This is a genomic window from Herbaspirillum sp. C7C2, assembly GCF_022627865.1.
GTDB classification, from domain to species: domain Bacteria; phylum Pseudomonadota; class Gammaproteobacteria; order Burkholderiales; family Burkholderiaceae_D; genus Herbaspirillum; species Herbaspirillum frisingense.
This window is the reverse complement of record NZ_JABXGI010000004.1, coordinates 57358-113919: the sequence shown is the minus strand read 5'-3', so window position 1 is coordinate 113919 and position 56562 is coordinate 57358. Positions and strand designations below refer to the sequence as shown.

Annotated in this window: 49 protein-coding genes and 1 other RNA gene (2 of these 50 cut by a window edge); 33 read left to right on the top strand and 17 right to left on the bottom strand. The window is 63.3% G+C overall.

The genetic code is table 11. The features are described from left to right. Nucleotides 1–352, bottom strand: partial view of a KPN_02809 family neutral zinc metallopeptidase gene (gene ypfJ, locus HWE04_RS08570; protein WP_241812126.1) — the 5' end (the start) only. Its footprint begins 530 nt before the window's first position; the window shows 352 of its 882 coding nt (coding positions 1–352); it begins with the start codon at nucleotides 350–352; the stop codon falls past the left edge of the window. 356 nt (nucleotides 353–708) lie between these two features. On the opposite strand from ypfJ, the gene HWE04_RS08565 reads away from it, so the two are divergent. Together HWE04_RS08565 and HWE04_RS08560 are read left to right on the top strand one after the other, a co-directional pair. Then, on the top strand, nucleotides 709–3171 hold the full coding sequence (locus tag HWE04_RS08565; RefSeq protein ID WP_241812125.1) for an acyl-CoA dehydrogenase: 2463 nt from the start codon (nucleotides 709–711) through the stop codon (nucleotides 3169–3171). Between the two features lie 43 nt (nucleotides 3172–3214). Continuing rightward, nucleotides 3215–3715 (top strand): nucleoside 2-deoxyribosyltransferase, encoded by a 501-nt coding sequence (locus tag HWE04_RS08560; protein ID WP_241812124.1) that lies wholly within the window; start codon nucleotides 3215–3217, stop codon nucleotides 3713–3715. A 16-nt stretch (nucleotides 3716–3731) separates the two neighbouring features. Here HWE04_RS08560 and HWE04_RS08555 read toward each other — a convergent pair whose 3' ends face one another. Further along, nucleotides 3732–4316, bottom strand: a complete 585-nt coding sequence (locus HWE04_RS08555; protein WP_241812123.1) for a peroxidase-related enzyme — start codon at nucleotides 4314–4316, stop codon at nucleotides 3732–3734. A gap of 248 nt (nucleotides 4317–4564) precedes the next feature. Here HWE04_RS08555 and HWE04_RS08550 point away from each other — a divergent pair, with 248 nt between their 5' ends. Then, nucleotides 4565–5191: a PadR family transcriptional regulator gene (locus HWE04_RS08550; RefSeq protein ID WP_241812122.1), complete on the top strand. Its 627-nt coding sequence runs from the start codon at nucleotides 4565–4567 to the stop codon at nucleotides 5189–5191. Nucleotides 5192–5220: 29 nt separating this feature from the next. Beyond that, nucleotides 5221–5523 (top strand): DUF3861 domain-containing protein, encoded by a 303-nt coding sequence (locus tag HWE04_RS08545; RefSeq protein ID WP_006464302.1) that lies wholly within the window; start codon nucleotides 5221–5223, stop codon nucleotides 5521–5523. A gap of 21 nt (nucleotides 5524–5544) precedes the next feature. Here HWE04_RS08545 and sbcB read toward each other — a convergent pair whose 3' ends face one another. The 4 genes from sbcB to HWE04_RS08525 form a co-directional block, all read right to left on the bottom strand. After that, complete coding sequence (sbcB, locus tag HWE04_RS08540; protein ID WP_241812121.1) at nucleotides 5545–6981, bottom strand: exodeoxyribonuclease I; 1437 nt, start codon at nucleotides 6979–6981, stop codon at nucleotides 5545–5547. Nucleotides 6982–7106: 125 nt separating this feature from the next. Continuing rightward, nucleotides 7107–7685, bottom strand: coding sequence for a hypothetical protein (locus tag HWE04_RS08535; RefSeq protein ID WP_241812120.1), 579 nt, complete (start codon nucleotides 7683–7685; stop codon nucleotides 7107–7109). Nucleotides 7686–7971: 286 nt separating this feature from the next. Beyond that, nucleotides 7972–8598, bottom strand: coding sequence for a DUF3828 domain-containing protein (locus HWE04_RS08530; RefSeq protein ID WP_241812119.1), 627 nt, complete (start codon nucleotides 8596–8598; stop codon nucleotides 7972–7974). A 223-nt stretch (nucleotides 8599–8821) separates the two neighbouring features. After that, nucleotides 8822–9124 carry an antibiotic biosynthesis monooxygenase family protein gene (locus HWE04_RS08525; protein WP_006464306.1) on the bottom strand — a complete coding sequence of 101 codons (303 nt, stop codon included), beginning with the start codon at nucleotides 9122–9124 and terminating at the stop codon, nucleotides 8822–8824. Between HWE04_RS08525 and HWE04_RS08520 the strand changes: the two genes are divergently transcribed. From HWE04_RS08520 to HWE04_RS08505, 4 genes are all read left to right on the top strand, one after another. Next, nucleotides 9123–9521, top strand: a complete 399-nt coding sequence (locus tag HWE04_RS08520) for a hypothetical protein (protein WP_241812118.1) — start codon at nucleotides 9123–9125, stop codon at nucleotides 9519–9521. The genes HWE04_RS08525 and HWE04_RS08520 overlap by 2 nt on opposite strands. Next, on the top strand, nucleotides 9472–10767 hold the full coding sequence (locus HWE04_RS08515) for a solute carrier family 23 protein (protein WP_241812117.1): 1296 nt from the start codon (nucleotides 9472–9474) through the stop codon (nucleotides 10765–10767). The genes HWE04_RS08520 and HWE04_RS08515 overlap by 50 nt, the downstream gene beginning before the upstream one ends. 284 nt (nucleotides 10768–11051) lie before the next feature. Continuing rightward, nucleotides 11052–11285, top strand: coding sequence for a hypothetical protein (locus HWE04_RS08510; protein WP_006464308.1), 234 nt, complete (start codon nucleotides 11052–11054; stop codon nucleotides 11283–11285). A gap of 126 nt (nucleotides 11286–11411) precedes the next feature. After that, nucleotides 11412–12425 carry a transporter gene (locus tag HWE04_RS08505; RefSeq protein ID WP_241812116.1) on the top strand — a complete coding sequence of 338 codons (1014 nt, stop codon included), beginning with the start codon at nucleotides 11412–11414 and terminating at the stop codon, nucleotides 12423–12425. A gap of 94 nt (nucleotides 12426–12519) precedes the next feature. Here the strand turns inward: HWE04_RS08505 and HWE04_RS08500 are convergent, their stop codons facing one another. Both HWE04_RS08500 and HWE04_RS08495 read right to left on the bottom strand, forming a co-directional pair. Then, a complete protein-coding gene (locus tag HWE04_RS08500; RefSeq protein ID WP_077235571.1) occupies nucleotides 12520–12882 on the bottom strand; it encodes a hypothetical protein in 363 nt (120 codons plus the stop codon). Nucleotides 12883–13003: 121 nt separating this feature from the next. Further along, nucleotides 13004–14755 carry a glutamine--tRNA ligase/YqeY domain fusion protein gene (locus tag HWE04_RS08495; protein WP_241812115.1) on the bottom strand — a complete coding sequence of 584 codons (1752 nt, stop codon included), beginning with the start codon at nucleotides 14753–14755 and terminating at the stop codon, nucleotides 13004–13006. A gap of 302 nt (nucleotides 14756–15057) precedes the next feature. Between HWE04_RS08495 and HWE04_RS08490 the strand changes: the two genes are divergently transcribed. Beyond that, nucleotides 15058–15198, top strand: a complete 141-nt coding sequence (locus HWE04_RS08490) for a hypothetical protein (protein ID WP_166758282.1) — start codon at nucleotides 15058–15060, stop codon at nucleotides 15196–15198. A gap of 43 nt (nucleotides 15199–15241) precedes the next feature. On the opposite strand, the gene HWE04_RS08485 is transcribed toward HWE04_RS08490, so the two are convergent. Genes HWE04_RS08485 through HWE04_RS08475 form a run of 3 tightly spaced genes read right to left on the bottom strand, consistent with a single transcriptional unit; the run spans nucleotide 15242 to nucleotide 17563 of the window. Then, the gene (locus tag HWE04_RS08485; RefSeq protein WP_241812114.1) at nucleotides 15242–16048 is read right to left on the bottom strand and encodes a LytR/AlgR family response regulator transcription factor; all 807 of its coding nucleotides are present in this window, start codon (nucleotides 16046–16048) and stop codon (nucleotides 15242–15244) included. Between the two features lie 39 nt (nucleotides 16049–16087). Further along, a complete protein-coding gene (locus HWE04_RS08480) occupies nucleotides 16088–17230 on the bottom strand; it encodes a sensor histidine kinase (RefSeq protein WP_241812113.1) in 1143 nt (380 codons plus the stop codon). Between the two features lie 48 nt (nucleotides 17231–17278). Continuing rightward, on the bottom strand, nucleotides 17279–17563 hold the full coding sequence (locus HWE04_RS08475) for a 2TM domain-containing protein (protein WP_006464314.1): 285 nt from the start codon (nucleotides 17561–17563) through the stop codon (nucleotides 17279–17281). Between the two features lie 165 nt (nucleotides 17564–17728). Between HWE04_RS08475 and ugpQ the strand changes: the two genes are divergently transcribed. From ugpQ to HWE04_RS08450, 5 genes are all read left to right on the top strand, one after another. Then, nucleotides 17729–18478 (top strand): glycerophosphodiester phosphodiesterase, encoded by a 750-nt coding sequence (gene ugpQ, locus HWE04_RS08470; protein ID WP_077235575.1) that lies wholly within the window; start codon nucleotides 17729–17731, stop codon nucleotides 18476–18478. Between the two features lie 245 nt (nucleotides 18479–18723). Next, a complete protein-coding gene (locus HWE04_RS08465; protein WP_006464316.1) occupies nucleotides 18724–18939 on the top strand; it encodes a hypothetical protein in 216 nt (71 codons plus the stop codon). 359 nt (nucleotides 18940–19298) lie between these two features. Further along, a complete protein-coding gene (gene alaS / locus HWE04_RS08460) occupies nucleotides 19299–21923 on the top strand; it encodes an alanine--tRNA ligase (RefSeq protein WP_241812112.1) in 2625 nt (874 codons plus the stop codon). A gap of 23 nt (nucleotides 21924–21946) precedes the next feature. After that, complete coding sequence (locus HWE04_RS08455) at nucleotides 21947–22501, top strand: NUDIX domain-containing protein (protein ID WP_241812111.1); 555 nt, start codon at nucleotides 21947–21949, stop codon at nucleotides 22499–22501. Between the two features lie 158 nt (nucleotides 22502–22659). Beyond that, nucleotides 22660–22896: a sulfurtransferase TusA family protein gene (locus HWE04_RS08450; RefSeq protein ID WP_006464319.1), complete on the top strand. Its 237-nt coding sequence runs from the start codon at nucleotides 22660–22662 to the stop codon at nucleotides 22894–22896. Between the two features lie 107 nt (nucleotides 22897–23003). On the opposite strand, the gene HWE04_RS08445 is transcribed toward HWE04_RS08450, so the two are convergent. Continuing rightward, nucleotides 23004–24599 (bottom strand): FMN-binding glutamate synthase family protein, encoded by a 1596-nt coding sequence (locus HWE04_RS08445; RefSeq protein ID WP_241812110.1) that lies wholly within the window; start codon nucleotides 24597–24599, stop codon nucleotides 23004–23006. Nucleotides 24600–24901: 302 nt separating this feature from the next. Between HWE04_RS08445 and HWE04_RS08440 the strand changes: the two genes are divergently transcribed. From HWE04_RS08440 to HWE04_RS08375, 14 genes are all read left to right on the top strand, one after another. Continuing rightward, nucleotides 24902–27067, top strand: coding sequence for a putative bifunctional diguanylate cyclase/phosphodiesterase (locus HWE04_RS08440; RefSeq protein ID WP_241812109.1), 2166 nt, complete (start codon nucleotides 24902–24904; stop codon nucleotides 27065–27067). 398 nt (nucleotides 27068–27465) lie between these two features. Continuing rightward, the gene (gene scpB / locus HWE04_RS08435) at nucleotides 27466–28506 is read left to right on the top strand and encodes an SMC-Scp complex subunit ScpB (protein ID WP_241812108.1); all 1041 of its coding nucleotides are present in this window, start codon (nucleotides 27466–27468) and stop codon (nucleotides 28504–28506) included. Next, on the top strand, nucleotides 28493–30583 hold the full coding sequence (rluB, locus tag HWE04_RS08430) for a 23S rRNA pseudouridine(2605) synthase RluB (protein WP_241812107.1): 2091 nt from the start codon (nucleotides 28493–28495) through the stop codon (nucleotides 30581–30583). The genes scpB and rluB overlap by 14 nt, the downstream gene beginning before the upstream one ends. 385 nt (nucleotides 30584–30968) lie before the next feature. Next, nucleotides 30969–31463 (top strand): ribosome maturation factor RimP, encoded by a 495-nt coding sequence (gene rimP, locus HWE04_RS08425; protein ID WP_006464325.1) that lies wholly within the window; start codon nucleotides 30969–30971, stop codon nucleotides 31461–31463. Then, nucleotides 31460–33019 (top strand): transcription termination factor NusA, encoded by a 1560-nt coding sequence (nusA, locus tag HWE04_RS08420; protein WP_006464327.1) that lies wholly within the window; start codon nucleotides 31460–31462, stop codon nucleotides 33017–33019. The genes rimP and nusA overlap by 4 nt, the downstream gene beginning before the upstream one ends. Before the next feature lie 52 nt (nucleotides 33020–33071). Beyond that, nucleotides 33072–35945, top strand: a complete 2874-nt coding sequence (gene infB, locus HWE04_RS08415) for a translation initiation factor IF-2 (protein WP_241812106.1) — start codon at nucleotides 33072–33074, stop codon at nucleotides 35943–35945. A 112-nt stretch (nucleotides 35946–36057) separates the two neighbouring features. After that, nucleotides 36058–36450 carry a 30S ribosome-binding factor RbfA gene (gene rbfA, locus HWE04_RS08410; protein ID WP_006464329.1) on the top strand — a complete coding sequence of 131 codons (393 nt, stop codon included), beginning with the start codon at nucleotides 36058–36060 and terminating at the stop codon, nucleotides 36448–36450. A gap of 98 nt (nucleotides 36451–36548) precedes the next feature. Beyond that, entirely contained in the window at nucleotides 36549–37565 is a 1017-nt protein-coding gene (gene truB / locus HWE04_RS08405) for a tRNA pseudouridine(55) synthase TruB (protein WP_241812105.1), read from the top strand. Between the two features lie 183 nt (nucleotides 37566–37748). Then, the gene (gene typA, locus HWE04_RS08400) at nucleotides 37749–39590 is read left to right on the top strand and encodes a translational GTPase TypA (protein WP_006465521.1); all 1842 of its coding nucleotides are present in this window, start codon (nucleotides 37749–37751) and stop codon (nucleotides 39588–39590) included. 614 nt (nucleotides 39591–40204) lie between these two features. Beyond that, on the top strand, nucleotides 40205–41218 hold the full coding sequence (gene dusA, locus HWE04_RS08395) for a tRNA dihydrouridine(20/20a) synthase DusA (RefSeq protein ID WP_274620082.1): 1014 nt from the start codon (nucleotides 40205–40207) through the stop codon (nucleotides 41216–41218). Between the two features lie 66 nt (nucleotides 41219–41284). Then, nucleotides 41285–42406: a bifunctional 3,4-dihydroxy-2-butanone-4-phosphate synthase/GTP cyclohydrolase II gene (ribBA, locus tag HWE04_RS08390; protein WP_241812104.1), complete on the top strand. Its 1122-nt coding sequence runs from the start codon at nucleotides 41285–41287 to the stop codon at nucleotides 42404–42406. Nucleotides 42407–42463: 57 nt separating this feature from the next. Next, nucleotides 42464–42949 (top strand): 6,7-dimethyl-8-ribityllumazine synthase, encoded by a 486-nt coding sequence (gene ribH, locus HWE04_RS08385; RefSeq protein WP_006465461.1) that lies wholly within the window; start codon nucleotides 42464–42466, stop codon nucleotides 42947–42949. 114 nt (nucleotides 42950–43063) lie between these two features. Next, the gene (gene nusB / locus HWE04_RS08380) at nucleotides 43064–43534 is read left to right on the top strand and encodes a transcription antitermination factor NusB (RefSeq protein WP_039877107.1); all 471 of its coding nucleotides are present in this window, start codon (nucleotides 43064–43066) and stop codon (nucleotides 43532–43534) included. Nucleotides 43535–43650: 116 nt separating this feature from the next. After that, a complete protein-coding gene (locus HWE04_RS08375) occupies nucleotides 43651–44838 on the top strand; it encodes a pyridoxal phosphate-dependent aminotransferase (protein ID WP_241812103.1) in 1188 nt (395 codons plus the stop codon). A 97-nt stretch (nucleotides 44839–44935) separates the two neighbouring features. Here HWE04_RS08375 and HWE04_RS08370 read toward each other — a convergent pair whose 3' ends face one another. Continuing rightward, nucleotides 44936–45937, bottom strand: coding sequence for a transglycosylase SLT domain-containing protein (locus HWE04_RS08370; RefSeq protein ID WP_241812102.1), 1002 nt, complete (start codon nucleotides 45935–45937; stop codon nucleotides 44936–44938). A gap of 463 nt (nucleotides 45938–46400) precedes the next feature. Here HWE04_RS08370 and ubiD point away from each other — a divergent pair, with 463 nt between their 5' ends. Together ubiD and ffs are read left to right on the top strand one after the other, a co-directional pair. Beyond that, nucleotides 46401–47885, top strand: coding sequence for a 4-hydroxy-3-polyprenylbenzoate decarboxylase (ubiD, locus tag HWE04_RS08365; RefSeq protein WP_182992768.1), 1485 nt, complete (start codon nucleotides 46401–46403; stop codon nucleotides 47883–47885). A 140-nt stretch (nucleotides 47886–48025) separates the two neighbouring features. After that, nucleotides 48026–48124: signal recognition particle sRNA small type (gene ffs / locus HWE04_RS08360), an RNA gene on the top strand. A gap of 109 nt (nucleotides 48125–48233) precedes the next feature. On the opposite strand, the gene HWE04_RS08355 is transcribed toward ffs, so the two are convergent. After that, the gene (locus HWE04_RS08355; RefSeq protein WP_241812101.1) at nucleotides 48234–49241 is read right to left on the bottom strand and encodes a glucokinase; all 1008 of its coding nucleotides are present in this window, start codon (nucleotides 49239–49241) and stop codon (nucleotides 48234–48236) included. 162 nt (nucleotides 49242–49403) lie between these two features. Next, nucleotides 49404–51221, bottom strand: a complete 1818-nt coding sequence (locus tag HWE04_RS08350) for a tetratricopeptide repeat-containing glycosyltransferase family protein (protein WP_241812100.1) — start codon at nucleotides 51219–51221, stop codon at nucleotides 49404–49406. Between the two features lie 285 nt (nucleotides 51222–51506). Here HWE04_RS08350 and HWE04_RS08345 point away from each other — a divergent pair, with 285 nt between their 5' ends. Further along, a complete protein-coding gene (locus HWE04_RS08345; protein ID WP_006464652.1) occupies nucleotides 51507–52190 on the top strand; it encodes a fumarylacetoacetate hydrolase family protein in 684 nt (227 codons plus the stop codon). A gap of 324 nt (nucleotides 52191–52514) precedes the next feature. Beyond that, entirely contained in the window at nucleotides 52515–53978 is a 1464-nt protein-coding gene (locus tag HWE04_RS08340; protein ID WP_241812099.1) for a DEAD/DEAH box helicase, read from the top strand. Between the two features lie 9 nt (nucleotides 53979–53987). On the opposite strand, the gene gluQRS is transcribed toward HWE04_RS08340, so the two are convergent. Further along, nucleotides 53988–54878, bottom strand: a complete 891-nt coding sequence (gene gluQRS / locus HWE04_RS08335) for a tRNA glutamyl-Q(34) synthetase GluQRS (protein WP_241812098.1) — start codon at nucleotides 54876–54878, stop codon at nucleotides 53988–53990. Then, nucleotides 54875–55813: a LysR family transcriptional regulator gene (locus tag HWE04_RS08330; RefSeq protein WP_241812097.1), complete on the bottom strand. Its 939-nt coding sequence runs from the start codon at nucleotides 55811–55813 to the stop codon at nucleotides 54875–54877. The genes gluQRS and HWE04_RS08330 overlap by 4 nt, the downstream gene beginning before the upstream one ends. A gap of 149 nt (nucleotides 55814–55962) precedes the next feature. On the opposite strand from HWE04_RS08330, the gene HWE04_RS08325 reads away from it, so the two are divergent. After that, nucleotides 55963–56562, top strand: partial view of a pirin family protein gene (locus HWE04_RS08325; RefSeq protein WP_077237597.1) — the 5' portion only. It continues 102 nt past the right edge of the window; the window shows 600 of its 702 coding nt (coding positions 1–600); the start codon lies at nucleotides 55963–55965; its stop codon lies off the right edge, out of view.

Here is a 56562-nt window from a genome sequence, read left to right as displayed (position 1 = left end):
AAAACAGCACCAGCTTGGGCCGCGCATACTGCTTGCCGTTGGCGGCGAAGATCTGGCCCCAGGTGTCTTCGGTGTCGGCCAGGACGGTGGAAACGAAGTGCGCCATCTGGTCGTTGGGCGAGGGTTTGTGGGCCGGCGCCTGTTGCTGCACCGGTACCGGGCCGCCTCCGCCGGAGAGCAGGTTGAGCATGGTCAGCGGGTTGATGCCCAGGAAGTACGACGCCACCAGTGCCACGGCCACGGTGCCCAGGCCGATGGAGCGGCCGCCGAAGCCAAAGCCGCCCCCTCCGCCGCCACCTTCACCACGACGGTCTTCCACGTTGTCGCTTTCGCGATTGCCTTCCCATTTCATGATTCGTTCCTCTGCGGGCCTGTCTGCAATGCCCGGATTGTAATGGATGACATGGGGCGCCGGCTTGTCAGGCGTTGTCTGACGGGCCTGGGAGGGTTCCGTCCGATTCCGCCCGATGAGCTGGCAAGGTATCGTGCAAAAAGGCGCAGGCTGGATGTCGGATGACTGGATGCAGGGACGCCCGCTTGGCGCGCTCGGCATTCGGTGCCACACTGGCTGCCTTGCTCGCTGCATCGTCAGCGGCATTCCTGGCTGCACCCATCGCTCCACGCAACGCTGCATTGCCCGCTGTACTGCTGGCTGCACTGCTGGCAGCACCCCGTGCGCAACAAGCACAACAACACTGGAGGCGACACATGATCATCTGGCTCATTGTTTTCATAGCAAGCGCACTGGCGCTGATGATGGCGCGTGCCAGCGCCTGGGTCTGGCTGGCGGCCGAGGCGGTCCTGATCTTCCTGGGCGGCGCGGTGGTCGATATCGACTGGCCGATACGGGTGCTGCTGGCGATCCTGTTGTTTACGCCGACCCTGGTGGTGGCGATCCGCTCGGTGCGGCAGTCCCTGATCACGCGTCCTGCGCTTGACACGTTCGCCATGATGGCGCCGCGCATGTCCGACACCGAACGCGATGCCATCGAGGCCGGCACCACCTGGTGGGATGCCGAGCTGTTCTCCGGCAAGCCGGACTGGGATCGCCTGTTCGCGCTGCCGGCGCCGCGCCTGACACCGGAGGAGCAGGCTTTCCTCGATCAGGAGGTCGAGCAGCTTTGCGCCATGGTCAGCGACTGGGACACCAGCGTGAAGACCCAGGACCTGCCGCAGCAGGCCTGGAAGTTCATCAAGGAGCGCGGCTTCCTGGGCATGATCATTCCGCGTCAGTACGGCGGCAAGGAGTTCTCGGCCTACATGCATTCGCAGGTGGTGATGAAGCTGGCCTCGCGCAGTTCGGCTGCGGCCATCGCGGTGATGGTGCCCAATTCGCTGGGGCCGGCCGAATTGCTGCTGCATTACGGCACCGAGGCGCAGAAGGATCACTACCTGCCGCGCCTGGCACGGGGACAGGAGATTCCCTGCTTCGCACTCACCAGCCCCTATGCGGGTTCGGATGCGGCGGCCATTCCGGATATCGGCATCGTCTGCAAGGGCCGGTATGAGGGACGCGAGACGCTGGGCTTCCGGGTCACCTGGAGCAAGCGCTACATCACCCTGGCACCGGTGGCCACCGTGCTGGGCCTGGCCTTCCGGGCGCGCGATCCGCATGGCCTGCTGGGCTATGCGATGGAGCCCGGCATCACCTGCGCACTGATTCCCACCGACCATCCTGGGGTGGTCACCGGTCGTCGACACTGGCCGCTCAATGCGGTGTTCCAGAATGGTCCGACCGAGGGCACCGATGTCTTCATCCCGATGGATTGGGTGATCGGCGGCGTGGCCCAGGTCGGACGCGGCTGGCGCATGCTGATGGAATGCCTGGCCGCGGGGCGGGCGATTTCGCTGCCCTCGTCCAGCGTCGGTTTTTCCAAGATGGCGGTGCGCGGTACCAGCGCCTATGCCGCCATGCGGCGCCAGTTCAAGATCGAGATCGGCAAGTTCGAGGGCGTGCAGGAAGCGCTGGCGCGCATGGGCGGGCATCTCTACATGATGGATGCCACGCGCCGCCTGTCGGCACTGGCGGTGGATGCAGGCGAGAAGCCATCGGTGATCTCGGCCATCTCCAAGTACCACGTCACCGAGCGCGGGCGCATGGTGGTCAATGACGGCATGGACGTGATCGGTGGCAAGGGCATCTGCATGGGGCCGGGCAATTTCCTGGCGCGGGTGTACCAGCAGATTCCGATCGCCATCACGGTAGAGGGCGCCAATATCCTGACGCGCTGCCTGATCATCTTCGGCCAGGGGGCGATCCGTTGCCATCCCTATGTGCTGCAGGAGCTGGCTGCGGCATCGGAGGAGGACCGCGAACGCGCGGTGCAGGCCTTCGACCGCGTGCTGTTCGCGCACCTGTCCTTCGCGGCCGCCAATGCGGCGCGCAGCCTGGTGGGTGGCATCAGCGGCGGCTGGCTGTTGCCGGCACCGTCCCAGGCGGCGCATGCCACGCGCCGCTACTACCGCGCCGTGGTCCACCTGTCCTCGGCCTTCGCCTTGCTCACCGATGTCAGCATGGCGGTGCTGGGCGGTACGCTCAAGTTCCGTGAACGTATCTCGGCGCGGCTGGGGGATGTGCTCTCGCAGTTGTACCTGGTGTCGGCGGTGTTGAAACGCTTCGAGGACGAAGGTCGTCAGGAAGCTGACCAGGCCTACGTGGACTGGTCGGTGCAGGACGCCCTGAACCGGGCGCAGGAAGCCATCGTCGAGACCTTGCACAACTTCCCCAACCGGCCGGTGGCGCTGCTGCTGCGGGTGCTGATCTTCCCGCTGGGACTGCCTTATCGCAAGCCATCGGACCTGCTCGGCACACTGGTGGCCAAGGCCATGCAGACCCCGGGTGCAAGCCGTGACCGGCTGGTGGCCGATACCTATGTGCCCGGCGAAGGTGATCCGCTGGCCTGCGGCGAACTGGCCTTTGCACTGGCGCCGGTGGTGCAGCAACTGGAGCAGCGGCTCAAGCCGGAGATCAAGGAAGAGCGGCTGCCGCCGATGCCGCAGAGCCTGCGTGAACTGCCGGCCTGGAGTGCACTGGTCCTGCAGCGCGGACTGATCTCGCAGCAGGAGAAGGAAGTGCTGGATGCCTTCGCCCACTATGGGGACCTCAGCGTGCAGGTGGACGATTTTGCGGCCGACTTCGACCGGGCCGAGAACATGGCAGAGGTTTCCTAGTTCGCGTAAGCTGCCGGCTCCGGATACAGCCACAGGATGAACCATGACCCGACAGCCCCGCATCTACCTCGCCGGTCCCGATGTCTTCGCGCGCGACTATGCCGCGCACAAGACGCGCATCAAGCAATGGTGCGGCGAGCTGGGCTTGCTGGCCCTGTGCCCGGGCGATGACGAGGTGCAGGGCGAGAGCAAGTCCGAGATCGCCCGGCGCATCTACGAAATCAACGTAGCCCTGATCGAGTCGGCCGATGCCGTGGTGGCCAACGTGCGCGACTTTCGCGGCCATGAGCCGGATTCGGGCACGGTCTTCGAGATCGGCTACGCGGTCGGGCGTGGCAAGAAGGTGTGGTGCTACAACACGCCGGCGCAGGATCTGCTGGCGCAGGTGCCGCAGGGCGAGCCCGGTTACTGTCGCGAGGGCATGCAGATCGAGGACTTCGGCCTGCCGCGCAACCTCATGCTGGCGCATGCCGCCGAACTGGTGCAGGGTGACCTGCGCGCCTGCCTGGAGCAGGTGGCGCGCTGGAATGCGGGACGGCGCTGAGCCCGTCTGCGCGACATCATTGCAGGGGTACTCGCCCCATCAGATAGAACTCTTCATTGGGACGCATGCTGGTCACGTTGGCCAGCCGGTTGGACATGCCGAAGAAGGCCGCGATGGCCGCGATGTCCCAGACTTCCTCCTCTCCCCAGCCCTGTTCCCCGAGCAGGGCGAAATCCTCTTCGTTGACGGCCCAGGCGCTGGCCGAGACCTTCATGGCGAAATCCAGCATGGCCTTTTGCCGCGGGCTGATGTCGGCCTTGCGGTAATTGATCGCGACCTGGTCGGCCAGCAAGGGGTCCTTGGCGCGGATACGCAGGATCGCACCATGCGCCACCACGCAGTACTGGCATTGGTTGGCATTGCTGGTGGCGACCACGATCATCTCGCGCTCGGCCTTGGTGAGCTTGCCGGGCTTGTCCATCAAGGCATCGTGATAGGCGAAGAAGGCGCGGAATTCGTCCGGGCGGTGCGCCAGGACGAGGAAGACGTTGGGGATGAATCCTGACTTCTCCTGCACTGTCAGGATGCGCTGGCGGATGTCCTCGGGAAGCTCGTCGAGTTCTGGGATGGGAAAGCGGCCGATGGGGGCGGTCGGGGTCATGGGGTCTCCTGTTGTCGTGGTAGGCAGGGCAGTGGCTGCCCCGCAGAGAACATAGCACTTCTTCCGGTCGTTCAATGTCGCCAGCCTGACGGTGAAGCCTTTTGCTTCATGTGTTGATCAAATGCAATGAAAAATATGATTAAGATATATCTTGAAATATTCAAAATAAAGATATATCTTGGCTATATCGATCGACACGCAGCGTGCGTCAGTCGCTGCCTTTAGCAAACCGACAAGAAGGAAATACCATGTTCAAGCATCTATTCGGCCACCACGGCCAGCCGGGCCACGGCCCCATGCATCAGCGCCACGACCGTCCGCACCATGGCGGCGGCCTGTTTGATGAAGAGGGCCATCGCGGCCACCACGGGCCGCGTGGCCGCGAGGGTGGCGGTGGGGGCGGTCGCGGTGCACGCATGTTCGAGCAGGGCGCATTGCGCATCGTGATGCTGCACCTGTTGCAGGAAAAGCCGCGCCACGGCTACGACATGATCAAGGCCATCGAGCAGCTGGTGGGCGGTGGCTACAGCCCCAGCCCGGGCGTGATCTACCCGACCCTGACCCTGCTGGAAGAAATGGGCCATGCCTCGGTGCAGGGCGAGGAGGGCGGCAAGAAGCTCTACACCATCAGCACCGAGGGCCGTGCGCATCTGGAAGAGAAGGAAAACGCCGAGATACTGCAGCAGGTGCTTCGCAAGTTCGAACTGCGCCGCCAGGAACGGCCGGATGCCGATTCGCCGGAACTGCGCCGGGCGGTCCAGAACTTCCGCATGGCGCTGCATACGCGCCTGGCCAAGGGCAAGCTGGAGCAGGAAGAACTGCATGCCATCATCGACATCATCGATCGCGCCGCCGTGGCGGTGGAGCGGGCCTGAGCCCCAAAGAAGCAAGCAAGGAGAGCAACATGAAGGAACATCGCTACCGCATCACCCTGGAACACCTGGCCACGGCGTCGGAGGGGCAGACGCTGCATGAGCCCATCAGTTTCGAGGCCGGCAACCATGACGATATCTTCAGTATCGTTGGTCGCCTGCGCGGCAATGGCCAGTTCGACAGCGACACCAGCGCGCAGCTGGCGCTGGGGCTGAAACTGTTTTCGGAGGTGATGCTGAAGAACCGCAAGCATCCCCTGTTCGAAGAAATACAACCGGCCCTGCGCGACTTCATCATGAAGCTCAAGGCGCAGGGCAAGGCCGCCGCAGAATAAAGCGGCCAGCCGGCGGCGCCCTTACTGGTTGGCCGGCGCGATCATTTCAGCGTAGTCGTAGAGCGCACCCAGGATATCCTGGGTGCGCTCGTCGTCTGCCTGCTCCTGCAACTGGTCGATCTGTTCGAACAACTGGGCGATGGTGCGCGCGCCACCGGCGCCTTCGAACAGGCGGGCAGCGCGATGCTCTTCCCAGTGCTGGGCTTCATCAGGACGCAGGGTCTCGGGGAAGTTGCGGGCGCGATAGCGGAACAGGATTTCGTTGAGGCGCATATCATCGAAGGACATGCTGGCCCCGGCCAGGGCGGCTGGAGCCAGGGCGCGCAGTTGCGTCAGCTGGCGCCGGTCACCGTTGCCGATGAAGCCGCCGTAGAGGTCTTCGTCCACATCAGGCCGCTCTTCGCCCTCGCGCTGGTACACCTGGCGCCACAGCGAAGACAGGTCGGGCAGGGCGGCCGCGTGTTCTGCATGGCGCAGGGCGGTGTCGACGTCGATGCCCAGGGCGGCGGCACGTTCGGCGCTGAGGGTCTTGAGGCTGCCCACCACCATGGGCGACTTGTTCAGGTGGATGCTCTTGACCGGCAGGCGCTCTACGCCCTCCGGCAGGTCATCGCGCCGGGTGAACATGCGTGTGCGCACGGTGGCGGCGTCCAGGCCGGCCAGTTCGGCGGGGTCGTAGCCCAGGTCCCAGGCGATCACTTCGTTCTTGTTGGTGGGGTGCATGCCCAGCGGCCACATCAGCGCCAGGCAGCCCTGCGCCACCGGGAACATGCCGGAGACATGCAGGAAGGGCTTGGCCGCCGGCAGGCCGATTTCGGCGGCGGCCTTTTCCTTCTTGTGCAGGGCCAGGGCGAAGTCGAACAGGCGCGGGTTGTGCTGGCGGATCAGGCGCGCCAGCGCGATGGTGGCGCGCACGTCGGAGAGGGCGTCGTGGGCGGCTTCGTGCAGCAGGCCATTGGCCTTGGAGAGATGTTCCAGCTTGAAGCTGACGCTGCCGTCTTCCTTGGTCGGCCACTGGATGCCATCGGGGCGCAGGGCATAGGTCAGGCGCACCACATCCAGCAGGTCCCAGCGGCCGCAGCCGTTGGCCCATTCGCGGGCATACGGATCGATCAGGTTGCGCCAGAACATGAAGCGGGTGACTTCGTCGTCGAAGCGGATGGTGTTGTAGCCCACGCCGATGGTGCCGGGCTCGCCCAGGGCCTCTTCGATCTGCGCGGCGAATGCATGTTCGGGGATGCCGTGCTCCAGGCAGTGCTGCGGCGTGATGCCGGTGATCAGGCAGGACACCGGGTCGGGCAGGTAGTCCGGCGCCGGCTTGCAATAGATCATGATGGGTTCGCCGATCTCGTTGAGTTCGGCATCGGTGCGCACGGCGGCGAACTGCGCAGGACGGTCACGGCGCGGCACGGCGCCAAAGGTTTCGTAGTCGTGCCAGAGTAAGGTGTGATTGGACATCGCGGCGGGCTTCTATGGGAATCGCGCGATTATAGAGCCTTGTGGCCTGCGCGCCGTGATCAGCGCGCAGGCCGGCGGGATTGCCGAGGCTTTCTCGATCGATGCCGAGGGCCTGGATGGCGGCGTTACTGCAAGGCCGGCGTATCGCGCTTGAGCACCTTGCGCAGCAGATCCTGCAGGGTGCCGCTGCGCAGGGGCGGGTTGCCGCCGGCGTACTGGATGTTGTCGATCACCCAGCCGCGGGCGTCGCGGGTCAGGGTCAGGCGGTCGCTCCATTTGGCCGGGGATTGCAGCTTGGCATCGCTGAAGATCAGTTCCACCGTGCAGGTCGCTTCACGTTCCTGGGCTTCGCACTGAACCACTCGGAAGGTCGAGGCGCCATTCGGGTTGCCGGTGAACAGGTCGCCCTGTACCAGGGGCGGCAGCGGCTCGGCATCGGGATCGGCGGCCAGGTCGGCGGCCGCCTGGGCGGTGCGGGCTTCCTGGGCGACCGAGACATCCTTGAGCAGGTCGAACAGCGACACCGACAGGAAGCTGCGGAAGGTGATCAGTTCCTTCAGCGTCAGCGCGCCGGAGGGGCGGGCCGAGGCGTGGGCCTGGTAGAACTCCGTGACCAATTCCTTGGCTTTGCCGTCTTCATTGGCCGTGCACGCTGCCAGCAAGAGGCTGGCGGCGGCGAAGAGTGTCGTACCGATCCGCTTCAATCTGATTCTCCCTGTGCCGTGGTCGCGTGCATGGTAGAGGGGCATGCGGCCGACGGCCTGTTGATCTGTTATTTCGTTATTACCTTGTCATCAGTGGAATGTGAACGATTGCGTGAGCAGATCGACAAGCATTCCCGGTGGCAAGCTTACGCCTCCCGGCTCGGCAGGAAGGCCCGAAATACATCGCCAAAAGGCCGCCAATTCGCTGCAAATGCTGTGTCAAAGCGGGCTGGCGAGGCGTGCCGGCTCGCTCTGGAGCGGGTACCACGTTTGTTGCGGCGACGCCTTACTCGCTCTGCTGGATGGCGTCGCTGAGGTTGTCGGTGAGGTATTCGCGCTGGGAAGACTGGTCGTTGCCGATGAATTCGATGTCATCGATGCGCCACTGGCGGTTTTCGCGGACCAGCAGGATCTTGTCGTTCCAGGATTCGTCGCTGCCCGATTGCTGGTAGCGGAAGGCCACCTGGCAGGCGGCGCGATCCGCTTCGCTGTCGCAGGACTGGACGGCGAAGGAAGTGGCGCCCTCGAAGAGCGAGGTGAACAGATCACCCTCGACGATGGGGGCCGCCTGCGGGCCGGCGGCGGCCTGGTAGCGGGCGTCGGCGGCTTCGGCCCGGGTCAGCAGGTTGTAGAGGGAGCGGCTGACCAGCGGTTCGAACTGCTTGAGTTCGTCGGCCGAGGGCAGGCCGGGGGCGTTGTGCTTGAGGTGGATGCGGTAGAAGTCGCCGACCACTTCGGCCTGCTGCTGCTCCTCGCCGCTGAAATTGTTGCAACCCGACAGGGTCAGCAGCATGCCCAGGGCGACGGCGCCGGCACCGGTACGCAATGCGTGGGCGGAAGAGGGGGCGGCCGCGGGTGAGGCTGAAGGTGAGGCTGGGCGGGGAGGAGGGGCGGGACGGTGCAAAGTGGTCATCCTGGTGTTCCTGGCGCCGGGTCTTGCCCGGTGCTCGTGTCATGGCGGCATATGCCGCGAAGAGGGCGCTGTGCCCGGTTACGGCCTGATGCAGGGTTGATGCTCTTGGGTCTGCCCGGTTAGTCCGGGACGAGTCGCAAACGTTCCGCAGCGCCCCGGTTGGAGGCGCTGCAGAGGGGGGCAATGCGGTGGTGCTGGTGCTGCCGACGATCAGGGGGCGGGCTTAGACCGATTCGGTCAGCAGCGAGAAATGTTCCACCTGCGGGGCGCCGGCGAAGAAGGGGCCGACGATGCCGCGCCATTCGGTAAAGGCGGGCGATTCGCGGAAGTCCACGGTATGGTTTTCCAGGGTGGCCCAGTACACCATGAGCAGGTAGCGCTCTGGCGATTCGACGCCCTTTTGCACCTTGTGGCCGAGATAGCCGGTGGCCTTGCTGATGGTCTGCGCCAGGCCGCGCTGGATGGCTTCGTCGAATTCGGCTTGCTTGCCGGGTTGGATGCGGATGTCCGCCAGTTCCAGGATCATGTGGTTCTCCATTGTGCAGTGCGTAGTCGAGGGTGAGCGCCGGCGCCGTGGTGCGTCGGCGGGCCGCACGATTATCACATTTTCCCCGGAGGCCGGCGTTCAATGGAATTTGTGGTCGGCTGAAAAGCTTTCACGCGCGGCCTGCGGCGGCCTGTTTTGGGGCGTCGTCATGGTGCGCGCAGGTTTTTTGCACCGTCTGGCGGCAAGCCGTGTGGATGCCGAAATCTTTTACGGATTTATTTTGCGTCCACGCGCCGCAGCAATTGTTATTTGGGGCCGCGCTCAATACACTAGCTCCCGTTTTATCTATCCAAAATCAAAACAAATCCACAACGAAAGGGATCTCCATGTCGGGTTCGTATTTCCCCCAATGGCGGCTGCGCCAAAGCACCACTGACGGCCAGGGAGCCGTGATCGCCGCCGACGAGCGGCTGCCTGCGCCACAGACCCTGGCCATGGGGGTGCAGCACGTGGTGGCCATGTTCGGTTCGACCGTGCTGGCGCCGCTGCTCATGGGCTTCGATCCCAACCTGGCGATCCTGATGTCCGGCGTCGGTACGCTGCTGTTCTTCCTGCTGGTGGGCGGCCGGGTGCCGAGCTACCTGGGGTCCAGTTTTTCCTTCATCGGCCTGGTCATTGCGGTGACCGGTTATGCCGGTTCCGGTGCCAATGCCAACCTGGGCGTGGCGCTGGGCGGCATCATCGCCTGCGGTGCGGTGTATGCGGTGATCGGCCTGATCGTGGCCGGCGTCGGTACCCGCTGGATCGAGTCGCTGATGCCGCCGGTGGTGACCGGTGCGGTGGTGGCGGTGATCGGCCTGAACCTGGCGCCGATCGCGGTCAAGGGCGTCTCGGGCAGCAGCTTCGACAGCTGGATGGCACTGGCCACCGTGCTGTGCGTGGGCTTCGTCGCCGTGTTTACGCGTGGCATGCTGCAGCGCCTGCTGATTTTGGTCGGGCTGCTGCTGGCCTATGTGCTGTATGCGGTGCTGGCCAATGGCATGGGTCTGGGCAAGCCGATCGACTTTGCCAGCGTGGCCAATGCCGCCTGGTTCGGCGTGCCGCACTTTGCCACTCCGGTGTTCCAGGCCGGCGCGATGGCCTTGCTGGCTCCGGTAGCGATCATCCTGGTGGCCGAGAACCTGGGTCACATCAAGGCCGTCTCGGCCATGACCGGCCAGAACCTGGACCGCTACATCGGCCGTGCCTTCATCGGTGACGGCCTGGCGACCATGCTTTCGGGTAGCGTCGGCGGCACCGGCGTGACCACCTATGCCGAGAACATCGGCGTGATGGCCGTGACCAAGATCTACTCCACCCTGGTGTTCGTGGTGGCGGCGGTGATCGCCATCCTGCTGGGCTTCTCGCCCAAGTTCGGCGCGGTGATCCTGACCATCCCCGGGGCGGTGCTGGGTGGTGTATCGATCGTGGTGTTCGGTCTCATTACCGTGTCCGGTGCCCGTATCTGGGTCGAGAACAAGGTCGATTTCTCCAACAATACCAACCTGATCGTGGCGGCCGTGACCCTGGTGCTGGGCGCGGGCGACTTCACCCTCAAGCTGGGCGGCTTCGCGCTGGGTGGCATCGGTACCGCCACCTTCGGGGCGATCATCCTGCATGCGCTGCTCAAGCGTCGGGGTTGATTCCATCCTGACAATGCGTGTGGGCGGGAAGGAAGAGGCCGGTTCGGGTCGGGCCGTTCCCGGCAATCGGCCTTGATGTTCTGTTCGTGCTGAATGTTCGGATATGGCGGAGATTTAGTGAAAATTTCCGTTGAGCAATCTCCGTTTGCTGTCTATACTTTGGCGCGTTGCAGCGCAGCGTCGCCGCCATGGCCCCGGGGGGCCGGGCAGGAGGCCGGGACAGCCTGCTGCACATCGTCGGGCCAGGTCCTCTTGCCGGGCTCGCTTATCAGGGGAATCACCGCATGAACTCCGCCATCCGCCTGCCAGCCTTGCTGTGCATCGCCCTTCCTTTGCTGTCGGCCTGTGACGCCCTGGCCGGCAAGAAGGACTACGCCTATTTCCGCCAGCATATGGACGAGGCCAAGTCGGTGTCCGACCAATGCCAGCTCAACGGCACATCGGGCATGAACCAGTCCCAGATCAAGGTCTGCGAAGCCGCCCGCGAAGCCTGGGCCAATCGCAACTTCAACTATTGATCGGCTGAGGCGGCCCGGACGCGGCCCGGACGCGGCCTGGCATCGTCACGGCGCTGTCACAAATCTGTCAAAGACGGTCGTTAGAATGCGGGGTTTTCGATTGCCCTCTTCCCTGACTGGCCGCTCATGCACAATCCGCCGGATACGCCGCAAGCCTTGCACCTGCTCTACGAGCCGGCCGGATTCATCTGCTCCTTCCGTTTCGAGGAGGGCCGTGCGCGCCAGATGAACTGGAACGAGGTGATCGATGATCATCCGGTCGCGCCGGCCTTTAGCTGGCTGCACGTGAAGACGGCCGACGTGAAGATCCAGCAATGGCTGGCCCACCACAGCGGCATCCCCGAATACATCACCGAATTCCTGCTCAGCAGCGACACCCATCCGGGCCTGCATGCCACGCCCGACGGCGTCTACGGCACCTTGACCGACATGAAGATGGAGATCGGCGACACCGGCACCGAGAAGGGGGCGCTGCATTTCTACCTGGACCGCACGCGCCTCCTGACGCTGCGCACCCAGCCGCTGATTTCCACCAACATGCTGCGCCAGAAGGTGTTGGACGGCGGCGATTTCGACAATCCCATGGACCTCTTCGCCGAGCTGCTGCGCTGCCTGGCCGACGGATTCAATGCGCGCCTGGACAAGCTCAACGACAAGGTGGACGACATCGAGTTTTCGGTGCTCTCGGATCGCCGGGCTGAAGACCGGGCCGAGCTCTCCGGGATTCGCCGCCAGTTGGCTGAGCTGCGGCGCTTCATCGCGCCGGAACGCCGCATCCTGGCGCAGTTCCAGCGCTTGCGCCCGTCCTGGGTGCCGCGCGAGGCGCTGGAAGACCTGACCCATGCACTGGACGAACTCAATGAACTGCATTCCACCGTGGAAGCGGTCTATGAACGTGCCAAGCTGCTGCAGGAAGAGATCGCGTCGCAGATGTCGGAGCAGATGAACCGCAACCTGATGGCGCTCTCGATCCTGACCGCATTGTTGATGCCGGCCACGCTGGTGTCAGGGATTTTCGGGATGAACGTGGCAGGTCTGCCGGGTCTGCATGACGAGACTTCGTTCTGGATCGTGATGGGGCTTATGGGTGGCCTGGGGGTGGCGACCGTGGCCTTCCTGCGGTGGATGAAGATCTTCTGAGGAAGATCTTCCAGATGGCGCTTGAGCTGCTCGAGGTGCCTTGTGCGCTTGAGGCGCTTTGGGCGCTTCAGGTGCGGCAGGCACCTGCAGCGTTTCAGTCGCGTGTTGCCATGGCTTCCTCGCTCTCGCGGATCAGCTTGTCGATGTCCAGGTTGTCCACTGCTTCCACCCGCAACGACAGCGGGCGCCACAGCGAATACAGCCACAGGCCGATGGTGCAGAGCGTGCCCAGGAACAGGGTGATGAAGCCCGAGAGGAACAGCCCGATGAAGGGTGAGGCGATCAGGCCGTCATAACCGATCAGGTGCTTGCCGTCCCAGGTGATGGTCTGCGCGCCGAATAACGACAAGACCCCCATCAGTGTCGAAAACGGTACCAGCGAAAACGTGGTGCCGATGGCCAGCAGCTTGTAGATGGACGCCATCGACATGCGCTGGATCTTGATCTGCTCGAACATGAGCCTTCCCCTTGCTCGTCCGCGTGGAGTTGTCCACGCCGCTGCGCCTTCCCGTGCACGGACGGCGTAGCGCATGGCGCCGCCCGCGTGGCCTTGCGGCCGGTTTCCCGGAATACCGGGATTACTTGCCCCAGCTGTCCTTGAGCGTGACCGCGCGGTTGAAGATCGGCTGGCCTTCGGTCGAGTCGACGCGGTCGGCCACGAAGTAGCCGTGGCGTTCGAACTGGTAGATCTCGCCCGGCTTGGCGTTCTTCAGGGTCGGCTCCAGGTAGGCGGTGATGACTTCCTTGGAGTTCGGATTCAAGGCTGCCAGGAAGTCCTTGCCGCCGGCATCCGGATGCGGGTCCGAGAAGAGGCGGTCGTACAGGCGCACTTCGGTGGCCAGGGCGTGGTCCGCGCTGACCCAGTGCAGGTTGCCCTTGACCTTGTAGTTGGAGCTGCCTTCGGTGCCGCTCTTGCTGTCTTCGAAGTAGTTGCAGTGGACGGCGATGACGTTGCCGTGCTCGTCCTTGTCGCAGCCGGTGCATTCGACCACGTAACCGTAGCGCAGGCGCACCTTGTTGCCGGGGAAGAGGCGGAAGTAGCCCTTGGTCGGCACTTCCATGAAGTCTTCGCGTTCGATCCACAGTTCCCGGGTAATGGGGAAGTGACGGTGGGCGGTGTCGTGTTCCGGATGCGCCGGCGGATAGACCGGGGCGCTGCAATCGATGGACACGCCTTCGGGGAAGTTGTCGATGATCAGCTTCAACGGACGCAGCACGGCCACCGCGCGCGGGGCCTTGGGGTCGAGGTCTTCGCGCAGTGCGCCTTCGAGCACGCTGAAGTCGATCCAGCTGTTGTTCTTGGAGGCGCCGGTGCGGTCGCACATCAGACGGATCGCTTCCGGGGTATAGCCGCGACGGCGCAGGCCGACGATGGTGGGCATGCGCGGGTCGTCCCAGCCGGAAACGATCTTTTCATCCACCAGCTGGCGCAGCTTGCGCTTGCTGGTGATGATGTAGGTCAGGTTCAGGCGGGCGAATTCGTACTGGTGCGGCAGCGGCTTCTTGAAGAAACCTTCCTCGGCCAGTTGCTCCAGCAGCCAGTCGTAGAAGGGGCGCTGGTCTTCGAACTCCAGGGTGCAGATGGAGTGGGAGATGTTTTCCAGGGCGTCCTCGATCGGATGCGCGAAGGTGTACATCGGGTAGACGCGCCACTTGTCGCCGGTGTTGTGGTGGGTGGCATGGCGGATGCGGTAGATGGCCGGATCGCGCAGGTTCATGTTGGGGCTGGCCATGTCGATCTTGGCGCGCAGGATCAGGGAGCCGTCGGGATGCTTGCCGTCGCGCATTTCATCGAACAGGCGCAGCGACTCCTCGGCCGGGCGGTCACGCCAGGGCGAGTTCTTGCCGGGTTCGGTGAGGGTGCCGCGGTTCTCGCGCATCTGCTCGGCGTTCTGCTCGTCCACATAGGCCAGGCCCTTGCGGATCAGCGCCTGGGCGCAGGCGTACATGACGTCGAAGTAGTTGCTGGCGTAGTACAGGTGCGACTTGCCCTCATGCTCCCAGGAAAAGCCCAGCCACTTGACCGAGTCGAGAATGGTGTCGACGTACTCCTGCTCTTCCTTTTCCGGGTTGGTGTCGTCGAAACGCATGTGGCAGCGGCCGGCGTAGTCGGCGGCCAGGCCGAAGTTCAGGCAGATCGACTTGGCGTGGCCGATGTGCAGGTAGCCGTTGGGCTCGGGCGGAAAACGGGTCACCACCTGCGGCAGGGCCTCGCCCTGACCGTTGCTGCGCTCGGAGTAGGTGCCGGAAACCAGATCGGATTCGATGATGCCGCGCAGGAAATTGGTGGAGGGGGCAGGGGTGTGACCGTTTTTCAGTTCGTTGCTCATGAGATGAATCGGAGGAATGCCTGTTTATTCAGATGGCAAGCATTTTACCGCACGTGCCCGATTTCAACGGGCTTTGCGGCTGCCAGGGCCAGATTTTTTGCCGGGAGACAACGCATGGTCCAGCTTGGTGATCAGGCTGATTGTCTTGGGAGACACTTTTCTTGTTACACAAGATACGGGTGGGAATTACCTGTCAGGAGGGGCGGCTGGCAATCTGCGCCCATGACTTGGCAGCGTGCCGGGTCAGGTAAACATTCCCGGCCCCTTGCAGGCAGGGGTGGACAAGAAAAAGGAGCGCAATCATGAATCGACTGATCAAACTGGTCGTCGCCGCCAGCGTGGCGGCAGCAACCCTCTCGGCCTGCGTGGTGGTGCCGGCCGGACCGCCGCAACCGCACTATTACCGTCCTTATTACGGCCCGGGTTATTACTACGGGCGCTGATCGGCCGCTGATCGGTCGTTGATATTCCCGGTACTGGCCGGGATTACATCTGCCTGAACAGATGGGCGAAGAGGCGGCTCACCGGCAGCCGCTGGCCGTCAGGTCGGCCATGCAGGGTGAGCCACAGCTTGCCCGCTTCGTCACGCTGCGCGGCCTGTATCTGACGGGCCTGGACCACGATGCCGCGATGGACCTGCCAGAACTGCTGCGGGTCCAGTTGCGGGATCAGTTCCCGCAGGCTGGTACGGATCAGGGCCTCGCCCTCGGCGGTGACCACGTTGACGTATTTGTCGGTGGCTTCGAAGTACAACACGTCCTGTACCGGGATCATCCTCACCCGGCTGCCCACGGCGGCGCGGATGAAGTCCAGCCGGGGTGGTTTGTCGCCGGGAGCGGGCAGGGCCAGCGCGCGCAACTGTGCCAGGGCGTGCTCCAGGTGGGCCTCCTGGCTGCTGGCGGCGCGCTGGGCCAGCAGGGTTTGCAGGCGGCTGACCGTCACCGCCAGGCGTTCGCGGGTGACCGGCTTGAGCAGGTAATCGACGGCGGCGCGTTCAAAGGCCTGCACCGCATAGTCGTCATAGGCCGTCACGAACACCAGCAGCGGGAAGGGCCGCTGCGCCGGCCATTCCTCCCCCAGTTGCGCCGCCACTTCCAGCCCGTTCAGTCCGGGCATCCGGATATCCAGAAACAGCACATCGGGCAGGGTCGCCAGCGTCAGCTCCAGCGCCTTGATGCCATTGGCCGCCAGTTGCGGGGGTGGCAGTGCCGGCCAGGCCTGGGCCAGTGCCTGCCGGAGCGCCTGGGCCAGCAGGGGTTCGTCTTCGGCGATCAGCGCTGTAGGGGCGGCCATGATGGCTCCAGAGTGAAGGATTCTTCAGACAAGGTTTTTTCAGGCATCAAGGGCGCGGTTGTGGCGCGTGGTGCGGTGGGCGCTCCTGAGTGCCTTCAGCGGGATGGTGATCTGCGCCATGGCGCCGGCCGGGACGTTGTGGGTGATGATCAGTTCGGCCAGCGGGCCATAGAGCGTGACCAGACGTTCGCGGATATTGTCCAGGCCGAAATGCATGCCGATCACCGGCTCCTTCTGCGGTGGCGGTTGGTTCAGGCTGATGCTGGTGGGCAGGCCGGCACCGGTATCGAGCACGCTCAGGACCAGCATGTCGTTATGCACGGCGGCGCGCACGGTGCAGTTACCGCCGTCGACCTTGGGTTCGAGGCCGTGCTTGATGGCGTTTTCGACCAGGGGCTGGAGCAGCATCGGTGCCAGCCTGAGGCGGCCCAGGTGTTCCGGCAATTGCAGGGTATAGGACAGGCGCATGCCCATGCGCAGCGACATCAATCCCAGATAGGCCTTGATCAGGTCGAATTCCTTTTGCAGCGAGGTGCTGTCGGCGCGCGAGGCCGACAGGGTGGTGCGCAGGTATTGCACCAGCTGGTTGAGCATCAGCTCGGCCTGCAGCGGATCGGTGCTGATCAGCGACTGCAGCGTGGCCAGGGTATTGAACAGCATGTGCGGCTCGATCTGGGCTTGCAGCATCTGCAGCTGGGCCTGCACGGCCTGCTTCTCGACCTGGGTGGCGTGGGCTTCCAGGGCGGCCATCTTCTGGCGGTTCCAGAAGAACAGGGTGGCGCCGAAACAGACCAGGAAGGTCAGCACGATGACCGCGATGATGCTGTCGCTGTGCTCCGGCACCAGGCTCAGGATGGGCTGGCCCATCAAGAGGCTGGCCAGCACCCGGCCCAGCAGTACCGCCAGCGGTGCCATCACCACGATCACCAGCAGCATGCCCAGCTTGTTGGGTGCGTCGTTACCCCACAGCAGCAGGCGGCTGCCGTTGATGAACAGCATGGCGAGCAGGCCGATGCACATCGATACCTGCAGGTTTTCATAGAAGCTGCCGCCAATGCGCAGCAGGTAGGTGACGGCCAGCGCGCACAGCAGGTTGATCACCAGCGTGGGCAGCAGGGCCAGCGCCAGTTCGCGCAGCAGCAGGAGCAGGCGGGGCGGGACGGAAGTATCGTGTGGGGTCATGCGGTCCTGGGAGAGTGCAAACAAGCGGCCGAGGGGCGCGCTGCCCGCTCAGCGGCGACGCAGTTCGCGCGCGATCATCGCCTTTTTCCAGTCGGCGGGAAAGCGCCCGAATACGCTCAAGGCGTGGAATAGTACCCCGATTCCCCAGCCAAGGAGAGGCCCGATGCTCCACCAGTGAGGATGCGGGGTGAGCAGGCTGACCAGCATCAGCCCGGCATTGACCACCAGGTAGATCGCCAGATGCCTGAAAAAGCCCAGCTGGCGCGCTACGCGCCGCTCGGCGCACAGGTAGTCGGGGTGGGTGGTGTCGTTGTGAAGCTCGGTATCGCGCATGGCACTCTCCTTGTCGGGCTGGTTGGATGGATCAGGCCCGCAGCATGCGCGTCGGCAGGGTGTAGGGCCAGCGCCGTGCGACCAACGGTAGCAGCGCGGGTGCCGGATGCTTGAAGCGCGGCGTGATCTGCACTACCTTATGCGGCCCACCCTTCGGAGAACTTCATGTGGCCCTATCCCAGGATTCTTGCTCATCGCGGCGGCGGCACGCTGGCGCCGGAAAACACGCTGGCCGGTTTTCGCGCCGGTCTGCAGCACGGTTATCGTGCAGTGGAGTTCGATGTCATGCTCACCCGCGATGAGGTCCCGATCCTGATGCACGATCCCCAGCGCGGGCGCACCCTGCCCGGCAGCGGGCGCATCGCCGAGACCGACTGGGCCGAGTTGCGCGAGCTGGAAGCCGGTGCCTGGCGTGACCCCGCCTTTGCCGGCGAGCGCATTTGCACCCTGGAGCAGTGCCTGGATTTTTGCCTGGAACAGGGCATCTGGATGAACGTCGAGATCAAGCCGGCCGCGCCGGAACATGCGCGGCGCACCGCCGAGCTGACCGCGCAGGCGGTGGCGCGGCGCTTTGCCGGAGTCAGCGGTGCCGCCTTGCCGGTGCTGTCCTCGTTCTCGTTCGAGGCCCTGCTGGCTGCGCAGGAGACCGCGCCGCAGTTGCCGCGCGGCTTCCTGGTGGATGTGATCCCGCAAGACTGGCAGCAGCGCCTGGCGCAGTTGCAGGCGGTCGCCCTGCATACCAACCACAAGCACCTGACCCCGGCCCTGGCGGCCAGCGTCAAGGATGCTGGCGTGGGCCTGTTCTGCTACACCGTCAACGATACGGCACGTGCCGCCGAAATCCGCGCCTGGGGCGTGGATGCCTTCTGCACCGACCGCATCGACCTGATCGCCGCCGATGCCTGGGCAGCGTGAACGGGGGAGGCTCTTGCTAGCGGGCATCGCGCAGCGTGGAAATGAACGGCAAATCGCGCTCTTACCGGCGGACTGAATCATGGCTCGCCCGCTATGATTTCCCTGCGGTCGACGGTGTCAGCCAAAGTTGTCAGGATGCTGTCAACGTCCCGCAAAAGCCCTGCGTTAAGGAAACACAAGGCCGGCGCCCGTGAGCACGCCGGTGGACTTGTGGAGCACACAACACTGAGAGATAGAGGAAAACGATGAAGATCAACAAACTGCTGGCCGCCGTACTCGTCGCCGCCTTCGCCATGCCGGTCATGGCCCAGCCCGCACCGGCAGCGGCTCCCGCAGCCGAAGCGCCGGCCGCCAAGCCTGCTCACAAGAAGCACAAGAAGCACGCCAAGAAAAAGCAGAAGAAGCACAAGAAGCACGCCAAGAAGGCCGCGCCGGCAGTGCCCATCAACAAGGGCGCCTGATTGCGGTTGCCGCCGGCCGGAAGACCTGGCCGGTGACCTGCTTTACCGGAAGGTCAGGCTGACATTGTTAAGGACCGGGGAGCGCAGGGTAGCGCGCAGTACCGGGTCAGCCGAACCTGTAACCCGTCCGGGGTCATCCCGGCGGGTTTTTTTTCGTCCGTCGTTGCGGGGCGTCACGGCGAGCTGGTGGCGCCTGCATGAGCTTGCACGAGGGGCTGCCCGAGGGGACCCTTGAAGCCCGCCCATCGGCGCCGGATCACGTATAATCATCGGTTCGCAATCGTTTTTTGCACCGACTATCATCCGGGCCGAATCTGCCTCTTTCCGGCGGCATCAGGTCCATTTATCCGTCTTCGAACATGAACTCAGCCGAAATTCGCGACAAGTTTCTGAAATTCTTTGAATCCAAAGAACACACCATCGTCCGTTCCTCCAGCCTGGTGCCGGGCAATGACCCGACCCTGCTGTTCACCAATTCGGGCATGGTTCAGTTCAAGGACGTGTTCCTGGGCACCGACAAACGCAACTACGTGCGCGCCACCTCCGTGCAGCGCTGCCTGCGCGCCGGCGGCAAGCACAACGACCTGGAAAACGTCGGCTACACCGCGCGCCACCATACCTTCTTCGAAATGCTGGGCAACTGGTCCTTCGGCGACTACTTCAAGCGCGAATCGCTGAAGTGGGCCTGGGAACTGCTGACCCAGGTCTATGGCCTGCCGGCCGACAAGCTCTGGGCCACGGTCTACCAGACCGATGACGAGGCCTACGACATCTGGACCAAGGAAATCGGCCTGCCGCCGGAGCGCGTCGTGCGCATCGGCGACAACAAGGGTGCGCCCTATGCCTCCGACAACTTCTGGCAGATGGCCGAGACCGGCCCCTGCGGCCCTTGCTCGGAAATCTTCTACGATCACGGCCCGGACGTCTGGGGCGGGCCCCCGGGTAGCCCGGACGCCGACGGCGACCGCTACATCGAAATCTGGAACAACGTGTTCATGCAGTTCGACCGCCAGTTGGACCCGGCCACCGGCGAATACACCCTGACCCCGCTGCCGGCGCCCTGCGTCGATACCGGCATGGGCCTGGAGCGCCTGGCGGCCATCCTGCAGCATGTGCACAGCAACTACGAGATCGACCTGTTCCAGGCACTGATCAAGGCGGCTGCCCGCGAAACGGGCATCAGCGACCTGTCCAACGCCTCGCTGCGCGTGATCGCCGACCACATTCGCGCGACTTCCTTCCTGATCGTCGACGGCGTCATCCCCGGCAATGAAGGTCGCGGCTACGTGCTGCGCCGTATCATCCGCCGCGCCCTGCGTCATGGCCACAAGCTGGGCCAGACCAAGCCCTTCTTCCACAAGCTGGTCAAGGACCTGGTGCTGCAGATGGGCGCCGCCTATCCGGAACTGCCAGAAGCCGCCGAGCGTGTCGAGATGGTCCTGAAGCAGGAAGAAGAACGTTTCGGCGAAACCCTGGAACACGGCATGAAGATCCTGGAAGCCGCACTGGCTGCCAATACCGGCAAGCTGGACGGCGAGACTGCCTTCACCCTGTACGACACCTACGGTTTCCCGCTGGACCTGACCGCCGACATCTGCCGCGAGCGCAATGTCGAACTGGATGAGGCCGGCTTCAACGCCGCCATGGAACGCCAGAAGAGCGCCGCCCGCGCCGCCGGCAAGTTCAAGATGGCTGCTGCCATCGAGTACACCGGTGACAAGACCCGCTTCGTCGGCTACGAATCCCTGGCCCAGCAGGCCAAGGTGGTGGCGCTGTACGTGGCCGGCAGCCCGGTGCAGAAGATCGAGGCCGGCCAGGACGCCATCGTGGTGCTCGATACCACCCCGTTCTACGCCGAATCCGGCGGCCAGTCGGGAGATGCCGGTGCGCTGGAAGCGGCCAATGCCCTGTTCGCCGTGGCCGATACGCACAAGATCCAGGCCGATGTGTTCGGTCACCATGGTCAACTGATCAAGGGTAGCCTGGCCATCGGCGACGCCGTCGAGGCCAAGGTCGATGCCGACCAGCGCGCGCGCACCATGCGCAACCACTCGGCCACCCACCTGATGCACAAGGCCCTGCGTGAAGTGCTGGGTTCGCATGTGTCGCAGAAGGGTTCGCTGGTGGATGCCGACAAGACCCGGTTCGACTTCAGCCACAACGCGCCGATGACCGCCGACGAAATCCGTCGCGTGGAAGACATCGTCAACCGCGAAGTGCTGGCCAACGTCGCCACCGGCGCCCAGCTGATGGCTTACGACGACGCGATTGCCGCCGGCGCCATGGCGCTGTTCGGCGAAAAGTATGGCGACCAGGTGCGCGTGCTCTCCATCGGTACTTCCACCGAACTGTGCGGCGGTACCCACGTGACCCGTACCGGTGATATCGGCCTGTTCAAGATCGTCTCCGAAGGTGGCGTCGCGGCCGGCATCCGCCGGGTTGAAGCGGTCACCGGCGAAGGCGCGCTGGCGCTGGTGCAGTCGCTGTCGGCCCGGGTGGCCGAGGCCGCTGCCGCCCTGAAGACCCAGCCGGAAGAACTGTTGCCGCGCATCGGCCAGGTGCAGGACCAGGTCAAGGCGCTGGAAAAGGAGCTGGCATCGCTGAAGTCCAAGCTGGCCTCCAGCCAGGGCGACGAACTGGTGAGCCAGGCCGTCGACATCAACGGCATCAAGGTGTTGGCGGCAACGCTGGAAGGCGCCGACGTGGCGACCCTGCGCGAGACCATGGACAAGTTGAAGGACAAGCTCAAGACCGCCGCCATCGTGCTGGGCAGCGTCAAGGATGGCAAGGTCAGCCTGATCGCAGGCGTGACGGCCGATGCCACCGCCAAGGTCAAGGCCGGCGAACTGGTCAACTTCGTCGCCCAGCAGGTGGGCGGCAAGGGGGGGGGGCGTCCCGACATGGCCCAGGCCGGTGGTACCGAGCCGGCGGCCCTCCCGGGCGCCCTGCAGGGCGTGGCGGGCTGGGTCCAGTCCAAACTGTAAGCCGACACCGGCGCGGAGCACTCATGAGCGATTTCAAGTTCTGCCCGGTCTGCGCAGCATCGCTGGTGCTGCGCGCCGATGAAGGCGAAGCGGGCAAGGTCCGCCTGGCCTGTCCTGAAGGCCATTGGACGCATTGGGACAACCCGCTGCCGGTGCTGGCCGCGCTGGTCGAAATCGACGGCAAGATGTTGACGGCACGCAATGCCGCCTGGGCTGAGGGGCGCTTTGCCCTCATCACCGGTTTCATGGAACGCGACGAGACGCCCGAGCAGGGCATTGCCCGCGAACTGAAGGAAGAGACCGATCTGGACGCCCAGTACATCGAGCTGATCGGCGTCTATGAATTCATGCGCAAGAACGAGCTGATCATCGCCTACTACGTCAAGGCGAGCGGAGTCATCAAGCTCTCGCCGGAGCTGCTGGAGTATCGCCTGTCGGATCCGGCCGACCTGCGACCCTGGCCGGCCGGTACAGGTCATGCCGTGGCCGACTGGATGCGTCAGCGCGATCTGGATGTGCAGTATGTGGAATTTGCCGGTTCCACTACGCCCATCGAGGCGCCGGTGGTGCTGAAGTAATCAAGGCGACAACAAAATGGTGCCGATGCCCGTTGCAGCAAAAAGCTTGCTTCTGCACAAGCTTAGTGCGGCGAAAACAACAGAACTTGTGCAATGCATCAAGTCGGCGCATTTTGCAGTAGAATCGTTTTCGTTGTGATCCATTTTGAGTCGAAGTAATGACCATTCAATTTCACCGGGAACTTGATGCGCGCGGTCTTAACTGCCCGCTGCCCATCCTCAAGACCAAGAAAGCCCTGGCCGATATGGCCAGTGGACAGGTGCTCAGGGTGACCGCCACCGATACCGGTTCGGTGCGCGATTTCCAGGCTTTTGCCAAGCAGACCGGCAACGATCTGCTGGAGCAATCGCAGAATGATGAACATGAGTTCATCTTCTTCATGAAGCGCAAGTAATTTCTGCCATGCCAGCAATGGCTGGCAGCATGAAAAAACCCGCAACTCTCCGAGCTGCGGGTTTTTTGTTGTCCGTCGCCAGGCGGTCGAGCAGCCGCCCGGGCGCTTCAGAATTCCGGGTGGAAACTTTCGGCGCGGGCAATGGGCCAGAACTTCTCATAGACCCGGTAGCGGTAATTGCCATCGACCAGGTCGTTGGGCTGCAGGTACTTGAGCACGTTGGACATCAGCTGGATCTCGTGATCGTTGATGCGCCGCACGATGTGGTGCGGACGCAGGGCCGAGGTGTGGGGCAGCCCGGCGGCCTGCACCAGTTCCTGCAGCGCATGCAGGGTGCTCTGGTGGAAGCGATGCACACGCTCGGCCTTGTCCGGCACGACCAGCGCGCGGGCGCGATTTGCGTTCTGGGTCGCCACGCCGGTGGGGCAGCGGTCGGTATGGCAGCTCTGCGACTGGATGCAACCCAGGGCGAACATGAAGCCACGCGCCGAATTGCACCAGTCTGCTCCCAGCGCCAGCGTGCGCGCCACGTCGAAGGCGGTGACGATCTTGCCACTGGCGCCGATCTTCACCTTGTCGCGCAAGCCGATGCCCACCAGGGTGTTGTGCACCATGACCAGCCCTTCCTGCAGCGGCATGCCGACGTGGTCCACGAATTCCAGGGGCGCGGCGCCGGTGCCGCCTTCGGAGCCGTCCACGGTAATGAAGTCAGGCACGATGCCGGTCTTGAGCATGGCCTTGGCGATGCCGAAGAATTCCCAGGGATGGCCCACGCACAACTTGATGCCGACCGGCTTGCCGCCGGACAGGCCGCGCAGCTTCTCGATGAATTCCAGCAACCCGATGGGGTTGGAGAAGGAAGAGTGCACCGCCGGGGAAATGCAGTCCACGCCCATGGGAATGCCACGGGTGGCGGCGATTTCCGGGGTGATCTTGGCCGCCGGCAACACGCCGCCGTGGCCGGGTTTGGCGCCTTGCGACAGCTTCACCTCGATCATCTTGATCTGCGGTGACTGCGCCTGGGCCGTGAATTTTTCTTCATTGAAGCTGCCATCGGCATTGCGGCAGCCGAAATAGCCGGAGGCGATCTGCCAGACCAGGTCGCCGCCGAATTCACGGTGGTATTCGGAGACCGAGCCTTCGCCGGTGTCATGGGCGAAATTACCTTTCTTGGCACCCTGGTTCAGTGCCCGGATGGCATTGGCCGAGAGCGAGCCGAAACTCATCGCCGAGACATTGAAGACCGACATCGAATACGGCTGGGCACGATCAGCGCCGACCGTTACGCGGAAGTCGTGGCTGGCGATCTTGGTCGGGGACAGCGAATGGCCGATCCATTCATGGCCGGCCTGTTGCATGTCCAGTTCGGTACCGAAGGGGCGGCTGTCGACCTCGGCCTTGGCACGCTGGTAGACGATACTGCGCTTCTTGCGCGAGAACGGGCGGCCGTCCATTTCATCTTCGAAGAAATACTGGCGCAGCTCCGGACGGATCGATTCGAACATGAAGCGGAAATGGCCGATCAGGGGATAGTTGCGCAGCACGGCGTGGCGCCGTTGTACCAGGTCATGGATGCCCAGCACGCTCAAGGCCAGCGGAATCAGGACCCAGGCCCAGTTCAGGGCATGGGTGGCCGCCAGTGCCAGCAGGACGACGGTCAGTACGAGCACCGCCCAGAAAACCAGATACCGATTTGCCCACATGGAAAAGTCCGTTTGTTGTCATTGTTGAACCGGTACCGACCAGTTGGTCAGTAGGCGGGGTTAGCAGGATTCTAACGCCCAGGGGCCAGCCGCGTGCGGGACGAACTGAGGGGTGTTTCCGGTCGATTTAGCGGTAAGGGCCGTCGCTGCCGGCGCGCCGGCCCGTTACGCGGGCAGTGGGCATCCTTATTGCTTTGCCGAATCATCACGCTGGCCGCCTTGGGGATTCGGCAGCCCGGCGTCCTCCATCTCCACAACCACACCAGCTCCTGCTCAGCAGAGGCGAGAGACACGATGTCGTTATGAAAACAGTTGCTTCACGCGCCCTGTGCCGCCATGAGCCCGGCCGGGACCAGGCCGTCGTGGCCATGGCGCGCCCGCCGCGCCTGCTGGAAACCTTGCTGGCCAACCTCGATGGCATGGTCTACCGTTGCCGCGACGACGCCTACTGGACCCTGGAATTCGTCAGCGACGGTTGCCAGGCGCTGACCGGCTACGCCCCGGGTGACCTGTTGCTCAACAGCCGCTTGTCCTTCCTGGAGCTGACCCATCCGGACGACCGTGACATGGTGCGCGCGCATATCGAGACATGCCTGCGCGAGCGCCGTCGCATCGATATCGAATATCGCATCGTGCATGCCGACGGCAGCCTGCGCTGGGTGTGGGAGCGGGGCGTGGGTCTGTACAACGCGGCCGGCAAGGTGGAGGCCCTGGAAGGCTTCCTGCAGGACGTGACCGAACGCAAGGAAGCCGCCCAGGCGCTGCAGGAAGCCGAGCGACGCTATCGCAGCATCTTCGAGAATGCCATCGAGGGGGTGTTCCAGACCACGCCCGATGGCACCTACATTGCCGTGAATCCGGCCCTGGCGCGCATCTATGGCTATCACTCGCCGGAAGACCTGATCGTGGGCCTGCGCGACATCAGCCACCAGCTCTATGTGGAGCCGGAGCGGCGGACCGAATTCATGCGCCTGATGGAGCAGCATGGCTCGGTGTCCAATTTCGAGTCGCGGGTGTACCGTCGCGATGGCGACATTATCTGGATTTCCGAGAATGCGCGCGCGGTCTACGACGACGCCGACAAGCTGATCTGCTACGAGGGCACGGTGGAGGCGATCACCGAGCGCAAGCTGTACGAAGCCGAGATGCGCCACCAGGCCACCCACGATGCCCTGACCGGCTTGCCCAACCGCAACATGCTGCATGAACACCTGCAGCGCGCCATTCAGGTGGCGCGCCAGAAGGGTGGCCTGACGGCGGTGGTGTTCGTGGACCTGGACCAGTTCAAGTTCATCAATGACAGCCTGGGCCACCAGGTCGGGGACGAATTGCTCAAGACCGTGGCGCAGCGCCTGCAAGCCTGCCTGCGCGATACCGATATGGTGGCGCGCCAGGGTGGCGACGAATTCGTGCTGGTGCTGCAGAACCAGACCGGCGGCGAGCAGGGCATTGCCGAGGTCATGCAACGTATCCTGGCGGCCGTGGCGCGCCCCTGGCAGGCCGGAGACCGTGAATTCCAGGTCACCGCCAGCATCGGCGTGAGCCGCTATCCGGCCGATGGCAAGGATGTGGAAACCCTCCTGAAGCAGGCCGATTCGGCCATGTACCGGGCCAAGGAGCAGGGGCGCAACAACTTCCAGTTCTTCGCCCCATGGATGGATACCCAGGTCAGCAACCGCCTGGAAATGCTGATCAACCTGCGTCGGGCGCTGGATCAGGACGAGTTCAAGCTGTACTACCAGCCCAAGCTCAGCTTGAAGGATGGCAGCGTCATCGGTGCCGAGGCGCTGATCCGCTGGCAGTCGCCTGAGCAGGGCATGGTGCCGCCGGACCGCTTCATTCCCTTCGCCGAGGATGCCGGCCTGATCGTGCCCATCGGCGAATGGGTGTTGCGCACCGCCTGTCACCAGAACAAGTGCTGGCAACAGGCCGGTTTGCCGACCATTCCGGTGGCGGTGAACCTGTCGCCGCGCCAACTGAACCAGAGCCTGCCGGATTTCGTCAGCGATGTGCTGGCCCAGAGCGGGCTGGCGCCATCCTGCCTTGAGCTGGAAATCACCGAGAACGTGGTCATGAAGGATGCCGAAAAAAGCGTGGCGACCCTGCATGCCTTGAAGCGCCTGGGCCTGCAGATCTCGGTGGATGACTTTGGCACGGGGTATTCCAGCCTGTCGTATCTGCGGCGCTTCCCGGTGGATGCGCTGAAGATCGACAAGTCCTTCGTGCGCGATATCGCCCGCGATGCCGACAGTGCGGCCATCGTCAAGGCGGTCATCTCCCTGGCCCATATCCTGAACCTGCGCGTCATCGCAGAAGGTGTGGAGGATGAGGAGCAGCATGCTTTCCTGAAGGAAAATGCCTGTGATGAGGTGCAGGGTTATTACTTTGGAAAGCCCATGGCGGTGGCCGATTTCACCGAATGGCTGACCCGGCGTGCGGGAAGCGGCCTGGCGGCGCCAGGTAAATAATCGTGCTCGGGGTGCAACAGGCTCCATCCACGGAAATCTTTGTGCTACACTCCGCGCAGAACTTTTTAATGCCTTGCGCCCGACCGCCGCAGCCTGTGCGGACAACAAAGTCTCCATGACGCAAGGCCGGTAGTTGAAAAGGTGCCAGTCGGCCGTCCGCAACCCCGCGACATGACGGCTTTGCGAAAGCGCGATACCTCCGCGACGCCGATTTGCCCGGGTCTTAGATTCCAGCTCATTCAATCTCCAAACACCGGAAGGTAGCGCCGCCGCATCCAGCACAGCGCAAGACTTGCCGTACCTGGCCTGATCGCGGGCCTGGTTTGTCGCAGCCCTGCGGGATGGAGATCAGCTGCAAGCCGAACTTTTGTTAACAACAAGACGCACAAGAGTGGTACATGAATATTGCTGAGGCCAAGAAAGTCCTCGAAACCGCATTGCTTTGCACGCATGAGCCGCTGTCGATCAATGACCTGAAGAAGCTGTACGTCGATCCCGAGAGCGATGAGAGCAGCGACGTCAATGCCGAGATGATCCGGCAGATGCTCGACGAGCTGCGTACCGAGTGGGCCGACAAGGGCGTGGAGGTGGTCAGCCTGTCCACCGGCTGGCGCTTCCAGAGCCGCAAGGAAATGAAGGTCTATCTGGAGCGCCTCAATCCGGAGAAGCCGCCCAAGTACACCCGCGCCACCCTGGAAACGCTGGCCATCGTCGCCTACCGCCAGCCGGTCACCCGCGGCGATATCGAAGAGATCCGCGGCGTGGCCGTCAATACCCAGACCATCCGCATGCTGGAAGACCGGGGCTGGATCGAGTCGATCGGCCATCGCGATGTGCCGGGACGACCGGCCTTGTTCGCGACGACACGCAAGTTCCTGGATGACCTTGGCCTGAGCTCGCTGGAGGAATTGCCACCGCTGCAGCAGGTCAGCGGCGAAGCGGCCGCACAGGGCGCGCTGCTGGAGTTGCAGGCCCTTGAGGGCGGCGTGGCTGCCCTGGCGGCAGAAGAACCGGACGAAGAGTCTGCAGACGCTACACCGGAACTGCCGGAAGCTGCCGATGAGGCAGACGCTGTACAGACTGCAGAGGCTGCAGAAACCGCAGAAACTGCCGCGATCGCCGAAGCGGTGGATGGTATCGACAGTGCGCCTGACGTCGATGACACCGAAGCGTTGGTCGGGCAGGCCGAAGCCGATGCTTCCGCAGATCACATGGATATTGCAGCCGCCGCCGGGGAAGAGCGCGCTGCGGGTAATCAGGACGACGCTTCCCCGGAAGCACCAGAACCTTTTGAGCAAGACGTTGCCGTAACTGGCACAGACGCCATCGAAGCCGCCGGCGAAGCGGCAGGCGAGCATAACGACACCACCGAGCGGGCCGATCAGCGGGAAGATGACGCGCGTCCGCCACATCCAGATTCGAAGAATGAAGCCAACTAGTTCCAAAGACGAGACCCAGGTCGAACTCGCAGCGGCTGCTGCCGCCACCACCGACAAGCCGGTGAAGAAGCGCACCCGCAAGCCTGCGGCCAGCGCCGCATCCGAGGCAGGCGAGGTGCCGGCGGCGCAAGCCGTGGCTGCCGATGCTGCTGCGCCGAAGAAGCGTGCTCCCCGTGCCAAGAAGGCAGTGGCCGAGGAATCGGCCCCGGTGGAGCAAGCTTCCGCCCAGGTTGCAGCTGCCCCTGCACAAGAGCCTGCCGAGCCGGTCAAGAAGCCACGCGCGACCAAGCCGCGCGCCAAGAAGGCCGATCAGGCCATCGAAAGCGCAGCCTCGGCCGCTTCTGCCCAGTTGAGCCTGGAGATCGAATCCGCGCCCGCGCCGGCCAAGCCCAAGCGCGCCGCCAAGCCCAAGTCGGCTGCCCAGGCTGAAGCGGCTCCGGCTGCTGCGGCACCGGCACCGGCGCCTGTCGAGCCGCCTAAGGTCATCGTCACCGTGGGTGAGGAAGTGGTGGCGCCGCCGGTGCTGCTGGACGCCCCGCTGGACCCGAACCGTGCCAAGCCCGCCCGTCGCGGCGTGCGCGGCCCCCGCGCCCTGCGCAACAACCGCGCTGCCCAGCGCGCTGCTGCCGGCGCTGAAGCAGGTGCTCCGGCCAAGGGCGAGAGCCCGTCGGCACCGGAACAGCCGCGCGGCCAGTTCGGCAAGAACAACGGCCACGGTGGTCAAAGTGGTCACAACGGCCAGCCCGGCCAGCAAGGTCAGCAAGGCAAGAAGAACTTCGACAAGAACGGCAAGAAGCCCAAGGCCCCGCAACTGGGGCTGCGCGCGACGGAGCCGGTGGACGACATCTTCTCCTATGTCACTTCGGAAGCCTATGATCGTGACGAAGGCGCCAAGGCCGGTGGTCGCCAGGCGCACCAGATGCGCGGCAAGAACGGTCGCCGCGACCTGACCGCCGAGGATGATGCTCCCAAGCTGCACAAGGTGCTGGCCGACGCAGGTCTGGGCTCGCGCCGCGACATGGAAGAGCTGATCGTCGCCGGCCGTGTCTCGGTCAATGGCGAGCCGGCCCACATCGGCCAGCGCATCCTGCCCACCGATGCCGTGCGCATCAATGGCAAGCTGATCCAGCGCAAGGTGAGCAAGCGTCCGCCGCGCGTGCTGGTGTACCACAAGCCCTCCGGTGAAATCGTCAGCCATGCCGATCCGGAAGGACGCAGTTCCGTATTTGACCGCCTGCCGACCATGAAGGCCGGCAAGTGGCTGGCCGTGGGGCGTCTGGACTTCAACACCGAAGGCCTGCTGCTGTTCACCACTTCCGGTGACCTGGCCAACCGCCTGATGCACCCGCGCTACAACATCGAGCGTGAATACGCCGTGCGTACCCTGGGTGAGCTGGAAGAGGGCATGCGCCAGAAGCTGTTGAGCGGCGTCGAACTCGATGATGGTCCGGCGCAGTTCTCGCGCATCGCCGATGGTGGTGGCGAAGGCGTCAACAAGTGGTATCGCGTGACCATCGGCGAAGGTCGCAACCGCGAAGTGCGCCGCATGTTCGAGGCGGTCGGCCTGACCGTGTCGCGCCTGATCCGTACCCGCTATGGCGCCATGACGCTGCCGCAGACCTTGAAGCGCGGTCGCTGGGAAGAGCTGGAAGAAAACGCCGTGCGCAACCTGATGGCGGCCTGCGGTCTGGAAAAACAGGCTGGCGAGGCCAAGTCGGGCAATGGTGGCAAGCCGCAGGGCAACGCGCCTCGCGGAAATGCGATGCAGAACAAGGGGCCGCAGAAGGGCCGCAGCAGCGGCAATTTCGGCAACCAGGGCGGCAATTACGGCGGCCAGGGTGGCAATGCCGGGGGCGGCAACTACGGTGGCGGCAATTACGGTGGTAACAAGGGCGGCAACAAGGGTGGCCAACCCAAGAGCCGCCAGCCTGACCCGCTGCAGACCGCATTGGGCTTCCCTGACGCCGGCAACGGCCAGCGCCGCGGCAATCGCCCGCAGCGTGGTGGCGGCAACAGCGCGGCCAACTACATGCTGGGCGGCCTGCCGGGCATGAATCGCCGTCGCGGCGGTCGCTGATGCAGTGAATTGTCCGGCGGCAATGCCGCGGACAATTCGGCCTGTCATGCTGCGATAAGCCCCGCAGGAGTGCGCCAATGACGTTTTTTATGGACGTTTTTGGTGCCTTCTTCACATTTCTGCCAATTCGGGATTTGCTGTCAATACCTGGATCGGTTATAATGTGTTAGTTAAACGCAACCTGCCGCGAATCGCATATGTGATAAATCATTGATAGATCCGCCTGCGCCCCGATGTGTTGGAAGTCCGGCGGTTCGCGTGATGTGTGATCTCGATTCGTGTAGAGATAACAAAAGATGGGCAGATGCCCATTTTTTTTTTGCTGTTCAATTTTGGATGTCTGCCTGCCACTCCGGCAAAGCAGCATTGTCATGGAGAAAAAGTCTTGCAATTGCTGGAACTGATCGAATCCACCCTTTCGGGCCTGGGCTACGAACTGGTCGAGTTCGAGAAGGCGCCGCGCGGTCTGGTGCGCGTCTTTATCGATTTCCCGTTCGATCCTGATGCGGAGGAAGCGCGTTCGATCACCGTCGAGGATTGCGAGAAGGCGACGCATCAACTGTTGCACGTCTTCACCGTGGAAGACGTGATCTATGAGCGTCTGGAGGTTTCCTCGCCCGGCCTGGATCGCCCCCTGAAGAAATTTACCGACTTCGTGCGTTTCGTGGATTGCGAAGCCGTGGTCAAGTTGCGCGTGCCGCTGCCTGGTACGTCCAACCGCAAGACCTACGAAGGCGTGCTGCGGGCGCCCGAAGGCGAGGAACTGGTACTGGAATTTGAAGCAAACGATGGGTCGGCTGCCGTGTTGAATTTCACGCTGGCCGATGTGGATAAGGCACACCTGGTGCCGCAGGTCGATTTTAGGAGTCGCAAAGGATGAGTCGCGAAATTTTGTTGTTGGTCGATGCGCTGGCGCGCGAAAAGAACGTCGATAAGGAAGTCGTCTTCGGCGCATTGGAGCATGCCCTGGCGCAGGCTACCAAGAAGCGCTATGAAGGCGAGGTCGACATTCGCGTCTCCATCGATCGCGAAAGCGGCGAGTTCGAATCCTTCCGCCGCTGGCACGTGGTGCCCGACGAAGCCGGCCTGCAACTGCCTGACCAGGAAGTGCTGCTGTTCGAAGCCAAGGAACAGTTCCCCGACATCGAAGTGGACGAATACATCGAAGACCCGATCGAGTCCGTGGAATTCGGCCGTCGCTTCGCACAGGACACCAAGCAGGTGGTCCTGCAGCGCATCCGTGATGCCGAACGCGAGCAGATCCTGGCCGACTTCCTGGCCCGTGGCGATGCCCTGGTGACCGGCACCATCAAGCGCATGGAGCGCGGTGACGCCATCATCGAATCCGGCAAGATCGAAGCCCGCCTGCCGCGCGACCAGATGATCCCCAAGGAAAACCTGCGCATCGGCGACCGTGTCCGTGCCTATATCCTGCGCGTGGATCGCGGCGCCCGTGGCCCGCAGGTGATCCTGTCGCGCACCGCGCCGGAATTCATCATGAAGCTGTTCGAGCTGGAAGTGCCGGAAATCGAACAAGGCTCGTTGGAAATCAAGTCTGCTGCACGTGATCCGGGCGTACGCGCCAAGATCGCCGTCTACACCGCCGACAAGCGCATCGACCCCATCGGTACCTGCGTGGGCATGCGCGGTTCGCGCGTGCAGGCCGTCACCGGTGAACTGGGTGGCGAGCGCGTGGACATCGTGCTGTGGTCGGAAGACCCGGCGCAGTTCGTCATCGGCGCGCTGGCCCCGGCCAACGTCACCTCCATCGTGGTCGATGAAGAGAAGCACGCCATGGACGTGGTGGTGGACGAAGAGAACCTGGCCATCGCCATCGGTCGCGGCGGTCAGAACGTGCGTCTGGCAGCCGAACTGACCCGCTGGCAGATCAACATCATGACGGCTGAGGAATCGGCCGACAAGTCGGCGGCCGAGACCGCGCTGATCCGTACGCTGTTCATGGAAAAGCTCGATGTTGACCAGGAAGTGGCCGACATCCTGGTCGAGGAAGGTTTCTCGACCCTGGAAGAAATCGCCTACGTGCCGATCACCGAGATGCTCGAGATCGAATCGTTCGACGAAGAGACCGTCAATGAGCTGCGCAACCGCGCCCGCGACGCCCTGGTGACCGAAGCGATCGCCTCCGAAGAAGGCCTGGAAGGCATGGAAGAGGAGCTGATCAACTTCGAAGGCCTGGACCGTGTGCTGGCCGGCAAGCTGGGTCTGGCTGGCGTGAAGACGCTGCCGGCCTTCGCCGGCCTGGCTTATGACGAATTCGGCGCGATCCTGGCCCTGCCTTCCGAGCGCGCGCGCCAACTGATTGAAAATGCATTTGAAGATGTGACCGACGATGAAATGAAGCTCATCGATTCCAAATACGATGAGCGCGCCAAGGCCCTGCAGGCCAAGGCATGGAGCGCAGTCGAAGGCCGCTGAGAAGCGGTGCGTCTCCACATCATCTGCCGAGCCACATAGAAAAGAGGACTGAATGGCGAGTAACAACGTTGCCCAATTTGCCACCGAGCTGAAAATGCCCGCTGATCTGCTGCTGACCCAGCTGCGTTCGGCCGGCGTCGAGAAGAGCTCTGCATCCGATTCCCTGTCGAAGGAAGACAAGGACCGCCTGCTTGAACACCTGCGCCGAGCGCGCGGGGCCGCGCCGGAAGGCGAGAAGAAAAAGATCACGCTGACCCGCAAGGAAACCACCGAGATCAAGCAGGCCGATGCAACCGGCAAATCGCGCACGATCCAGGTGGAAGTGCGCAAGAAGCGTACTTTCATCAAGCGTGACGAGCCCAGCGTGGACGAGACCGCAGCGCGTGCTGCGGCGCCTCAGCGCGATCCGGCCGTCGAAGCGCAGGAGCGTGAGCAGGAAGAGGCTCGCCGTCAGGCCGAACTGAAGGCTCAACAGGAGCGTCTGGACCAGCTGGAGGCCGAACGCGCCGCCCAGGCCAAGGCTGCCGAGCTGGAGCAGCAACGCATCCGCGAAGAAGCCGAGGCCGAAGCCAAGCGCCAGGCCGCGGAAGCGGCTGCTGCCGCCGCCGAAGCCGAGAAGGCCAAGGCTGCTGCCCCCGCCGCGACGGCTGCTGCCGCTGCTGCACCGGCTCCGGCGGTCGACCAGGCTGCCGAAGAAAAGAAGCGCGCTGCTGCCGAAGAAGCCAAGAAGAAGGCTGAAGCCGCCGCCAAGGAAGCCGCTGACCGTGCCGCCGCCGCTGACCGTGCGCGCAAGGCAGTGGAAGACGAAGTGGCACAGATCAAGGCCATGATGAATGCGCCGCGTCGCGTCATCAAGGCGCCTGAACCTGCTGCAGCCCCGGCCAAGACCTCCGAAGGCACGCTGCATAAGCCGGCGACCGCTGCCAAGCCGGGCGAGAAGAAGGATGACAAGAAGCCGGTCGTGGCTGCAGACAAGAAGTCGATCAAGTCGGCCAATGTCTCCTCGACCTGGCAGGACGATGCCAAGAAGCGTGGCACCGGCGGCATGAAGTCGCGCGGCGCTACCGGTGGCGGTGGTCGCGATGGTTGGCGTGCCGGCCCCAAGGGTCGTCGTCATTCGCATGGCGATGATCAGCGCGAAAGCAATTTCCAGGTGCCGACCGAGGCCGTGGTGCACGATGTCTACGTGCCGGAAACCATCACCGTGGCCGAAGTGGCCCACAAGATGGCGGTCAAGGCATCCGAGGTCATCAAGCACCTGATGAAGCTGGGCCAGATGGTCACCATCAACCAGGTGCTGGATCAGGAAACCGCGATGATCGTGGTGGAAGAAATGGGCCACCGTGCCCACGCCGCCAAGGCGGAAGATCCGGAAGCGCTGCTGGTCGAAGGCGAAGAACACGCCGATGCCGAAGCGCTGCCGCGTGCACCGGTGGTTACCGTCATGGGTCACGTCGACCACGGCAAGACCTCGCTGCTGGATTACATTCGTCGCACCAAGGTGGCCTCGGGTGAAGCCGGCGGCATCACCCAGCACATCGGTGCCTACCACGTGGAAACCCCGCGCGGCATGATCACCTTCCTGGATACCCCGGGCCACGAGGCGTTCACCGCCATGCGTGCCCGTGGTGCCAAGGCGACCGACATCGTGATCCTGGTGGTGGCAGCCGACGACGGCGTCATGCCCCAGACCAAGGAAGCGATCGCCCACGCCAAGGCTGGCGGCGTGCCGCTGGTGGTGGCGATCAACAAGATCGACAAGCCGGGTGCCAACCCCGACCGCGTCAAGCAGGAACTGATCGCTGAAGAAGTGGTGCCGGAAGAATACGGTGGCGATGCTCCGTTCATCCCGGTATCGGCCAAGACCGGCGAAGGCATCGACTCGCTGCTGGAAAACGTGCTGCTGCAGGCCGAAGTGCTGGAACTGACCGCACCGGTGGACGTGCCGGCCCGTGGCCTGGTGATCGAAGCCAAGCTGGACAAGGGCCGTGGCCCGGTGGCAACGATCCTGGTGCAATCCGGTACCTTGAAGCGCGGCGACGTCGTGCTGGCTGGTTCGGCCTATGGCCGCGTGCGCGCCATGCTGGACGAGAACGGCAAGAACATCGCCGAGGCAGGCCCGTCCCTGCCGGTGGAAATCCAGGGCCTGACCGAAGTGCCCTCCGCCGGTGAAGAAGTAGTGGTCATGACCGACGAGCGCAAGGCGCGTGAAATCGGCCTGTTCCGCCAGGGCAAGTTCCGCGACGTGAAGCTGGCCAAGCAGCAGGCCGCCAAGCTGGAAAACATGTTCGACCAGATGACCGAAGGCGAGGTCAAGAACCTGCCGATGATCATCAAGACCGACGTGCAAGGTTCGCAGGAAGCACTGGTGCAGTCGCTGCAGAAACTGTCCACCAGCGAAGTGCGCGTCCAGGTGGTGCATGCCGCCGTGGGTGGCATCAGCGAAAACGACGTCAACCTGGCGGTCGCCTCCAAGGCGGTCATCATCGGCTTCAACACCCGTGCCGACGCATCTGCTCGCAAGCTGGCAGAAGCCTCGGGCGTGGACATCCGTTACTACAACATCATTTACGATGCGGTGGACGAGGTGAAGGCTGCGATGTCCGGCATGCTGTCGCCGGAGAAGCGCGAACAGGCACTGGGTCTGGTGGAAATCCGCCAGGTGTTCGTGGTCAGCAAGGTGGGTTCGATCGCCGGCTGCTACGTGCTCGAAGGCCTGGTCAAGCGTGGCTCGCAAGTGCGTCTGCTGCGCAACAACGTGGTGGTGTGGACCGGCGAACTGGATTCGCTCAAGCGCTTCAAGGACGACGTCAAGGAAGTCAAGTCTGGCTTCGAGTGCGGTCTCTCGCTCAAGGGCTACAACGACATCGAAGTGGGCGATCAGCTCGAAATCTTCGAAGTCCAGGAAGTCGCCCGTACCCTGTAAAAAGGCAATATGCCGGCGTATCCTGATGGATGCGCCGGCTTCACTGGCAAGATCCGTCGCAGCAACGCGGGAATCCTCCCGCCACGCCATCGGCGGATTGTTTTTTTAAAGCATGGCAAAACATAGCAAATCCATTCCCGGGCGCGGCTTGCGCGTCGCCGACCAGATCCAGCGCGATCTGTCGGAGTTGATCGCCTTCGAGCTGAAGGACCCGCGGGTGGGCATGATCACCATTACCGAAGTGCAGGTCACGCCGGATTACGCGCACGCCAAGGTTTTCTTCACCACGCTGGTGGACAACCCGGATGCGATCAAGAACACCCTGGCTGGACTGCGCAAGGCGGGCGGTTACCTGCGTACCCAGCTGGGTCGGCGGCTGACTATCCACACCTTGCCGGAACTGCATTTCGTGCACGACAACTCGACCGCGCGCGGCATTGAAATGTCGCGCCTGATCGACGAGGCCAACGCTACCCGCGCCAAGGATTCGGACGACGAGGCCTGAGCCAGGCGTCGGCTGCGTCGTAGCATTGCAGTTTTCTCCTTCATCTTCGCACCGGTCTGCGATCCCTTCATCGGGGAGCGAGGCCGGTCTTGCATTTCATGGCTGACAATATGACGGCGGGCCCCGCGTCCGCTTCCCCCGATAGTGCGCCGGAGCAGGGCAAGCGCAGCAAGCGCGGCCAGCCGCAACGGCCGCCGCGTCCTCCGCGCGTGCCGGTGCATGGTGTGTTGCTGCTGGACAAGCCGGTGGGCCTGTCCTCCAACGACGCCCTGATCCGCGCCAAGCGTATGCTTAACGCGCCCAAGGCTGGCCATACCGGCACCCTGGATCCGTTCGCCACCGGCTTGCTGCCGCTGTGCTTCGGCGAAGCCACCAAGTTCTCGCAGGACCTGCTGGAAGCCGACAAGACCTACGAGGCGCTCGTGCACCTGGGTGTGCGCACCGATACTGGCGACACCGAGGGCCAGGTCATCGCTGAGCGGCCGGTGGAGGTCAGCGTGGCGCAGATCGAGGCCGCCCTGGCGCATTTCCGCGGCCCGATCAGCCAGGTTCCTCCCATGCACTCGGCCTTGAAGCGGGATGGCAAGCCCTTGTACGAATACGCCCGCGCCGGCATCACGCTGGAACGTGAGGCGCGCGACGTGACCATCCATGCGCTGGAGTTGCTGGATTACCAGGCGCCGATGTTGCGTATCCGCGTCACCTGCAGCAAAGGGACCTATATCCGCGTGCTGGGTGAAAATATCGGCGAGGTCCTGGGCTGCGGCGCGCACCTGAACGCACTGCGCCGCATCGGTGTCGGCCCGCTGACGCTGGAGGGTGCGGTCACGCTGGAACAGTTCGACGCTCCCGGTGACGTCGACTCCCGCAAGGCCATGTTGTTGCCCGTTGATGGCCTGCTGCGCAGCTTCCCGGCAGTGCAACTGACGGATGAGCTGGCGCGCCGCTTCCTGCACGGCCAGCGCCTGCCGCTGGGCAAGGAGGGTGTGCCCGTACCGGAGCAGACCGGCCGGGTGCGGGTCTATCGCAGTTCGGATGGCGCCTTGCTGGGTACCGGGTTGTTGCAGGAGTACGCCATCCTGGCGCCGGAACGGCTGGTGTCCGCGGCCTCCTAGAAATCAGCCAGACCCAGCACAAAAGCAGCACAAAACAGCAGCAAAGCGGCTTGCAGCAGGTCTTCCCGGGGGATGCTCCGGGCGCCGGCAAGCCGTTGAAAACACAGGTTTTTTCAAAGTTCATGCGTCGCAACATGCTATAATGCGCGCCTCCCAAGAATCGGCATTCCAACCACAGTCACCATGTCAAACAATATCCGCGCAATTCGCAACATCGCCATCATCGCCCACGTTGACCACGGCAAGACCACCCTGGTGGACCAGCTGCTGCGCCAGTCCGGTACCTTCCGCGACAACCAGCAAGTGGACAACCGCGTGATGGACTCCAACGACATCGAAAAGGAACGCGGCATCACCATCCTGTCGAAGAACTGCGCGGTGGAGTACAAGGGCACCCACATCAACATCGTCGATACCCCGGGCCACGCCGACTTCGGCGGTGAGGTCGAGCGCGTGCTGTCGATGGTCGACTCGGTGCTGCTGCTGGTGGATGCCCAGGAAGGCCCGATGCCGCAGACCCGCTTCGTGACCCGCAAGGCGCTGGCCCTGGGTCTGAAGCCGATCGTGGTCCTGAACAAGATCGACCGCCCGGGCGCACGCGCCGAGTGGGCCATCAACGCCACCTTCGAACTGTTCGACAAGCTGGGTGCCACCGAAGAACAGCTGGACTTCCCCGTGATCTACGCCTCGGGCCTGAACGGCTACGCCAGCCTGGACCCGGAAGCGCGCGGCGGCAGCATGGAGCCGCTGTTCGACGCCATCCTGAAGTACGTCCCGGCCCGCAAGGATGACCCGGACGCACCGCTGCAACTGCAGATCACCTCGCTGGAATACTCGTCCTACGTCGGCAAGATCGGCGTCGGCCGTATCCTGGCCGGTCGCGTCAAGGGCGGTCAGGACGTGGTCTGGATGAACGGTCCCGAAGACAAGCCCACCAAGGCCCGCATCAACCAGGTGCTGACCTTCAAGGGTCTGGAGCGCGTGTTGGTGGACGAGGCCCTGGCCGGCGACATCGTGCTGATCAACGGTATCGAGGAAATCGGCATCGGCTCCACCATCTGCTCGCCGGATGCGCCCAATGGCCTGCCGATGCTGAAGGTCGACGAACCGACCCTGACCATGAACTTCATGGTCAACACCTCGCCGCTGGCTGGCCGCGAAGGCAAGTTCGTCACCACCCGCCAGATCCGCGATCGCCTGGAAAAGGAACTGAAGTCCAACATGGCCCTGCGCGTGGTGCAGGCCGAGAACGACGACTCGACCTACGAAGTGTCGGGCCGTGGCGAATTGCACCTGACCATCCTGATCGAAAACATGCGCCGCGAAGGCTTCGAACTGGCCGTGTCGCGTCCGCGCGTGGTGTTCCGCATGGTGGATGGCGTTCGTGAAGAGCCGTACGAAAACCTGACCGTCGATGTCGAAGAAACCCACCAGGGTGGCGTGATGGAAGAACTGGGCCGCCGTCGTGGCGACCTGCAGAACATGGAACCGGACGGTAAGGGCCGTGTGCGCCTGGAATACCACATCCCGGCACGTGGCCTGATCGGCTTCCAGGGTGAATTCATGACCCTGACCCGCGGTACCGGTCTGATGAGCCACGTGTTCGACGACTACAAGCCGGTTGACACCACCAAGGGTGAACTGGCCGGCCGTCGCAACGGCGTGCTGATCTCCCAGGATGACGGCGCCGCCGTGGCGTACGCACTGTGGAAGCTGCAGGATCGTGGCCGCATGTTCGTCAGCCACAACGACCCGGTGTATGAAGGCATGATCATCGGCATCCACTCGCGCGACAACGACCTGGTGGTCAACCCCATCAAGGGCAAGCAGCTGACCAACGTGCGTGCTTCCGGTACCGACGAAGCCGTGCGCCTGGTGCCGCCCATCGAGCTGTCGCTGGAATACGCGGTGGAATTCATCGAGGACGACGAACTGGTCGAAGTCACTCCGAAGAGCATCCGACTGCGCAAGCGTCACCTGAAGGAACACGAGCGCAAGAAGGCATCGCGCGAAGAATCGGTCTAAGGAGCAGGGCGGCCGGTAACGGTCGCTGGAGTGGGACGGGTTGTGTTGATATGTGGTTTGTGAATAACTGATATCAGCACAATAAAGCAGACAGCCATGATGCACTGCCATATAGTTACACCTGTCTCCTCCAATTTCCTCCTAAAGAATTGGATTCAAGCCCGCAACTTCGGTTGTGGGCTTTTTTTTTTGCCGATTTCGCCGGATCGACCGATGAGGCGCTTTTCAGGCTGCCCGGCGGTGTTTCGGCGGCGGATTTGTCTTCATCTCTTTGTCAGTAGAGATGAACATTTGTCCAAAATAGATTTTGTTGCGCTGTTTTTGTGCATTGCGAAATGACGACTGCCGGTTTGTGGTGCAGAATCGAGTCCGCTGTACGAAAAATCCTATCTCGAAGAGGATAGAGGGGACACCAGCCCGCAACGCGCAAGCCTTGCGGGCTTTCTATTTGTCGCTGCTATCTGCCATTGCTAGCCATTGCTGGCGTAAGCTGGAAAGACCCTCGGGACGGCGCCGAAGTACCATTGCGATGATTGCGGCGAGTGTGGCTATCCCATCGTCGCCCCCGCGCCCGAAGGCGCAAACGAACCTTGATTGATGCATTTCGTCAGCCCATGAAGAAAGACCTGCCTCCGCGCACCCTGAGCGTCGCTCCGATGATGGACTGGACCGATCGCCACTGCCGCGTCTTCCACCGCCAGATCACGCGCCATACCTGGCTCTACACCGAGATGGTGACCACCGGTGCGCTGCTGCACGGGGACGTGCCGCGCCATCTCGATTTCGATGAGCAGGAGCATCCTGTCGCCCTGCAACTGGGTGGCAGCGAGCCGGCCGACCTGGCGCACAGTGCGAAACTGGGCGAGCAATGGGGGTATGACGAGATCAACCTGAACTGCGGCTGCCCCTCCGAGCGCGTGCAGAAGGGGGCGTTCGGCGCCTGCCTGATGGGCGAGCCGGCGCTGGTCGCCGATTGCGTCAAGGCCATGCGCGATGCGGTGTCGATTGATGTGACGGTAAAGCATCGCATCGGCATCGACCAGGTCGAGTCCTACGACTTCGTGCGTGACTTTGTTGGACAGATTGCCGATGCCGGTTGCAAGACCTTCATCGTGCATGCCCGCAACGCCATCCTCAAGGGCCTGAGCCCCAAGGAAAACCGCGAAATCCCGCCACTGAAGTATCACTACGCCTATCAGCTCAAGAAGGATTTCCCGGAGCTGGAAATCCTCATCAACGGCGGTATCAAGACCCTGCCCGAGATCGATGAGCATCTCCGGCATGTGGACGGCGTCATGCTGGGCCGCGAGGCGTATCACAATCCCTACCTGATGGCGGCTTTCGATGCCCGCTACTACGGCGATCTGGAGGGTGGCCGCCAGCCCAGCCGGGTTGAGGTGATCGAAGCGATGTTGCCGTATATCAAGCGTCAGCTGGAACTGCACGGCGACAATGGCCGCGGCCTGCGCCTCAACAGCATCACCCGCCACATGCTGGGCTTGCTGACCGGCATGCCCGGCGCGCGTGCCTTCCGCCAGACCCTGTCGGACTCCAAACGCCTGGCGCTGGGGGACCCGGCGCTGTTGCTGGAAGCCCTGCAGCGTACCCAGGCCGCACAGGCCGCGTAATTGCGCAACGGAGGAGGCCCGCAATCCTTTAAAATAGCGGGTTCCAATTGGGAAAAGAGCTCGAATATGCCACTTGCTACAACCGAAGAAATCGTCGCCGAACTCCGTGCCGGTCGCATGGTGATCCTGGTCGATGAAGAAGACCGCGAAAACGAAGGTGACCTGGTGCTGGCCACCGACTTCGTGACGCCCGAAGCCATCAATTTCATGGTCACGCATGCGCGTGGCCTGGTCTGCCTGACGCTGACCGAAGAGCACGTGGATCAGCTCGACCTGCCGCTCATGGCCACCCGCAACGGCACGGCCTACGGCACCAATTTCACCGTTTCCATCGAAGCCGCCGAAGGCGTCACCACCGGCATCTCCGCCGCCGACCGCGCGCGTACCATCCAGGTGGCCGCCTCCAAGGGCGCCAAGCCCTCCGATCTGGTGCAGCCGGGGCATATCTTCCCCTTGCGCGCCCAGAAGGGTGGCGTGCTCATGCGCGCCGGCCATACCGAAGCCGGTTGCGACCTGACGGCCATGGCCGGACTCACGCCGGCGTCGGTGATCTGCGAAATCCTGAAGGAAGACGGCACCATGGCCCGTCTGCCGGACCTGCTGGAATTTGCCGAGAAGCACAAACTGAAGATCGGTACTATCGCCGACCTGATCCATTACCGCAGCCGTAACGAGAGCATCATCGAACGCGTGGCCGAGCGCGAGATGCAGACCGCCCATGGTACGTTCAAGGCCATCGCCTATCGTGACACGCCCTCTGGTGGCGCCCACCTGGCGCTGGTGCGTGGCGACATCCAGCCGGGCCAGGAGACCCTGGTGCGTGTGCATCAGCCGGTATCCATCCTGGACCTGCTGGAAGCCGGCGTGACCACCCACTCGTGGAACCTGGCTTCGGCCATGAAGGCGGTGCAGGAAGCGCCGTCCGGCGTGATCGTGCTGCTCAACTGCGAAGAATCGGCGCAGCAGATGTTCGACCAGTTCGGCGCCCTGAACAAGGTCGGTACCCCCGAGGCGGCCAAGCCGACCCGTGCCGACCGCATGGACCTGCGCACCTACGGCATCGGTGCCCAGATCCTCAAGGATCTCGGCGTGTGCAAGATGAAGCTGCTGGCCAGCCCGCGCAAGATGCCGTCGATGGCCGGCTTCCAGTTGGAAGTCACCGGCTACCAGACCCGCGACGGGGCCTGATTGCAGGACGACACGATTACGCAATTACGCAAGTCAACCAATCGAGAAGGAACAGCCATGACCATCGGAACCTATGAACCAGACTTCAATGGCGAAAGCTTGCGCATCGGCATCGTGCAGGCGCGCTTCAATGAAGACGTCTGCCACGGCCTGCTGGCCGCTTGCCTGGCCGAGCTGAAGCACCTGGGCGTGGCCGACGAGGATATCCTGCACGTGACCGTGCCGGGCGCGCTGGAAATCCCGCTGGCACTGCAGAAGATGGCCGAGACCGAACAGTTCGACGCCCTGATCGCGCTGGGCGCGGTCATCCGCGGCGAGACCTATCACTTCGAACTGGTCTCCAATGAATCCGGCGCCGGCATCACCCGCATCGGCCTGGACTTCGGTCTGCCCATCGCCAATGCCGTGCTCACCACCGAGAACGACGAACAGGCCGAGGTCCGCATGGCCGAGAAGGGCGCCGATGCCGCGCGCGTCGCGGTGGAAATGGCCAACCTGTCCATCGTCCTGGAAGAACTCGGCCAGGCCACCGAAGAAGAATAAGTCCCTCCCGCCGTGCCGCTTGCAGCGCAGGCGGCACGGCAGTGCCGCAGCCTGTCATGGGGCGGCACTCGCATTCATCAGTTTCAGTCATTCAAGGCCCCGGCCGCATTCATCATGTCGAACAAATCTCAACACGCCAATTCGAACAAGAACCGCACCCCGCGTCACCGCGCCCGCGAGTTCGCGTTGCAGGGCTTGTACCAGTGGCTGCTCAACCACGAGCATGCGGGCGCCATCGAAGCCCACATCCGCGAAGCCCACGGTTTCGACAAGGCCGACGCCGAGCATTTCGATGCGCTCCTCACCGGTGCCATCCGCGATGCCGAGAAGCTGCGCGCCGGCCTCTCGCCGCTGATCGACCGTCCCATCAAGGAACTGTCGCCGGTGGAACACGCAGCCCTGCTGATCGGCGCCTACGAGCTGCAGAACCACATCGAGATTCCCTACAAGGTGGTCATCAACGAAGCGGTCGAACTGACCAAGTCCTTCGGCGGCATCGATGGTCACAAGTACGTCAACGGTGTGCTGGACCGTTTCGCGGCCCAGACGCGTGCTACTGAAGTGGAAGCCGCTGGCCGTCGCTGAGCCGGATGGGGCTCGCCTTTGTGGTGAGCCTGCGGGCCGGCGTTGATCGTCCCGCGTTTGCTCCTGTTTTGCCCCCGTTTTGTCACTGTTGTGTGTTCGTTGTCGGGAATTAGTGCATGAACCTGAATCAACTGGCTGCACGTCTGCAGCACATCGCCCCCTTCCATGTGATGGAATTGTCCAAGAAGGCGGCCGTTCTGGAGGAGCAGGGACGCCACCTGATCCACATGGGCATCGGCGAGCCTGACTTCACGGCCCCGCCTGCCGTCGTGGAGGCGGCGACCCGCGCCATGGCCGAGGGCAAGATGCAGTACACCTCGGCGACCGGCCTGCCGGCCTTGCGCACAGCGATCTCGCAGCACTATCGCCAGGTCTATGGCCTGGACATCGCGCCGGAGCGTATCGTCATCACCGCGGGTGCCTCTGCGGCGCTGTTGCTGGCCTGTGCGGCGCTGGTGGACCGTGGCAGCGAAGTGCTGATGCCGGACCCCAGCTATCCTTGCAATCGCCATTTCGTGGCCGCCTTCGAAGGTCAGGCCCGGCTCATTGCCAGCGGCCCGGAACACCGTTTCCAGTTGTCGGCCCAGACGGTGCGCGAGCACTGGAGCGAGGCCACCCGGGGCGTGCTGCTGGCGTCGCCATCCAACCCCACCGGGACCTCGATTCTTCCCGATGAACTACGTGCCATCGTCGGCGAAGTCCGGCAGCGTGGGGGCTTTACCATCGTCGATGAAATCTACCAGGGCCTGTCCTACGAGGGCGAGCCGTTCTCGGCGCTGTCGTTGGGCGATGACGTGGTGGTCATCAACAGCTTCTCCAAGTATTTCAACATGACCGGATGGCGCCTGGGTTGGCTGGTATTGCCGCCGGCGTTGGTGCCGCAGATCGAGAAGCTGGCGCAGAACCTGTTGATCTGTGCCTCGTCGATCGCGCAGCATGCGGCGGTGGCCTGCTTCACGCCGGAAACCATCGCGATCTATGAAGAGCGCAAGGCCGAATTCAAGCGTCGTCGCGACTACATCGTGCCGGCACTGGAAAGCCTGGGATTCACCGTACCGGTGGTGCCGGACGGGGCCTTCTATGTCTATGCCGACTGTAGCGCGCTGTCTGATGATGCCGACCAGCTGAGCCTGGAGATGCTCAACGAAGCCGGCGTGGTGCTGGTGCCTGGCCTGGATTTCGGTCCCTTCACGGCGCGTCGTTATATCCGCCTGTCCTATGCCACGTCGATGGAAAACCTGCAGGAGGCGGTAGCGCGTCTGCGCGTATTCTTCGCGCAGCGTCAGAAGGAAAAGGCCGCCTGAGCCGGGAGCCTGGCAGCGGCCATAAAAAAAAGGAGCCCGAGGGCTCCTTTTTTGCGTTCTGAATACCGGTAATATCCAAATCGCAACGCACTGGCCCTTATAGGGCAGCGAGTTGTTCTTCCGCCTTCGGCTTGGCAGCCGATGCCACATTGTTGTTGGCCGGCTTGGGTTGCTCGGCGCTGGCCGCCACACCCGAGGCCGGCGGCAGCTTGACGGTTGCCGTGGTGTAGATGGAGATGTTCTTGCCCATCGCGACCTGCTTCAGGTTCTGGTACTCGGACAATACCTTGATGCCATAACCGCCGTCGTTGGACATATCGGCCGCGCCGACGTAGCTCTTCAGACCTGCTTCGACGGAGCCGCCACGGGTGACATATTCCTTCAGGATCTGCGAACCGACGCGAATGTTGGCGACCGGATTGAGGGCTGCCTTGATGCCGCCCAGCTCCTGGAACTTGTCGTGGTGCACCTTGGCCATCACCTGCATCAGTCCCTGCGCGCCCATCGGGCTCTCGGCGAAGGGATTGAAGCGCGATTCGATGGCGATCACCGACAGGATCAGCAGCGGATCGAGCTTGATGTCACGGGCCGTCAGGTAGGCGGCCGACACCAGCATGTCGGCAGCGTCACTGGCCACGCGATAGCGCTTGGCCAGCCAGTTGGTGACCAGCTTCTGCTGACGCGGGTTGCCCAGCAACTGGCGATCTTCGGCCGACAGGTTCTGCGCTGCCAGCGGGGTGATCGGCGCAGGCTGCACCGTATCGGCCGCCATCACGCCTGCCAGGGCGGTGGTGGGAGCCACGGGTGCCGTGGGCGACATCAGCTCGGCCAGACCCGGAGTGGCCGGGGCGTCGGCTTGCTGGACTTCTTCCGTGGCGTCGGAGAAGGGGGACATGCTGATCAGCTTGTCGGCCAGGTCCGGATTGAAGAACATCAGGCCCAGCACGAACAGCGCGGCAATGCCGAGTATCGTCAGAACACGATGGGCGATGCCGAAAAATTGAGCAATGCGCGAGTTGCCGGAGAGATTCCGGAAATTCACGCGGCGAAGCACCTGCGGGGCGCCTGATAAAGGCGCCTCGGAAGCTTGGTTGGACATTGAACCTCCTGCATTATTGCGGCAAAAACAGGGCTCGCCTGGCCAAGAAGTGAAGACCAAACGGCTGAACTGTCGTCGCTGCAATCTATTACGTTACCGTCGCAAGGCGTTACGGCAAGGCCATCCGCGAGGCCTGCTGGCCCTGCCGTCGGATGGCATGTTTCGGGGGGTAGGGCTGACGCCCTGGACACACTTCTTGAGTTGCTGGGACCCCGGATCCCTGGATACCTTGCTTGGCTTGACTGTTTTGTTTCAAGCCTCTACGAGCCCACGGCTCACCTCTTCGGTTTAGAGTGGGCGAATTGTAGAAGCCACTTTATATCGAGTCAATACTATGAAATTAGCTCTTTATAACTTTTGTGTATCATATTCAACGTGGCCTTCCTTCAAAAATCAATAGAATCAAGCGTTTGCCGGGGATAGTTGAGCCGGCTGTGATGCAAAAAGAAATTTGTTAAAAAGTATGAAATACACTGATTTGCGTGACTTTATTTCCCAGTTGCAACAAAAAGGGGAGCTTAAACGGGTCGCGCACCCGGTTTCCTCGCATCTGGAGATGACCGAAATCGCCGATCGCACCCTGCGAGCCGAAGGTCCGGCGCTCCTTTTTGAGCAGGTTGATCAGAAAAATATCCCGGTTTTAGCGAATCTTTTCGGTACTCCTCATCGCGTCGCACTCGGTATGGGGGCCGAAAGCATCAGTGAATTGCGCCGCATCGGCCATCTGCTGGCGCGTCTGAAGGAGCCGGAGCCGCCCAAGGGCATCAAGGATGTGCTGGATCTGGGCACGCTGGTGAAGTCGTTGTGGGACATGGCGCCCAAGGAGCGCGGCTCGGCACCGTGCCAGGATGTGGTGTGGGAAGGCAAGGACGTGGACCTGTCGCGCCTGCCGATCCAGCACTGCTGGCCTGGCGATATTGCACCGCTCATCACCTGGGGGCTGGTCATTACCAAGGGGCCGCACAAGAAGCGTCAGAATCTGGGCATCTATCGCCAGCAGGTGCTGGGTCCGAACAAGGTCATCATGCGCTGGCTGGCCCATCGCGGTGGTGCGCTGGATTTCCGCGAACACTGCATCGCGCACCCCGGAAAACCCTATCCGGTGGCCGTTGCCCTGGGTGCCGACCCGGCTACTATATTAGGAGCAGTCACACCGGTGCCGGATAACCTCTCGGAGTACCAGTTCGCCGGTCTCCTGCGCGGCAGTCGCACCGAGCTGGTCAAGGCCATGGGCAGCGAGTTGCGCGTGCCGGCCTCGGCCGAGATCGTGCTGGAAGGGCATATCTATCCGGATGAAAAACATGCTTCCGGATTCGAGCACGCTCTGGAAGGACCGTACGGCGATCACACCGGTTACTACAATGAGCAGGACTGGTTCCCGGTCTTCACCATCGACCGCATCACCATGCGACGCGATGCCATCTATCACTCCACCTATACCGGCAAGCCGCCTGACGAGCCGGCCGTGCTCGGCGTGGCCTTGAATGAAGTGTTCGTGCCGCTGCTGCAGAAGCAGTTCGCCGAGATCACCGATTTCTACCTGCCGCCGGAAGGTTGCAGCTACCGCATGGCGGTGGTGCAGATGAAGAAGTCCTATGCCGGCCACGCCAAGCGGGTGATGTTCGGGGTGTGGAGTTTCCTGCGCCAGTTCATGTACACCAAGTTCATCGTGGTGGTGGATGAGGATGTGGACATCCGCGACTGGAAGGAAGTGATCTGGGCCATCACCACGCGTGTGGACCCGGTACGCGATACCGTCCTTGTCGATAACACGCCGATCGATTACCTGGACTTCGCCTCGCCCATCAGTGGGCTGGGCAGCAAGATGGGCATCGACGCGACCAACAAGTGGCCGGGCGAAACCAATCGCGAATGGGGAACGCCGATCGTGATGAGCGATGAGGTGAAGAAGCGCGTCGATACCATCTGGAAGGATCTCGGCATCTGATGTGCCGGCGTCACTGAAGCAGTGGATCAGCATCCGGAGGCCGCGCACATTGTTGACGCACTTGCGCGGCCTTGCCCTTTCTGATGCGGTGCAATGAATTAGCTGGCCGGGGTGATGTAAATTGGGATACAATTCACCCCGGCGGGCCCCTGCGCATTGTGGCATGGTCAACCTGGTCAGGTCGGGAACGAAGCAGCCACAGCTATTTCCCACAAGTGCCGCAGACAAGGCTCGCCTCTTGATTTCATCTCAGCCGTTATGTTCGTCATGACGGCGTTCTGCAAGTCCCCCCTTCCGAAGAAACTACACCGCCGCTCCATGTGCGGCGGCCGGCATGTTGGATACGCGCTATCGGCGGGCGTCCAGGCGATCTGCCAGGATGGCCGACACGCCCGTGAAAGCCGGATACTCCGCCGTGATCACATAGGTCGGAATGGCCTGGGTCAGGACCGACATGCGCCCCTTGTTCTCGAAGCGCGCCCGGAAGGGTGAGCGGGCGAAATAATCCCCCAGGTGTGGAACCACGCCGCCACCGATATAGATGCCGCCGAGCGCACCCAGCGTCAGCGCCAGATCGGCTGCCACCGTACCCAGCATGCTGCAGAACAGGTCCACCGTTTCGCGGCAGATGGCATCGCCTTGCTGGAGCGCGCCTTCCACGATGTCAGCCGCCTTCAACTCCGCAGCGGGACGGCCGTCGATGGCCAGCAGGGCGCGATGGATGAACTCCAGACCCGGGCCGGACACCAGGCGCTCCGCCGATACGTGCTCATGGAATTGCCAGGCATAGGCCAGCACCGCCGCTTCACGCGGATTGGCCGGGGCGAAGGCCACATGCCCGCCTTCGCTGGCCAGTGGCAACCAGTGGCCGTCACCGCGGACCAGACCGCCCACACCCAGCCCGGTGCCAGCGCCGACCAGGCCGATCGGCTGACCACTCTTGGGCGCACCGCCACCGATCTGCTGCCGCTCGTCGGTGCGCAATTGCGGGACCGCCATTGAAAGCGCGGTGAAGTCATTGACCACCAGCAGCAGGTCCAGCCCCAGCAATTGCCGTGCAGCCTCGATGGAAAAGGCCCAGTCGTGGTTGGTCATCTTGATCTGGTCGCCTTGTACCGGATTGGCGATGGCCACCACGGCGTGCCGGACTGGTGGCTGGCCTGCCAGCTGGAGATAGGCCTGTACGGCATCGGTGAATTCCGGATAGTCGGCACCGCGCAGCACCTGCACCTGTTCGATGCGGCCGGGTGCCGTTTCCAGCGCGAAGCGGGCATTGGTGCCACCGATATCGGCCAGCAGGCGCGGCCCGTCGGCCTGCGTCTTGGAAGTAGAAGGAGAGGGGGCTCCGGTTTGCATAGGGTTGTCCTTGTTGTCTTCGTTCCGTAGGGGCGGCAGCACGCAGGGCGTCGCCGCCGGTCGGAATGCATCGGGTCATTGAGGCCTGCCTGAAGGGTATGAGGCAGACCGGCGCGCCAGGTTCCGACGGATGGTCGTCCATCCGCGACGGCGCGCATGGTATCAGTGTTGGGTCAGGCGTTGTTGGAGTGCTGAGCGGACCTGGGCAATGACCTCGTTCCAGTCGTCCGTCTGGGTCTGGCGGAAGATCGTGAAGGAGGGATACCAGGGGGTGTCGCTACGGTCCAGCTGCCAGCGCCAGCAGGTATTGACGCGATTGAGCAGCCACACCGGCTTGCCCAAGGCGCCGGCCAGGTGGCATACCGAGGTGTCGACACTGATCAGCAGGTCCAGATGGGCGAGCAGCCCCGAGGTGTCGGCGAAGTCACGCAGTGCTCCAGAGCAATCCTTGACGTGGCTGGCCAGCGGATGGCTGTGCAACTGGGCCAGCGCCGTGTCGCCGACCTGCACCGAATAGAATTCCAGCTGAGCGTGCTCGCGTGCCAGTTCCACCACCGGTGCCAGCGCATCGAAGGGGAGCGATCGTTGACCGTCGATGCGCACGGCGTCCGGATGGGTTTGTGCCGAACTGCCGGCCCAGACCAGTCCCACACGCAGGGCGCGGTTGTGCGGCAGGCGTTGCGCCCAGTCGTTCCAGGCACTGGCCTCAGGCAACAGATAGGGCGCGCGCGGAATGTCTGCTTCGCTGAATGACTGGCACGCCAGCGGCAAGCTCATCAATGGGCAGTGCACATCGAAGGCCGGGCGCATGAAGCGCTGGCTGCTGATGACCTCGGCCGCCCCGGGGACATTGCCCAGCAGCTTGACCAGTGCGGGTTGCACTTCCAGGATCACGCGTGCGCCCATGGCTGCCACCAGCGGCACGTACCGTACGAATTGCAGGGTGTCGCCAAAGCCCTGTTCGGCGTGCAGAAGGATGGTCTTGCCCTCCAGCGAAAAATCGCCCAGCCAGAGCGGCTCGGTGAAGTGGCGCAACTGACCTTGCATCTGTTCGGTGTACCAGCGCGCCTCGTAGGCGCGCCAGCCATTCTGGTAGTCCCCTTGCAGCAATTGCATGAGGGCGTCGTTCCACGGCGCGGAGGAGGCGTCTGGATTCAATTGGCGGGCGCGATCATAGGAGTCGGTGGCCTCGTCGAAGCGACGCAGGGTTTCCAGGGTCGAGCCCCGATTGAACCACAGGTCGGCCGAGCTATCGTCCAGCGCCAGGGCTTGGTCATAGGCTTGCAGCGCTTCCAGCGGGCGTTGCAGCTGCACCAGGACATAGCCCCGGTTGGACAGCGCCTGGTAGAAATCAGGCTTTACCGTGAGTGCGCGGTCGTAGGCGGCCAGGGCTTCTTCCAGCAGGTAGCTGTCCTTGCAGGTATTGCCGAGGTTGAACCAGGCTTCGATGAAGTCCGGGCGCAGGGTCAGGGCCGAGCTATACGACTGGCGTGCGTCGGAGTAGGCAAACAGGTCGTGCTGCGCATTGCCTTGCTGGAACCAGGCATCGGGATTGTCCGGGTTCATCTTCAGCGTCCGCGCGAAGTCTTCCAGGGCTTCGGCGGAACGTCCGAGACGCCGCAAGGCTGTACCACGCCGCAGCAAGGCGTCGGAAAAATCAGGTTTGGTGGCGATCAGGTGGTCGTAGCGGGCGACGGCTTCCTCGTCCCGGCCCAGTTGTTCGAGCGCCCCTGCGTGGTCGAAGTAGGTATCCAGGTGGCCGGGATTGAGGTCGATGGCCTTCGCCAGTTGCGCCTCGGCGGCGGCCCAGTCTTCCTGATGCAGCTTGAGCATGCCATACAGGTAATTGGCTTCGAAATGCCGGGGCAGCTTGAGCAGGACTTTCTTGTACAGCTCCTCGGCCGGCGCCAGATCGCCTTTTTGATGCAGCGCGAGGGCTTTTTGCAGCAGGATGAGAGAAGGATTGGCTTGCTGACGCATGGACTGGTTCGGGAGAGAAAAGGGGGCAGGCGGCGTGGCCGGCCTGAGCGTGCAGCAAGTGTCCCAAATTCACTCCGATTTATCCAGCGGATTACAGGTGGAATTGCCGCCTATATCTTCCTTGCGGCTGCTTGGGTCGCCGCAAGCGGCAATGTGGCTTTTCTTTTACACTAGGACGACGTCAGACAACTGACGGTCGACGCAAGCCGGCATCGACCGCTTATCTTCATTAGTGCTCATGCAGGTATTGCGCCACAACGATCACGCCACTACGGAGTCTTCCCGATGAGTTTCGCCATCCCCGCACCCGCCCAGACCACGATCCCCGTGGTGGGTGGTGCTCCATTCCCGGTCCGTCGCATCTATTGCGTCGGTCGCAACTATGCCGCCCACGCCCGCGAAATGGGCCATGACCCGGACCGTGAACCGCCATTCTTCTTCATGAAGCCGGCTGATGCGATCGTGCCGACCGACTCCGTGCTGCCCTATCCGGCCGCTACCGCCGATTACCATCACGAGATCGAGATGGTGGTGGCGCTGGCCAAGGGTGGTCGCGATATCCCGGTGGAACAGGCGCTGGATCTGGTCTACGGCTATGCCGTCGGCCTGGATATGACCCGCCGTGACATCCAGGCGCAGGCCAAGAAGCTGGGCCGCCCCTGGGACATGGCCAAGGGATTCGACCAGTCCGCACCCTGCGCACCGATCGTGCCGGTGGCCCAGTCCGGCCATCCAGAGCGCGGCGCGGTGTGGCTCAAGGTCAACGGCGAAGTGCGCCAGCAAGGCGACCTGTCGGACCTGATTTGGAGCGTGGCCGAGACCATTTCCTACCTGTCGGGTCTTGTCGAGCTGTTCCCGGGAGACATCATCTTCTCCGGAACGCCGGAAGGCGTGGGGGCGGTGGTCAAGGGCGATCGCCTGCAGGGACATGTCGACGGCTTGCCCGATATCAACATCACCATCGGCTAAGCCTTCCCACAGCCGCGCCAGCCGGTTCTTGCGGGCGGCTGTTTGACCTGGTTTCCGGCCTGCCGGCCCCGGCTGGCCGGGGGCAGAAACCAAACTGTCATGAAGCGATTGGCGATGCGGCGTATAATAGGGAGTTCCGGGCGTGGCAGGTCGTCGTCCCGGTCAGCATCTTTTGCATCATCCGAAGCGCCCGGCCGCTCAGGTTTGGCCGGTTCGCCCGTAACACATCAACACAGAAAGCAATCAGAACCCGTGCGCATGCACCCCATGCACCGGAGCCGCCTGGCGGCTGCCGCGGCGCTGTCGCACCGTTCGCAATAAACCATGTCCGACACCACGTCCGCGTCCGCAGCACCGGCTGCACCCGCCGTCCGCTTCGAAGATTTCGGCCTCTCGCCCGATATCCTGAAAGCCCTGGCCGAGCAAGGCTATGTCCATCCCACCCCGATCCAGGCCCAGGCCATTCCTGTGGTGCTGCAAGGCCGGGACGTGATGGGCGCCGCCCAGACCGGTACAGGCAAGACCGCCGGCTTCTCGCTGCCCATCATCCAGCGCCTGCTGCAACACGCCAGCCACAGCGCCTCGCCGGCCCGCCACCCGGTGCGCGCCCTGATCCTGACGCCCACCCGCGAGCTGGCTGACCAGGTGGCCGACAACGTGGCCGCCTATTGCCGCTTCACCCCGCTGCGTTCCACCGTGGTCTTCGGCGGCGTGGACATGTCGCCGCAGACCGCCATCCTGCGCGCCGGCGTGGAAATCGTCATCGCCACTCCGGGCCGCCTGCTGGACCACGTGCAGCAGAAGACGGTGAACCTGTCTCAGACCCAGATCCTGGTGATGGACGAGGCCGACCGCATGCTGGACATGGGCTTCCTGCCGGACCTGCAGCGCATCATCAACCTGCTGCCCAAGCAGCGCCAGAACCTGCTGTTCTCGGCCACCTTCTCGCCGGAAATCAAGAAGCTGGCCGCCAGCTTCCAGAACAACCCGGTCACCATCGAAGTGGCCCGCAGCAACGCCACTGCCGAAAACGTCACACAGACCATCTACAAGGTGGATGAGGCGGCCAAGGCCGATGCAGTGAGCTTCATCATTCGCCAGCGCGAACTGAAGCAAGTGATCGTCTTCTCCAACACCAAGATCGGCGCATCGCGCCTGGCGCGTACCCTGCTGGCCGAAGGCGTCAAGGCCTCCGCCATCCACGGCGACAAGACCCAGGGCGAGCGCATGGCCGCGCTGGAAGCCTTCAAGCAGGGCCAGATCGAAGTGCTGGTGGCCACCGACGTGGCTGCACGTGGCCTGGATATCGCCGAGCTGCCCTGTGTGATCAACTACGATCTGCCCTACAACGCCGAAGACTACGTGCACCGTATCGGTCGTACCGGTCGTGCCGGTGCCTCGGGCGACGCCATCTCGCTGTTCTGCGACAAGGACGACCGTCTGCTGACCGACATCGAGAAGCTGATCAAGAAGAAATTCGAACGTGCCGAGCTGGCTGGTTTTGCTCCCCGTGCGCGTCATGAACGCGGTGAACGCAGTGATCGTGGCGACCGGAGCGAACGTGGCGAACGCAGTGATCGGGGTGATCGTAGCGACCGCGGCGAACGCAGCCGCAGCAGCCGCGATGGCTATTCCGCTGCGCCGCGTCGCGAGAAGGTCGATCCCTGGTTCCTCAAGCCCTACGAGCCCAGCGCCGTCGAGACCGTGTCCACCAAGCCGGAACTGCCCAAGAACAACCGTCCCAAGCCCAAGGTGGCGGCCCTGCTGGGCGGCATGCCCAAGCGCTGAGCGCGTCTTTCAGCGCGAGCCGAAACGCGCTTGCCAGCCGGTGAGCGCGCCATTCCAGAAACCTTCCCGGTCGCGGGTCTGGCCCGTCTCCCTGGCCAGCCCGAGGAAAGCGGCGGCCTGTTGCAACTGCTGCAGCGGCTGCCCCAGGTCCAGTGCCTGCGCGCCGTTCTGCTTGGAAAACTTTTCCCCCATCTCATTCATCAGCAGCGGTACATGCAGGTAGCGCGGGGTCGGATAGCCCAGCAAGCCTTGCAGGTAGATCTGCCGTGCCGTCGAGTCCAGCAGATCGGCCCCGCGCACGACGTCAGTCACGCCCTGTTCGGCATCGTCCACCACCACCGCCAGCTGATAGGCCCAGAAGCCATCGGCCCGCTGCAAGACGAAATCCCCCACCTCCGAGGCCAGGTGCTGCGTCTGCGGTCCCAGCCAGCGATCTTCGAACTGCACCCGTTCCCCAGGCTGCCCGGCATCCGGCACGCGTAGCCGCAGCGTGCGGGCCTGCTTGCCCGGTGCCAGGCCGTGGCGGCAGGTGCCGGGATAGATGGCGGCGCCGTCACTGGCAGTGCCCACCCGTGAATCGGCGATTTCCTTGCGGCTGCAACCACAGGGATACACCATTGTGCCCAGCTTCTCCCGGGCCAGCTGGTAACGCTCCTTGCGCTGGCTCTGGACCAGTACCGGGCCGTCGGCATGCATGTCCAGCGCCGCCAGGGTCGCCACGATGTCATCGGCAGCACCCGGCACGGTGCGTGTTTCGTCGATATCCTCGATGCGCAGCAGCCAGCGTCCGTCATGGACGCGTGCATCCAGGTAGCTGGCCAGTGCAGCCACCAGCGATCCCGCATGCAGTGGTCCGGACGGGGAGGGTGCGAAGCGGCCGACGTAGGCGCAGGCGCTCACATTGGCTCCGGCGCGGCGACCGGCCCGATCAGTGATGCACGTACCTGCGGTTGGGCCAGGTGCTGGATGAACCATTTGAGCGATTTGCCCTGTTCAGCCTTGGGCCAGGCCACCATGAAATTGTCGTTGGGTTTGGCGGCCAGGGTCTGTTTTTCCACCAGCGCCCCCGAGGTCAGGTAGGGTTCCGCCCAGATGCGGGGCAGATGGCCGCAGCCCAGGCCCGCCAGCTGCGCCTGCAGCTTGTCGGCCACGGTGGCCACTGTCAGGGTTTCCTGGCCTGACAGCAGGCCCATGGTCAGGGTCGGCAGCGACTGGCTGTTGTCCCCCACGGCGATGGCGCGGTGGCTGCGTACCAGCTCGGCCGACAAGGGCTCGTTGGCGGTGGCCAGCGGGTGCTGCGGCGCTACCGCGAATACCCAGTCCACGGCGCCCAGTTCCTGCATCTGGAAGCGGCCACTGGTGCGCACGACCTCCGGCCCATCCAGGGTCACCCCGATGACCAGGTTGGCGCGGCCTTCGATCAGCTTTTCCCAGGCGCCGGTCAATACCCCGGGCGTGAAGCGCAGGCGGGTGCCGGATTGTTCGCGATCGAAGGCTTCGATGATGGGCAGCATCTTGTCGAAGGGGATCAGACTGTTGAGCACGATGTGCAGCTCGGTCTCGCGGCCGGTGGCGGTGCGTTTGACACGCTGTTCCAGGTCGCTGGCGGCCAGCAGCAGGTGCCGGCCCTCCTGCAACAATTGCAGCCCGGCCGGTGTCAACTGGGCTCGATGGCCACGGCGGTCGAACAGCAGCACGTCGAGATCGTCTTCCAGCTTGCGCACGCTGTAGGTCAGCGCCGAGGGCACGCGGTCCAGTGCCACGGCAGCGGCGGCAAAGCTACCCTTGCGGTCGATCATGTCCAGGATCAGCAGGGATTCCAGGGTCAGGTTCACGTCGCTTTCCCTTGTTTAAAATTTTTGAATGAACACTACGGATTTTAGACCTTATCTCGGGAAAAGTTAGCCACTATAGTGACGCCATCGACAAACATTTTGTACAAACCACTTCCGGTCTGTACGTTACTTCAGAAAGAGGTGTTGACATGATGGAACTTCGCAAAGCGAACGATCGTGGCCACGCCAACCACGGTTGGCTGGATTCGTATCACAGCTTTTCCTTCGCGGATTACTATGATCCCAAGCACATGGGTTTCGGCCCGCTGCGCGTGATCAACGAGGACCGCGTGGCCGCTGGCCAGGGCTTTGGTACGCACGGCCACCGCGACATGGAGATCATTTCCTACGTGCTCGAAGGTGAGCTGGCCCACAAGGACAGCATGGGTAACGGCAGCGTGATCCGTCCGGGTGACGTACAACGCATGAGCGCAGGCACCGGGGTACGGCACTCGGAGTACAACCACTCCCAGGACGGGACCACCCACTTCCTGCAGATCTGGATCATGCCGGACCGCGCCGGTGCCGACCCTGGCTACCAGGAGGCGCATTTCTCGGCCGCCGACAAGGATGGCAAGCTGCGCCTGGTGGCTTCCGGCGACGGTCGCGACGGTTCAGTCAGCATGAATCAGGACGCCCAGCTGTATGCCGGCCTGTTCGACGGTGCCCAGCGTGCCGACTATGCCTTGCCGCAAGGCCGCCTCGGATATATTCACGTGGCCCGTGGCAAGGTCAGCGTCAACGGCCAG

Excerpts from the sequence above, each read along its gene's own strand:
- HWE04_RS08490 (WP_166758282.1), top strand. The coding sequence starts at position 15,058 with ATGAATCGACTGATCAAACTGGTCGTCGCCGCCAGCGTGGCGGCAGCA.
- HWE04_RS08510 (WP_006464308.1), top strand. The coding sequence starts at position 11,052 with ATGAACTCCGCCATCCGCCTGCCAGCCTTGCTGTGCATCGCCCTTCCT.
- typA (WP_006465521.1), top strand. The coding sequence starts at position 37,749 with ATGTCAAACAATATCCGCGCAATTCGCAACATCGCCATCATCGCCCAC.
- HWE04_RS08525 (WP_006464306.1), bottom strand. The coding sequence starts at position 9,124 with ATGATCCTGGAACTGGCGGACATCCGCATCCAACCCGGCAAGCAAGCC.
- HWE04_RS08495 (WP_241812115.1), bottom strand. The coding sequence starts at position 14,755 with ATGAGCAACGAACTGAAAAACGGTCACACCCCTGCCCCCTCCACCAAT.
- HWE04_RS08355 (WP_241812101.1), bottom strand. The coding sequence starts at position 49,241 with ATGCAAACCGGAGCCCCCTCTCCTTCTACTTCCAAGACGCAGGCCGAC.
- nusB (WP_039877107.1), top strand. The coding sequence starts at position 43,064 with ATGTCGAACAAATCTCAACACGCCAATTCGAACAAGAACCGCACCCCG.
- ugpQ (WP_077235575.1), top strand. The coding sequence starts at position 17,729 with ATGTGGCCCTATCCCAGGATTCTTGCTCATCGCGGCGGCGGCACGCTG.
- HWE04_RS08565 (WP_241812125.1), top strand. The coding sequence starts at position 709 with ATGATCATCTGGCTCATTGTTTTCATAGCAAGCGCACTGGCGCTGATG.
- HWE04_RS08455 (WP_241812111.1), top strand. The coding sequence starts at position 21,947 with ATGAGCGATTTCAAGTTCTGCCCGGTCTGCGCAGCATCGCTGGTGCTG.
- dusA (WP_274620082.1), top strand. The coding sequence starts at position 40,205 with ATGAAGAAAGACCTGCCTCCGCGCACCCTGAGCGTCGCTCCGATGATG.
- HWE04_RS08555 (WP_241812123.1), bottom strand. The coding sequence starts at position 4,316 with ATGACCCCGACCGCCCCCATCGGCCGCTTTCCCATCCCAGAACTCGAC.
- HWE04_RS08345 (WP_006464652.1), top strand. The coding sequence starts at position 51,507 with ATGAGTTTCGCCATCCCCGCACCCGCCCAGACCACGATCCCCGTGGTG.
- infB (WP_241812106.1), top strand. The coding sequence starts at position 33,072 with ATGGCGAGTAACAACGTTGCCCAATTTGCCACCGAGCTGAAAATGCCC.
- truB (WP_241812105.1), top strand. The coding sequence starts at position 36,549 with ATGGCTGACAATATGACGGCGGGCCCCGCGTCCGCTTCCCCCGATAGT.
- ribH (WP_006465461.1), top strand. The coding sequence starts at position 42,464 with ATGACCATCGGAACCTATGAACCAGACTTCAATGGCGAAAGCTTGCGC.
- scpB (WP_241812108.1), top strand. The coding sequence starts at position 27,466 with ATGAATATTGCTGAGGCCAAGAAAGTCCTCGAAACCGCATTGCTTTGC.
- HWE04_RS08500 (WP_077235571.1), bottom strand. The coding sequence starts at position 12,882 with ATGTTCGAGCAGATCAAGATCCAGCGCATGTCGATGGCGTCCATCTAC.
- HWE04_RS08445 (WP_241812110.1), bottom strand. The coding sequence starts at position 24,599 with ATGTGGGCAAATCGGTATCTGGTTTTCTGGGCGGTGCTCGTACTGACC.
- HWE04_RS08550 (WP_241812122.1), top strand. The coding sequence starts at position 4,565 with ATGTTCAAGCATCTATTCGGCCACCACGGCCAGCCGGGCCACGGCCCC.
- HWE04_RS08480 (WP_241812113.1), bottom strand. The coding sequence starts at position 17,230 with ATGACCCCACACGATACTTCCGTCCCGCCCCGCCTGCTCCTGCTGCTG.
- HWE04_RS08475 (WP_006464314.1), bottom strand. The coding sequence starts at position 17,563 with ATGCGCGATACCGAGCTTCACAACGACACCACCCACCCCGACTACCTG.
- HWE04_RS08520 (WP_241812118.1), top strand. The coding sequence starts at position 9,123 with ATGTGGTTCTCCATTGTGCAGTGCGTAGTCGAGGGTGAGCGCCGGCGC.
- rbfA (WP_006464329.1), top strand. The coding sequence starts at position 36,058 with ATGGCAAAACATAGCAAATCCATTCCCGGGCGCGGCTTGCGCGTCGCC.
- HWE04_RS08515 (WP_241812117.1), top strand. The coding sequence starts at position 9,472 with ATGTCGGGTTCGTATTTCCCCCAATGGCGGCTGCGCCAAAGCACCACT.
- nusA (WP_006464327.1), top strand. The coding sequence starts at position 31,460 with ATGAGTCGCGAAATTTTGTTGTTGGTCGATGCGCTGGCGCGCGAAAAG.
- HWE04_RS08440 (WP_241812109.1), top strand. The coding sequence starts at position 24,902 with ATGAAAACAGTTGCTTCACGCGCCCTGTGCCGCCATGAGCCCGGCCGG.
- HWE04_RS08340 (WP_241812099.1), top strand. The coding sequence starts at position 52,515 with ATGTCCGACACCACGTCCGCGTCCGCAGCACCGGCTGCACCCGCCGTC.
- HWE04_RS08530 (WP_241812119.1), bottom strand. The coding sequence starts at position 8,598 with ATGACCACTTTGCACCGTCCCGCCCCTCCTCCCCGCCCAGCCTCACCT.
- ribBA (WP_241812104.1), top strand. The coding sequence starts at position 41,285 with ATGCCACTTGCTACAACCGAAGAAATCGTCGCCGAACTCCGTGCCGGT.
- HWE04_RS08450 (WP_006464319.1), top strand. The coding sequence starts at position 22,660 with ATGACCATTCAATTTCACCGGGAACTTGATGCGCGCGGTCTTAACTGC.
- HWE04_RS08485 (WP_241812114.1), bottom strand. The coding sequence starts at position 16,048 with ATGGCCGCCCCTACAGCGCTGATCGCCGAAGACGAACCCCTGCTGGCC.
- HWE04_RS08560 (WP_241812124.1), top strand. The coding sequence starts at position 3,215 with ATGACCCGACAGCCCCGCATCTACCTCGCCGGTCCCGATGTCTTCGCG.
- HWE04_RS08375 (WP_241812103.1), top strand. The coding sequence starts at position 43,651 with ATGAACCTGAATCAACTGGCTGCACGTCTGCAGCACATCGCCCCCTTC.
- HWE04_RS08465 (WP_006464316.1), top strand. The coding sequence starts at position 18,724 with ATGAAGATCAACAAACTGCTGGCCGCCGTACTCGTCGCCGCCTTCGCC.
- alaS (WP_241812112.1), top strand. The coding sequence starts at position 19,299 with ATGAACTCAGCCGAAATTCGCGACAAGTTTCTGAAATTCTTTGAATCC.
- HWE04_RS08370 (WP_241812102.1), bottom strand. The coding sequence starts at position 45,937 with ATGTCCAACCAAGCTTCCGAGGCGCCTTTATCAGGCGCCCCGCAGGTG.
- ubiD (WP_182992768.1), top strand. The coding sequence starts at position 46,401 with ATGAAATACACTGATTTGCGTGACTTTATTTCCCAGTTGCAACAAAAA.
- HWE04_RS08350 (WP_241812100.1), bottom strand. The coding sequence starts at position 51,221 with ATGCGTCAGCAAGCCAATCCTTCTCTCATCCTGCTGCAAAAAGCCCTC.
- sbcB (WP_241812121.1), bottom strand. The coding sequence starts at position 6,981 with ATGTCCAATCACACCTTACTCTGGCACGACTACGAAACCTTTGGCGCC.
- rluB (WP_241812107.1), top strand. The coding sequence starts at position 28,493 with ATGAAGCCAACTAGTTCCAAAGACGAGACCCAGGTCGAACTCGCAGCG.
- HWE04_RS08545 (WP_006464302.1), top strand. The coding sequence starts at position 5,221 with ATGAAGGAACATCGCTACCGCATCACCCTGGAACACCTGGCCACGGCG.
- HWE04_RS08505 (WP_241812116.1), top strand. The coding sequence starts at position 11,412 with ATGCACAATCCGCCGGATACGCCGCAAGCCTTGCACCTGCTCTACGAG.